This window comes from Devosia limi DSM 17137 (assembly GCF_900128975.1).
GTDB classification, from domain to species: Bacteria; Pseudomonadota; Alphaproteobacteria; order Rhizobiales; family Devosiaceae; genus Devosia; species Devosia limi.
Genome location: NZ_FQVC01000003.1, coordinates 337399 through 395069 on the forward strand (window position 1 = coordinate 337399; position 57671 = coordinate 395069).

General features: G+C 63.9%; 52 protein-coding genes (2 of these 52 only partly in view). 26 read left to right on the forward strand and 26 right to left on the reverse strand.

All coding sequences use genetic code 11. The annotated features are described in order from the left end of the window. Together rcdA and BUA69_RS07165 are read right to left on the reverse strand one after the other, a co-directional pair. On the reverse strand, window positions 1–260 hold the 5' portion of the coding sequence (rcdA, locus tag BUA69_RS07160; RefSeq protein WP_280136797.1) for a protease adaptor protein RcdA. Its footprint begins 259 nt before the window's first position; 260 of the gene's 519 nt are visible here — the first part of the coding sequence; it begins with the start codon at window positions 258–260; its stop codon lies off the left edge, out of view. Between the two features lie 316 nt (window positions 261–576). Next, window positions 577–759 carry a DUF1192 domain-containing protein gene (locus BUA69_RS07165; RefSeq protein WP_046133682.1) on the reverse strand — a complete coding sequence of 61 codons (183 nt, stop codon included), beginning with the start codon at window positions 757–759 and terminating at the stop codon, window positions 577–579. A 76-nt stretch (window positions 760–835) separates the two neighbouring features. Here BUA69_RS07165 and BUA69_RS07170 point away from each other — a divergent pair, with 76 nt between their 5' ends. The 4 genes from BUA69_RS07170 (at window position 836) to BUA69_RS07185 (ending at window position 5423) form a co-directional block, all read left to right on the forward strand. Continuing rightward, window positions 836–1849, forward strand: a complete 1014-nt coding sequence (locus BUA69_RS07170) for an NAD(P)H-quinone oxidoreductase (RefSeq protein ID WP_046133681.1) — start codon at window positions 836–838, stop codon at window positions 1847–1849. Window positions 1850–1973: 124 nt separating this feature from the next. Further along, window positions 1974–2708 carry a DUF1013 domain-containing protein gene (locus BUA69_RS07175; protein ID WP_046133680.1) on the forward strand — a complete coding sequence of 245 codons (735 nt, stop codon included), beginning with the start codon at window positions 1974–1976 and terminating at the stop codon, window positions 2706–2708. A gap of 36 nt (window positions 2709–2744) precedes the next feature. Next, on the forward strand, window positions 2745–4604 hold the full coding sequence (locus BUA69_RS07180) for a monovalent cation:proton antiporter-2 (CPA2) family protein (protein WP_046133679.1): 1860 nt from the start codon (window positions 2745–2747) through the stop codon (window positions 4602–4604). Window positions 4605–4664: 60 nt separating this feature from the next. After that, a complete protein-coding gene (locus BUA69_RS07185; RefSeq protein WP_046133678.1) occupies window positions 4665–5423 on the forward strand; it encodes a sulfite exporter TauE/SafE family protein in 759 nt (252 codons plus the stop codon). A 211-nt stretch (window positions 5424–5634) separates the two neighbouring features. On the opposite strand, the gene BUA69_RS20585 is transcribed toward BUA69_RS07185, so the two are convergent. Then, window positions 5635–5808, reverse strand: coding sequence for a YdcH family protein (locus BUA69_RS20585; RefSeq protein WP_160300085.1), 174 nt, complete (start codon window positions 5806–5808; stop codon window positions 5635–5637). Between the two features lie 153 nt (window positions 5809–5961). On the opposite strand from BUA69_RS20585, the gene BUA69_RS07195 reads away from it, so the two are divergent. The 3 genes from BUA69_RS07195 to BUA69_RS07205 all read left to right on the forward strand — a co-directional run bounded on the left by BUA69_RS07195 (window position 5962) and on the right by BUA69_RS07205 (window position 7839). Then, entirely contained in the window at window positions 5962–6177 is a 216-nt protein-coding gene (locus BUA69_RS07195; RefSeq protein WP_178371393.1) for a YdcH family protein, read from the forward strand. A gap of 75 nt (window positions 6178–6252) precedes the next feature. Further along, window positions 6253–6744, forward strand: coding sequence for a 5-(carboxyamino)imidazole ribonucleotide mutase (gene purE, locus BUA69_RS07200; RefSeq protein WP_046133677.1), 492 nt, complete (start codon window positions 6253–6255; stop codon window positions 6742–6744). Between the two features lie 3 nt (window positions 6745–6747). Beyond that, on the forward strand, window positions 6748–7839 hold the full coding sequence (locus BUA69_RS07205; protein WP_280136796.1) for a 5-(carboxyamino)imidazole ribonucleotide synthase: 1092 nt from the start codon (window positions 6748–6750) through the stop codon (window positions 7837–7839). A 90-nt stretch (window positions 7840–7929) separates the two neighbouring features. Here the strand turns inward: BUA69_RS07205 and BUA69_RS07210 are convergent, their stop codons facing one another. Continuing rightward, a complete protein-coding gene (locus BUA69_RS07210; RefSeq protein WP_046133675.1) occupies window positions 7930–8619 on the reverse strand; it encodes an alpha/beta fold hydrolase in 690 nt (229 codons plus the stop codon). 229 nt (window positions 8620–8848) lie between these two features. Between BUA69_RS07210 and rpsU the strand changes: the two genes are divergently transcribed. Next, complete coding sequence (gene rpsU / locus BUA69_RS07215; RefSeq protein WP_046133674.1) at window positions 8849–9121, forward strand: 30S ribosomal protein S21; 273 nt, start codon at window positions 8849–8851, stop codon at window positions 9119–9121. 129 nt (window positions 9122–9250) lie between these two features. On the opposite strand, the gene BUA69_RS07220 is transcribed toward rpsU, so the two are convergent. The 4 genes from BUA69_RS07220 to BUA69_RS07235 form a co-directional block, all read right to left on the reverse strand. Beyond that, window positions 9251–10480: a multidrug effflux MFS transporter gene (locus BUA69_RS07220; protein WP_046133673.1), complete on the reverse strand. Its 1230-nt coding sequence runs from the start codon at window positions 10478–10480 to the stop codon at window positions 9251–9253. A 69-nt stretch (window positions 10481–10549) separates the two neighbouring features. Next, on the reverse strand, window positions 10550–11371 hold the full coding sequence (locus BUA69_RS07225; RefSeq protein WP_143154449.1) for an alpha/beta hydrolase: 822 nt from the start codon (window positions 11369–11371) through the stop codon (window positions 10550–10552). Between the two features lie 206 nt (window positions 11372–11577). Continuing rightward, window positions 11578–12216 carry a DsbA family oxidoreductase gene (locus BUA69_RS07230; protein WP_046133672.1) on the reverse strand — a complete coding sequence of 213 codons (639 nt, stop codon included), beginning with the start codon at window positions 12214–12216 and terminating at the stop codon, window positions 11578–11580. 100 nt (window positions 12217–12316) lie between these two features. Continuing rightward, window positions 12317–12853, reverse strand: a complete 537-nt coding sequence (locus tag BUA69_RS07235) for a hypothetical protein (RefSeq protein ID WP_046133671.1) — start codon at window positions 12851–12853, stop codon at window positions 12317–12319. 144 nt (window positions 12854–12997) lie between these two features. On the opposite strand from BUA69_RS07235, the gene BUA69_RS07240 reads away from it, so the two are divergent. Both BUA69_RS07240 and BUA69_RS07245 read left to right on the forward strand, forming a co-directional pair. Then, window positions 12998–13204, forward strand: coding sequence for a SlyX family protein (locus BUA69_RS07240; RefSeq protein WP_082093679.1), 207 nt, complete (start codon window positions 12998–13000; stop codon window positions 13202–13204). A gap of 96 nt (window positions 13205–13300) precedes the next feature. Next, on the forward strand, window positions 13301–14536 hold the full coding sequence (locus BUA69_RS07245) for an MFS transporter (RefSeq protein WP_046133670.1): 1236 nt from the start codon (window positions 13301–13303) through the stop codon (window positions 14534–14536). Between the two features lie 175 nt (window positions 14537–14711). Here the strand turns inward: BUA69_RS07245 and BUA69_RS07250 are convergent, their stop codons facing one another. The 5 genes from BUA69_RS07250 to BUA69_RS07270 all read right to left on the reverse strand — a co-directional run bounded on the left by BUA69_RS07250 (window position 14712) and on the right by BUA69_RS07270 (window position 19987). Further along, entirely contained in the window at window positions 14712–16136 is a 1425-nt protein-coding gene (locus tag BUA69_RS07250) for an NAD(P)(+) transhydrogenase (Re/Si-specific) subunit beta (protein ID WP_046133842.1), read from the reverse strand. A 7-nt stretch (window positions 16137–16143) separates the two neighbouring features. Then, window positions 16144–16446 carry a proton-translocating transhydrogenase family protein gene (locus BUA69_RS07255; RefSeq protein ID WP_046133669.1) on the reverse strand — a complete coding sequence of 101 codons (303 nt, stop codon included), beginning with the start codon at window positions 16444–16446 and terminating at the stop codon, window positions 16144–16146. Continuing rightward, window positions 16446–17900, reverse strand: a complete 1455-nt coding sequence (locus tag BUA69_RS07260; protein ID WP_046133668.1) for a Re/Si-specific NAD(P)(+) transhydrogenase subunit alpha — start codon at window positions 17898–17900, stop codon at window positions 16446–16448. The genes BUA69_RS07255 and BUA69_RS07260 overlap by 1 nt, the downstream gene beginning before the upstream one ends. A 64-nt stretch (window positions 17901–17964) precedes the next feature. Beyond that, the gene (locus BUA69_RS20590; RefSeq protein ID WP_082093678.1) at window positions 17965–18129 is read right to left on the reverse strand and encodes an aa3-type cytochrome c oxidase subunit IV; all 165 of its coding nucleotides are present in this window, start codon (window positions 18127–18129) and stop codon (window positions 17965–17967) included. Between the two features lie 46 nt (window positions 18130–18175). After that, the gene (locus BUA69_RS07270; RefSeq protein WP_046133667.1) at window positions 18176–19987 is read right to left on the reverse strand and encodes a M3 family oligoendopeptidase; all 1812 of its coding nucleotides are present in this window, start codon (window positions 19985–19987) and stop codon (window positions 18176–18178) included. 1424 nt (window positions 19988–21411) lie between these two features. On the opposite strand from BUA69_RS07270, the gene BUA69_RS07275 reads away from it, so the two are divergent. Continuing rightward, complete coding sequence (locus tag BUA69_RS07275; RefSeq protein WP_046135434.1) at window positions 21412–22896, forward strand: sigma-54-dependent transcriptional regulator; 1485 nt, start codon at window positions 21412–21414, stop codon at window positions 22894–22896. A 236-nt stretch (window positions 22897–23132) separates the two neighbouring features. Here the strand turns inward: BUA69_RS07275 and phoB are convergent, their stop codons facing one another. The 6 genes from phoB to BUA69_RS07305 form a co-directional block, all read right to left on the reverse strand. Continuing rightward, the gene (gene phoB / locus BUA69_RS07280; RefSeq protein WP_046135435.1) at window positions 23133–23834 is read right to left on the reverse strand and encodes a phosphate regulon transcriptional regulator PhoB; all 702 of its coding nucleotides are present in this window, start codon (window positions 23832–23834) and stop codon (window positions 23133–23135) included. Window positions 23835–23837: 3 nt separating this feature from the next. Then, a complete protein-coding gene (phoU, locus tag BUA69_RS07285) occupies window positions 23838–24545 on the reverse strand; it encodes a phosphate signaling complex protein PhoU (protein WP_046135436.1) in 708 nt (235 codons plus the stop codon). Between the two features lie 113 nt (window positions 24546–24658). Further along, window positions 24659–25441, reverse strand: a complete 783-nt coding sequence (gene pstB / locus BUA69_RS07290) for a phosphate ABC transporter ATP-binding protein PstB (protein ID WP_244468762.1) — start codon at window positions 25439–25441, stop codon at window positions 24659–24661. 70 nt (window positions 25442–25511) lie between these two features. Further along, the gene (gene pstA / locus BUA69_RS07295; RefSeq protein WP_082093841.1) at window positions 25512–26879 is read right to left on the reverse strand and encodes a phosphate ABC transporter permease PstA; all 1368 of its coding nucleotides are present in this window, start codon (window positions 26877–26879) and stop codon (window positions 25512–25514) included. After that, window positions 26879–28258 carry a phosphate ABC transporter permease subunit PstC gene (gene pstC / locus BUA69_RS07300; RefSeq protein ID WP_046135438.1) on the reverse strand — a complete coding sequence of 460 codons (1380 nt, stop codon included), beginning with the start codon at window positions 28256–28258 and terminating at the stop codon, window positions 26879–26881. Before pstC ends, pstA begins: the two co-directional genes overlap by 1 nt. Before the next feature lie 72 nt (window positions 28259–28330). After that, the gene (locus BUA69_RS07305) at window positions 28331–29353 is read right to left on the reverse strand and encodes a PstS family phosphate ABC transporter substrate-binding protein (RefSeq protein ID WP_046135439.1); all 1023 of its coding nucleotides are present in this window, start codon (window positions 29351–29353) and stop codon (window positions 28331–28333) included. Window positions 29354–29599: 246 nt separating this feature from the next. Between BUA69_RS07305 and BUA69_RS07310 the strand changes: the two genes are divergently transcribed. Further along, a complete protein-coding gene (locus tag BUA69_RS07310) occupies window positions 29600–29998 on the forward strand; it encodes a winged helix-turn-helix domain-containing protein (RefSeq protein WP_052950573.1) in 399 nt (132 codons plus the stop codon). A gap of 13 nt (window positions 29999–30011) precedes the next feature. On the opposite strand, the gene phnE (BUA69_RS07315) is transcribed toward BUA69_RS07310, so the two are convergent. From phnE (BUA69_RS07315) to BUA69_RS07345, 7 genes are all read right to left on the reverse strand, one after another. Continuing rightward, the gene (phnE, locus tag BUA69_RS07315; RefSeq protein WP_046135440.1) at window positions 30012–31358 is read right to left on the reverse strand and encodes a phosphonate ABC transporter, permease protein PhnE; all 1347 of its coding nucleotides are present in this window, start codon (window positions 31356–31358) and stop codon (window positions 30012–30014) included. 8 nt (window positions 31359–31366) lie between these two features. Then, window positions 31367–32338 carry a phosphonate ABC transporter, permease protein PhnE gene (gene phnE / locus BUA69_RS07320; RefSeq protein WP_046135441.1) on the reverse strand — a complete coding sequence of 324 codons (972 nt, stop codon included), beginning with the start codon at window positions 32336–32338 and terminating at the stop codon, window positions 31367–31369. A gap of 137 nt (window positions 32339–32475) precedes the next feature. Then, window positions 32476–33381, reverse strand: a complete 906-nt coding sequence (gene phnD, locus BUA69_RS07325) for a phosphonate ABC transporter substrate-binding protein (protein WP_046135442.1) — start codon at window positions 33379–33381, stop codon at window positions 32476–32478. A 65-nt stretch (window positions 33382–33446) separates the two neighbouring features. Further along, window positions 33447–34265, reverse strand: coding sequence for a phosphonate ABC transporter ATP-binding protein (phnC, locus tag BUA69_RS07330; RefSeq protein WP_046135443.1), 819 nt, complete (start codon window positions 34263–34265; stop codon window positions 33447–33449). A gap of 176 nt (window positions 34266–34441) precedes the next feature. Further along, complete coding sequence (locus BUA69_RS07335; protein ID WP_046135444.1) at window positions 34442–37555, reverse strand: efflux RND transporter permease subunit; 3114 nt, start codon at window positions 37553–37555, stop codon at window positions 34442–34444. A gap of 11 nt (window positions 37556–37566) precedes the next feature. Next, on the reverse strand, window positions 37567–38727 hold the full coding sequence (locus BUA69_RS07340; RefSeq protein WP_244468760.1) for an efflux RND transporter periplasmic adaptor subunit: 1161 nt from the start codon (window positions 38725–38727) through the stop codon (window positions 37567–37569). Between the two features lie 164 nt (window positions 38728–38891). After that, window positions 38892–39821, reverse strand: a complete 930-nt coding sequence (locus tag BUA69_RS07345) for an MYG1 family protein (RefSeq protein ID WP_046135446.1) — start codon at window positions 39819–39821, stop codon at window positions 38892–38894. 229 nt (window positions 39822–40050) lie between these two features. Between BUA69_RS07345 and BUA69_RS07350 the strand changes: the two genes are divergently transcribed. The 14 genes from BUA69_RS07350 to BUA69_RS07415 form a co-directional block, all read left to right on the forward strand. After that, the gene (locus BUA69_RS07350) at window positions 40051–41265 is read left to right on the forward strand and encodes an ROK family transcriptional regulator (protein ID WP_046135447.1); all 1215 of its coding nucleotides are present in this window, start codon (window positions 40051–40053) and stop codon (window positions 41263–41265) included. Beyond that, a complete protein-coding gene (locus BUA69_RS07355; protein ID WP_046135448.1) occupies window positions 41262–42527 on the forward strand; it encodes a M20 family metallopeptidase in 1266 nt (421 codons plus the stop codon). Before BUA69_RS07350 ends, BUA69_RS07355 begins: the two co-directional genes overlap by 4 nt. Before the next feature lie 27 nt (window positions 42528–42554). Beyond that, window positions 42555–43610, forward strand: a complete 1056-nt coding sequence (locus BUA69_RS07360; protein ID WP_046135449.1) for a substrate-binding domain-containing protein — start codon at window positions 42555–42557, stop codon at window positions 43608–43610. A gap of 49 nt (window positions 43611–43659) precedes the next feature. Continuing rightward, complete coding sequence (locus BUA69_RS07365) at window positions 43660–44724, forward strand: substrate-binding domain-containing protein (protein ID WP_046135450.1); 1065 nt, start codon at window positions 43660–43662, stop codon at window positions 44722–44724. Window positions 44725–44819: 95 nt separating this feature from the next. Continuing rightward, entirely contained in the window at window positions 44820–45812 is a 993-nt protein-coding gene (locus tag BUA69_RS07370; protein WP_046135451.1) for an ABC transporter permease, read from the forward strand. An 11-nt stretch (window positions 45813–45823) separates the two neighbouring features. Next, complete coding sequence (locus tag BUA69_RS07375) at window positions 45824–47023, forward strand: alanine racemase (protein ID WP_046135452.1); 1200 nt, start codon at window positions 45824–45826, stop codon at window positions 47021–47023. 9 nt (window positions 47024–47032) lie between these two features. Next, entirely contained in the window at window positions 47033–47785 is a 753-nt protein-coding gene (locus BUA69_RS07380; protein ID WP_046135453.1) for an ATP-binding cassette domain-containing protein, read from the forward strand. Between the two features lie 219 nt (window positions 47786–48004). Then, a complete protein-coding gene (locus tag BUA69_RS07385) occupies window positions 48005–49639 on the forward strand; it encodes a L,D-transpeptidase family protein (RefSeq protein ID WP_052950574.1) in 1635 nt (544 codons plus the stop codon). 554 nt (window positions 49640–50193) lie between these two features. Further along, window positions 50194–51891, forward strand: a complete 1698-nt coding sequence (gene mepK, locus BUA69_RS07390; RefSeq protein WP_244468761.1) for a peptidoglycan L,D-endopeptidase MepK — start codon at window positions 50194–50196, stop codon at window positions 51889–51891. A 187-nt stretch (window positions 51892–52078) separates the two neighbouring features. After that, window positions 52079–54007 (forward strand): 1-deoxy-D-xylulose-5-phosphate synthase, encoded by a 1929-nt coding sequence (gene dxs / locus BUA69_RS07395; protein ID WP_046135454.1) that lies wholly within the window; start codon window positions 52079–52081, stop codon window positions 54005–54007. A gap of 104 nt (window positions 54008–54111) precedes the next feature. Next, the gene (locus BUA69_RS07400) at window positions 54112–55167 is read left to right on the forward strand and encodes an HD domain-containing phosphohydrolase (RefSeq protein ID WP_046135455.1); all 1056 of its coding nucleotides are present in this window, start codon (window positions 54112–54114) and stop codon (window positions 55165–55167) included. 588 nt (window positions 55168–55755) lie between these two features. Beyond that, window positions 55756–56094: an STAS domain-containing protein gene (locus BUA69_RS07405; protein WP_046135456.1), complete on the forward strand. Its 339-nt coding sequence runs from the start codon at window positions 55756–55758 to the stop codon at window positions 56092–56094. After that, window positions 56091–56459 (forward strand): response regulator, encoded by a 369-nt coding sequence (locus tag BUA69_RS07410; protein ID WP_046135457.1) that lies wholly within the window; start codon window positions 56091–56093, stop codon window positions 56457–56459. Before BUA69_RS07405 ends, BUA69_RS07410 begins: the two co-directional genes overlap by 4 nt. Continuing rightward, window positions 56456–57671, forward strand: partial view of a chemotaxis protein CheA gene (locus BUA69_RS07415; protein WP_046135458.1) — the 5' portion only. The gene runs 800 nt beyond the window's last position; only the first 1216 of its 2016 coding nucleotides appear in the window; its start codon is at window positions 56456–56458; its stop codon lies beyond the right edge, outside the window. The genes BUA69_RS07410 and BUA69_RS07415 overlap by 4 nt, the downstream gene beginning before the upstream one ends.

The following is a 57671-nucleotide window of genomic DNA, read 5'->3' on the forward strand; positions in this document are numbered from 1 at the left end:
CCCTCATTGACCGCCCGCTGCAGCAGGAGCCAGGAGGCCAGTTGCATCAGCCGCGTCGTCAGGCGCATGGATTCGGTGGCGTAGAGAAACGAGGCCTCGCGCGGCAGCAGGCGGCTATCGGCGCGCCCGTCGCCATCGAGATAGGATGCGACCTCTTCGATCAGCGTCATGCCTTCGCGGTAGAGCATGTCGAAACCGCCCGATGCCACGATCCGCGGCCCGATCGAAATCGCCTGCCCTGTTTCACCGGTTTCGGCCACGACGCCTCCAATTATCTTGCACGTGTCAGTCTAGGCGCGTTCGTCCCGCGCGTCACCCATGGCCCGATAACAACCTGAAAACATCTTTAAGATCAGCCATCTAGGGCGCAAGTTGCCATTCCTGAAGACAAAAAAAGAGCCGTATAAACGGCTCTCGAAGTTAACAGGGAGGCGTCAAACAGAGGGAGAAACCACTCTGCAAAATCCAGAAAACTCTGAATAACCAGACCTTACCGCCCAAACCCTAATTGCATATTAACAGGAGGCACTTTCTTAACCCTGCCGAAGCTTTGCGCGCCGGCGTGTCTTTCCTGCCTCAGATTTTGAACAGCGCATCGGCCACGTTGCGGGTCTGCTTGCGCGCCTCGATCGCGCTGCGCAGCCGGACGATTTCCCGCTCCAGCATGGCAATCCGCTCTTCCAGTTCCTCGACCGACATCGCATCGAGCATCATGCCGACTTCATGGCCCTTGGGCTTGCCGATCTCGTCGTCGTCCATTGCAGCCTCCTTGCTCAGTCCAATAGTCTAGCGCGCGACCCTTGCAGAGCAAAGTCGCTTGCGCCAGCATGGTTGCATGAACATCCCCCTGCACATGACCGCCGTCGCCATTACTACCCCCGGTGGCCCCGAATCCCTGGAACCCCGGACCGAACTGGTGCCGGACTGGGGTCCGGGCGACGTGCTGATCCGCGTGGCCGCAGCCGGCGTCAATGGACCCGATCTGGCACAACGCCGCGGCCATTATGCGCCCCCGCCCGGCGCCTCGCCTCTCCCCGGCCTGGAAGTCTCGGGCGAGATCGTCGCCCTGGGCGATGCCACCACCGGCCTGGCCATTGGCGATCAGGTCATGGCGCTGACCAATGGCGGCGGCTATGCCGAATACGTTGCCGTGCCCTTTGGCCAGGTACTGCCCATTCCTGCCGGCTGGACCCTGCCCGAAGCCGCCGCCCTGCCCGAAACCTGGTTCACGGTCACGCAAACCCTCGTCATGCGCGCCGGGCTGGAACGCGGCATGACCGTCCTCGTGCATGGCGCATCCGGCGGCATAGGTGGCGCCGCCATCCAGATATCAACCATTCTGGGCGCCAGCGCCATCGGCGTCGTCTCCAACGCCACCAAGGCCCATTACGCCACGCGCCTGGGCGCCATCGCCACCATCGAGCGCACCAGCCAGGATATTCTGGCCACCGTCCTGGCGCTGACCGATGGTCGCGGCGTCGATCGCGTCCTCGATATCATCGGCGGGACCATGACCGAGACCAACATCAAGGCCTCGGCCATTGGCGGTCACATCGTCCAGGTCTCGACCCTGGAAGGCCCCAGCGCCAATGTCTCGCTGCGCATGATGATGGCCAGGCAATTGACCCTCTCCGGATCGACCCTGCGTCCCCAGACACCAGCCACCAAGGCGGCCATTGCCACCCGCATCCGCACCGATCTCATGCCGGCCCTCGCCGACGCGAACTTCGTCCGCCCCGGCACCACCCTCTTCCCCCTCGCCGATGCCGCCGCGGCCCATCGGGCCATGGAAACGCGCAGCCATACCGGCAAGATCGTGCTGGTCACCCCGTTCGGTGCCGCACGTTAGCGTTACAAATCCATTGCGGTTTGACCATCAAACCCATATATTGGGGGCTGTTCCCCCTCAGCATGAAGCAAAGAGGCGGAGCGGTCCGGAGGAAAACCGGCCGCGCCTGCAGGAGAGATTTACCATGACCCAGCCCCTGTTGATGCCCAAGGCGACCGCTGTTTGGCTCGTCGACAACACTGCGCTGTCATTCGAGCAGATCGCCGCCTTCTGCACGCTTCACCCGCTTGAAGTTCAGGGCATTGCCGATGGCGACGTCGCTGGCGGCATCATGGGTGTGAACCCCATCCAGAACGGCCAGCTCACCCGCGAGGAGATCGAGAAGGCCGAAGCCGATCCCAATTATCGCCTCAAGCTCTCCGACCCCAAGGTTCGCGTTGCTGCCGCCAAGCGCAAGGGCCCGCGCTATACCCCGATTTCGCGCCGCAACGAGCGCCCCAATGCCATCAAGTGGCTGGTGCGCAATCATCCAGAGCTCAAGGACGCCCAGATCATGCGTCTGGTCGGCACCACCAAATCGACCATCGATTCGGTCCGCGAAAGCACCCACTGGAACGCCGCCAACCTGACCGCCATGGACCCGGTGACGCTGGGCCTGTGCAGCCAGATCGATCTCGACCTTGAGGTCAAGCGCGCTTCCAAGGGCTCCGTTGGCCCGGACGAGGCCGAAGAAGGCACGACCCTGATGACCGCCGAAGAAGCCATGGCCCGCGCCGGTGGCCGGGCGCATGCCGATGCGGACGTGGCCGATTTCGGCGACGATTCCCATGGTCACCACCGCCCCGAACAGCCTGACGAGTTCGACGCCGACTCGGTGTTCGCCAAGCTGAAGTCGATCAAGAGCGACACCGACAACTAAGCGGCCACCAACCAGACACGGCCAGTAGGGGAAGAATTGGAAGACAACCTCCTGCTGGCCATTTTCGTACTTCTTGCCGCCAGCATTGCGCTGGTCCCGCTGTTCAAGGCTGCGGGCCTGGGCACCGTCCTTGGCTATCTCGCCGCAGGCGTTCTGATCGGGCCCTATGGCCTGCGCCTGGTGTCCGACACCGAAGTCATCCGCCACGTCTCCGAATTCGGCATCGTCATGATGCTGTTTCTCATCGGGCTGGATCTGCAACCCTCCGAAATCTGGCGCATGCGCCACAAGGTGCTGGGCCTGGGCGTCACCCAGGTGGTGGTCACCACTGCCCTGATCGCGGCGGTGCTGCACTTCACCGGCCTGTCCTGGAACAATGCCATCATTATCGGCATGGCCCTCGCCATGTCCTCGACGGCCATTGCCATGCAGGTGATCGAGCAGCGCAACATTACCCGCACCGATACCGGCCGCGCCGGCCTTGCCATCCTGCTGGTGCAGGATGTGGCGGTCATTCCCATCCTCGCCGCCATCCCGATTCTGGCCACCATCGGCTCCTCGGCCCGGCTCGACGCCGAGTTGAGCCAGGCCGTTTCGGCGCTGGACAATCCCACCGATTGGCTGACGCCACTGATCGTGCTCGGCGTCTTCGCTGGCGCGCTGGCCGGCGGTCGCTATCTGGTTCGCCCGCTGCTCGACTATGTCGCCCGCACCGGCCTGCGCGAGGCCTTCACCGCCGTTGGTCTTGCCATCGTCGTCGGTGCGGCACTCCTGACCCAGTTCATCGGCCTTTCCCCGGCCCTTGGCGCCTTTATCGGCGGCGTCCTGCTCGCCGATAGCGAGTACCGCCACGAGCTGCACAGCAATCTCGAGCCGTTCAAGGGCCTGCTGCTCGGGCTGTTCTTCATCTCCGTTGGCATGTCGATTGCCTTTTCGGTGCTGTTCTCGCAACCAGCCGAGCTGCTGGCGCTGGTTATTGGCCTGGTTACCCTCAAGATCATCGTCCTGATGGCGCTCAGCGCGTTTTTCCGCATGCACCTGGCCGACCGCCTGTTGCTGGCGATCCTGCTGAGTCAGGCCGGCGAGTTCGCTTTCGTGGTGCTGCAATTTGCCCGCTCCGCCGGGGCGCTGCAGGGCCCCGAATTCGACGTGCTGAGCGTCGGCGTTGCCCTCTCCATGGCCACGACACCCCTGCTGATCTTCGCATTCGACAAGCTGGTGGCGCCGCGCCTCGATGCCCGGCGCCAGCCGGCGCCCTCCGAACCCATCCATACCCGCCAGAAGATCGTCGTTCTCGGCTATGGCCGCTTCGGCCAGATCATCACCCGTATGCTGCGCGCCCAGGGTTTCCAGATGACCCTGATCGACGACGACCCCGCCCAGATCGATCTGGTGCGACGCTTCGGGGTCAAGGTCTATTACGGCGATGGCTCCCGCATCGAGATGCTGCATGCCGCGGGGATCGCCCAGGCCCAGCTGGTGGTGATCGCCGTGGGCGGCAGCGAACGCATCCTGACCATTGCCCGCCACCTGCGCCGCCATTTCCCCCACGTCGCCATTGCCGCGCGCGCCGTTGACCGCGGCCATGCCCATGAACTGATGGCCTTGGGCGTCGATACTTTCGAGCGCGAGACCTTCCTCTCGGCCATCCGCCTCGGCACCAAGGCGCTGACCAAGCTGGGCTATGACGAAGAGCATGCCATCGCCCTCGGCAAGGCGTTCGAGGCCCATGACAATCAGCTGCTGCACGAGTCCTTCGCCGTCCGCGGCGACGAAGACGCCTATGTCGGGATGGTGCGCCAGTCCATGGCCCTGCTCGATGAAGCCATGACCTCCGACATCGAGACCCCGCCCCACCTGCCGGTTGACAAGCCGCCCGCGCCGCGCTCGGATTGACCCTATTGCCACCGGCCCTGCGCCGGCCCGCCTGCCCCTGTCATTCGGACTCTCAGCCTTATGTTTGATCCCTATTTTGTCACGGTCGCCGTGATCGCGGTGCTGATCGTCGGCCTGTCCAAGGCTGGCCTTCTGGGCAGTCTGGGCGTCGTCGGCGTACCGCTGCTGGCTTTGGTCATGCCGGCCCGCGACGCCGCCGGCATGATGCTGCCCGTGCTGCTCGCCATGGATGCCTTTGCCGTCTACGCCTATCGCAAGGAGGTCAGCTGGGACATTCTGCGGATCATGCTGCCCGGAGCGGCCATCGGCACGCTGATCGGCTGGGCGCTCTGGGCCTTTGTATCCGATGCCATGGTGCTGCTCTTCGTCGGCATCATCACCCTGCTTTTCGTGCTCGATGCCATCCTGCCGCTGCGCAAGCGCCTTGAAGGCCTGCCGCCCTCAAGGCCCTGGGGCCGGTTCTGGGGCGCCTTTGCCGGCTTCACCAGCTTTGTCAGCCATACCGGTGGCCCACCCTTCCAGATCTACGTGCTGCCCCAGCGTTTACCCCCCGCGCTCTATGCCGGTACCGCGGCCTTCTTCTTTGCCATCGTCAACACCGCCAAGCTGATCCCCTATTTCTTCCTCGGCCAGCTCTCGGCCCACAATCTGGCATTGTCGGCCGCGCTGGTTCCGGTCGGCATTGGCGGGGTCCTGCTCGGCATCTTCCTGGTCCGCCGTATCTCCGCCAAATATTTCTACCGCATCGCCTATTGGCTGGTGTTCTTCCTCGCCCTCAAACTCATCTGGGACGGCGCCCGCGGCGTCTTTGGCCTCTAGCCCACGAGCCCCCTCGCCCCCCACGGAACGTCATCCCGGCGAAAGCCGGGATCCAGTTTTCTGCCTTCACCCCGTGTCCGACCGCCACCGCAGCCTCAGCACCCGCCTTTCTCACCCCGGCAGGCGCATCGCGTCCCCACCGGCAATAAAAAAGGCCCCGGCAAATGCCGTGGCCTCTTCCCTTTCCGGGAAATTCTTGCCGCTTTTCTTGTTACGCCGAAGCGCCGCCATATCGAACGAGTTCGTCCTTGATTTCGAGCTTTTTGCGCTTGAGCGCGCTCACCGTAAGGTCGTCGTATCGGGTGCTTTGCAGCGCGGACTGGATTTGACGATCCAATTCCTGATGGCGCCGTTCAAGCGCCGCGATGTGGCCTTCAGTCGTCATGACAACTCCTTTAACCTTCGTGGACAGGAGCATCGTCACAAATATTTCATGCGTTGTCGACACTGTTGCACGCTGTCGTGAAAATCTGGTGCAAATGGCCCGGTGATCGGCTAACCAAGTGTGACGATCTGGCTTGGCGGGACACCTGAACGCATGCTGCCGTTGACCAAAGAACAAGAAGCTGGCCTGGGTCTGGAACTGGCAACAAAACGCCAGGAACACGCCGATCTCGACGCCGCAATCCACACGCTGACCAGCTCCCGGGTGGCCGACCAGATGCTCATCCAGCGGCTCAAGAAGCGCAAGCTCACGCTCAAGGACCGCATCGTCCAGCTCGAGACGATTCTGATCCCCGACATCATCGCCTGAGCCTTTCGCCGGCTTGAGTTGTGGCGACAATTGGGCTAATTGCGCGCTTTGCGGAGAGACGAGGGAATCGCCGCCATGCTCAAGCCAGTCGTCGCCATTGTCATGGGTAGCCAGTCGGACTGGCCCACCATGCGCCTCGCCGCCGAGACGCTCGAAACGCTCGAAATCGAGTATGAAGCGCGGATTGTCTCCGCCCATCGCACCCCCGAGCGCATGGTGGACTTTGCCACCAATGCCCGAGCCGAGGGCTTTCAGATCATCATTGCCGGGGCTGGCGGTGCCGCCCACCTGCCAGGCATGATCGCCGCCATGACCCCGCTGCCGGTCTTTGGCGTGCCGGTCCGGTCCAAGGCGCTCAGCGGCCAGGATAGCCTGCTCTCCATCGTGCAGATGCCCGGCGGCATTCCTGTCGGCACCCTGGCCATTGGCGAGCCCGGCGCCATCAATGCCGCCCTGCTCGCCGCCGCCGTGCTGGCGCTCAACGACGATGACCTGGCCGATCGGCTCGATGCCTATCGCGCCCAGCAGACCGCCTCCGTCCCCATGTTCCCGACCGATACCGAGTAGCGCGTGCCCCACGATATTTCTCCGCTGCCTCCGGGCACCATGATCGGCATTCTGGGCGGCGGTCAGCTTGGCCGCATGCTGGCGCTTGCTGCTGCCAGGCTTGGCATGCGCAGCCACATCTATTGCCCCGATCCCGACAGCCCCGCCTTCGAGGTCACCCCGCACAAGACCGTCGCCGCCTATGACGACGAGGCAGCGCTCGCCGCCTTTGCCGATGCTGTCGATGTCATCACCTATGAGTTCGAGAACGTCCCGGCCGCCACCGCCGAGTTTCTCGCCGCCCGCAAGCCGCTGCGCCCCGGCGCCAATGCCCTGGCCATCTCGCAGGACCGGCTGGCCGAGAAGGCCTTCCTCGCCGCCAAGAACATTCCCGTCGCGCCCTATCGGGCCGTAACCTCGACAGCCGAGCTCGACACCGCCATTGCCGAGCTCGGCCTGCCTGCCGTGCTCAAGACCACCCGCCTTGGCTATGACGGCAAGGGCCAGCGCATCATCCGCCAGCCCGATGAAGCCGCTGCCGCCTTTGACGCGCTCAGCCCCAAGCCGCTGGTGCTCGAAGCCTTCGTGCCCTTCGACAAGGAAATCTCCGTCGTCGTCGCCCGCAATGTCGCCGGCGAAGTCCGCGCCTTCGATCCCGCCGAAAATGTTCACCGCCACCACATCCTGTTCACCTCGACCGTGCCGGGCGATATCCCGCCGGGCATTGCCAAGCATGCCGCCATGCTGGCCAAGGTCATTGTCGTGGCGCTCGACTATGTCGGGGTTCTGGGTGTCGAGTTCTTCGTGGTGCCCGGCACCGAACGGCCGAGCCTGCTGGTCAACGAAATCGCGCCCCGCGTGCACAATTCCGGCCACTGGACCGAGGCCGTCTGCCTCACCGATCAGTTCGAGCAGCATATCCGGGCCGTCCTCGGCTGGCCGCTGGGCGACACCACCCGCATGGCCGACGTGGTCATGGAAAATCTCATCGGCGATGAGGTCCTCTCCATCCCCGCTGCCCTGACCGGCGCCACCCAGCCCCACCTCTACGGCAAATCCGAAGCCCGCCCCGGCCGCAAGATGGCCCACATCAACCGCATCACCGCCAAGACTTAGACGGCAACGCTCACCAGCGCCGCCGCCCTATCGCCCCCTCCCCCTTGAGGGGAGGGCCGGGGTGGGGGTGCTGCGGTTGGTATCCAAGCCCTAGCCCCGCTCCATCCAACTCCGCAGCGCCGCCGCCACCGCTGCCGGCGCCTCCATCGTCGACATATGCCCGCTCCCGGCAAACGTCACCATGTCCGCCCCGCTGATTCCCTCCGCCAGCTCCGCCGCCACCTCCGGCGGTGTCAGCGTATCGAGTTCGCCCACCCCCACCAGTGTCGGCACGGCGATGGCACCCAGCGTCGGCCGCGAGTCGATACGTCCCATGATTGCCGTCTGCTGGCGCACATAGGCAAATTCCCCGACCCGCTTGGACATGGCCTGCACCTCCTCGCCCAGTGGCTTGAGATGGTCCGGCGCCAGCAGCCCCGGCAGCATATTGCGCGCCACGTGGAGAAATCCGCCCTGCTCCGCCGCAGCGATTCCCGCCCGCCGCTTGTCCTTGCGCGCCGCGTCGTCGGGCCGCGCACTGGTATCGAGCAGCGCCAGATGACTGACCCGCTCCGGTGCCTGCCGCATGATTTCAAGCGCCACATAGCCCCCCATCGACAGCCCGGCGAGGCAGAATCGCTCCGGCGCTGCGCTCAGCACCCGGCTGGCCATGGCCGCAATCGAAGAATCGGCGGTCAGGTCGGCGATCATCGGCCGCGATTCCAGCGCCAGCAGATCGACAACGTCGCGCCAGAGCCGCCCATCGCAGATCAGTCCCGGCAACAGCACCAATTCGCTCATCGCTTGCACACTCCCGGCTGACCTGACTATGCAAGTCTCGTCAGCCACGCTGGCCAGGGCAAGCCCTGTGGGCACGATTCACGTTTTTATGGCCTCACAGTGGACAAGCCAGAATAGCTGGGCTATAGAGCGGCCCACGGTGACTGGCACAGCTGGTCGGCGCAGGGCTTACTTGGCTCGGCGCTATCATCCAAACACATTGTCCAAGCTTCGAAAGGGCGGTTGACCTTTGCAAGTAGTCGTTCGCGATAATAACGTTGATCAGGCGCTGCGCGCGCTCAAGAAGAAGCTGCAGCGCGAAGGCGTCTTCCGCGAGATGAAGCTGCGCAACTATTATGAAAAGCCCTCTGAAAAGAAGGCTCGTCAGAAGGCTGAGGCTGTGCGCCGCGCCCGCAAGCTGGCCCGCAAGCGCGCCCAGCGCGAAGGCGGCATGCCCGCTCCGTCGGCGGCAGCACGTCCCGGTCAGGCCGGCCGTCCCGCAGCGCCAACGCCGCGCACCTAAGCGGCGGCCTGGGTCCTGCCCAGGCTCTGGCTTAGAATTGAGAATTTGCCAATGCCGCCCTTCGGGGCGGCATTTGCCGTTTGTGCAGGCAAAGGCGACACCTGCCGGCGCCGGTCACCGGCAGCGCGGTCAGGTCTCGGGCGCCACCGGTTCCTGCGGCCGTGCGGTGATGCGGCGCAGCAGTGCCACCGCAATTGCCAGCCCCGCCATGATCGGCATCAGCGTTACCAGGGCACTGCGGGCGTCCGGGAAGGCCAGTCCCGTCAGCAATGAGCCGATGAAGCCGCCGCCCACCTGGAACACGCCAGTGAGCGCCCCAGCGGCCCCGGCGATGCTGCCAAACCCGGCCATGGCCGCCGCCGTCGTGCTCGGCCCGATAAAGGCCAGCGCCAGCATCCACAGCGCCACCGGCAGCATCACTGCCAGCACCGCATCGGGATAGAGCCGCAGCCCCACAGCAAAGCCGATCCCCGCCAGCGCCAGCAGCACCAGCCCCACCCGCACCATGCCAATGCCCGACAGCCGCCCCGCCATATAGCCCGCCACCACATTGCCGGCGATGAAGGCCGCGGTCTGGATCAGCATCACCATGGCAAACTGAAACGTCGTCAGCCCGATATCGCCGATCAGGATAAATGGCAGCAGCGCCGCAAAGCCGTAGAATCCGCCAAACGACAGCGCCAGCACCAGCGCCGGCACCATGAACTGGCTCGAGCGCAGCAGCCGTCCATAATTGACCAGCACGCTGATCGGCCGGAACGGCACCCGCGCCGCCTCTGGGTGCGTCTCGTGCGCCCCCGCCACAATCATCACGATGATCCCGGCCCCAAACGTCGCCATCACCAGGAACAGCAGATGCCAGCTGCCAAACACCAGCAGCACGCTGCCCAGGGTCGGTGCGATAGCCGGCACCACCGTCAGAATCAGATTGATCAGCGTCAGGATGCGGATCGACTCGCTGCCCACGAACTGGTCGCGCACCATGGCCCGCGACAAGGCCACCCCGACCGAAACCCCGACACCCTGCAGGATACGCCCCGCCAGCAGCCAGCCAATGCTCGGCCCCAGCGCCGCCACCAGGCTCCCCAGCACATAGATGGCAAAGAACCAGATAGCGATCTTCTTGCGCCCATAGCTGTCCGACAGCGGCCCGCACAGCAACTGCGACAGCGCGAAAGCACCGAAATACACCGACAGCGACAGCTTCCCCATCGATTCGGTGGTGGCCAGATCGGCAACGATGGTGGGCAGCGCCGGCGCATAAAGCGAGATCGACAGCGGTCCCACCGCCACCATCAGCCCACCAATAATCGCTGTCCGGCGGGCGGACATGGCGGTCGTCATCGCAGCTGTAGTCATCGAAAAATTCCAGCAGGTTTGGACAGGCCCGGTCCTCCGCCGGCCTGACCCTGAATGAAAGAGCGCCGCCTAGCGCCCGGCGGCCACTTCGGCCCGCTCGAAGAACGGCTCGGCATGGCTCCAGATGCCGCGATCCCACAGATCGCCGTGATCGGCCCCCGGCTCGATCCACAGCTCGTCCTTGTTCGGCACCAGCTCATAAAGCCGCTGCCCATTGCTGACGCCAACCACGGTGTCGCCCGTGCCATGCGCGATCAACACCGGCTCCGTCACATTGAGGATCCAGTCCTTGACCGGGAACTTGTCCTGCATGACCAGCTCGACCGGCAGATAGGGATAGCGCTCGGCTGCCACGGTCGAGGCCGACAGGAATGGCGTTTCCAGTAGCAGGGCATCGGCGTCTCGCTCGCTGGCCACATAGGTCGATGGGCCCGAGCCGAGCGAGCGCCCCCAGATCACGATCGGATAGCCCTGCTCTTCTGCCCAGTCGAACGCCGCCAGCGCATCCTGCAGGATATTGGCCTGGCTGATCTCGCCCGGCGACATCGGAAAGCCGCGATAATCGAAGGCCAGGAACCCGTAGCCATCCGCCGTCCACTGCGCAAAGCGCTCATGCTCGGCCGAAAAGCTCCCCGAATTGCCCTTGTAATAGAGGATCAGCGGCTTGCCCTCGGCCGGCGGCGCGAACCAGCCATGCACTTCGCTGTTGCCCACCGGGATCGTCACCTCCTGCGCCCCGGTCACCGCCGTGCTGGCCAGCGCAGTAATCTCACCGGCCGGCTCATACTGCATCTGCCGCTGGAAATAGAACATGTAGCCAACCACCACCGCATAGCCGAGCACGATGAGCGACAGCAGAAAGTAGCCAATGCGCAGGGTGTTTTTCTTCACGTCCGAGCCACCAATGTTCAAAACAATGGCGCCAGCCTACACGCCCCCGCCCTGCGCCGGAAGCGGTGCCAGCGCGCCCCCAGCGCCTGCGCGCCATGCCGCCGAAACCGCCCGCCCACCGCCGTCATCCCGGCGAAAACCGGGATCCAGTTTCCTTCCTGCGCAAAAACCAACCCCGGCTCTCGCCGGGGTCCACAGTCCAAGTCTCACATCTCGTCGATGGTCTGCGCCAGCGCCCGCGTAAACACCTCGGCCGGCTGGGCGCCCGACAGCGCATATTTCTCGCCGAACACGAAGAACGGCACCCCGGTAATCCCCTGCTGGCTGGCCTGCGTCGCCAGCTCCTGGGTGATCGCCAGCTCGTTTTCGTCATTCATCGCATCGAGCGCATCGCCACGGTCAAAGCCGAACTCCACCGCGATATCGGCCAGCACATTGTCGTCATTGATCTGGCGATGCTCGAGGAAATAGGCGGCGGCAATCGCATTGGCCAGCTCATGCTGGATGCCCAGCGGCTTGGCCAGCCTTGTGATCGTATGCACCTTGGCGGTCGGGAACATGCGTGGCTGCTGCGACAGATCGAGCTCAATGCCGGCCTTCTTCGCCTCCCCCTCGACCCGGGCCCACATTTCCTGGGGATCGCGTCCATATTTTTCGCGCAGCATATCGGCAACCACAACGCCTTCGGGCGGCGTATTGGCGTCGAGATAAAACGGATGGTTCTCCACCACGACCTCGACATCATCGGGCAATTCGGCGATCGCCTGGTCCAGCCGCGCCGAACCCACCAGGCACCACGGGCAGACGACATCGGTGAACACGTCGATCTTGAGAGTCTTGGTCATGCGGCAATCCTTTCTGGGCCATTTTGGCTGAATTGCCCATCACATGGCGCGGAAAGGCCCGCGCCGCAAGAACGCACGTCGAGGTAACTGGGGTGCAATCTTAGCTGCGAATGCTGTTGGTCAGACCGAACGGCGGCGACCAGCCACCCGCCGCCGCGCCGAAACCCACCACCGCACCGGCACCGGCCCAGAGCAGTCCCGGCAGCAGCAGCGCCGCCGCCAGCTTGGAGACCATGGCCGCCCGTGCCGCCGCTGCCACGCCGATCAGCATCACCATCATGGTGATCATGCTGCCCACCAGCGCATCGGCGCCGGCGCTCATCCACGGTGCCACGATCGCGGCCGCCATCAATGCAATGATCCAGCGCCCGGCGGCCTGCCCATTGGCGCCCCGCTGCACCACCTGCCATCGCGCCACACCCCAGAGCGGCAGGAACACCAGCGGCGCAATCGCAATCCAGGCCATGGCCGGCGCCGGGGCGCGCAGGCCCATCATCTCGGCGCCCGCATTCACCGCCACCAGTCCAGCCAATGGCAGCACAGCGCTGAGCATTACCCCGCCAGCGCCGGCGCGATCCGGATCCAGCATGGCGATGGGAGAGAAATGGACGGCTTCGGCGGTGTGAGCATGGGCCATTTTGCGCGGCTCCGCTGGTGGGTCTTGCCAGATCAATGCCGCCGCACCATCCCCGGTTCCCTCACGCCCGCGTGCGCCGCGTGCAAGCATTGGAGCCCAAGCCCAAAAAGGTGTAGGCAGAACCAACACCACAGGATCGCTCCGATGACCGAACTCGCCGCCCGCATTGATGCGCTGGAAATCCGCATTGCCCACCAGGACCAGACCATTGACGAGCTGAACCTGACCATCACCGAGCAATGGCGCATCATCGATCTTTTGACCCGCAAGCTCGATACGCTCGAAGAGCAGGTCCGCTCCGGCTCCCAGATCGCCGATCCCAGCACCGAAGCTCCGCCACCGCATTACTGACGCCGCCCCAGCCGCAAAATAAATTGCGCTGCCATGTCGATCTTCATGCCCGCCAACCGTCTAGTGTGCAGACATAGGGCTTGGAGGAGCAGCGCCGTGGAACATCGATATGGTTGGGTGATTGTCGCGGCAGGCGCGTTGATCACCTGCGTAGCGGCGGGGGCAATGTTCGCGCTGCCGGTTTACCTGCAGCCCATGGCCGACGATACCGGCTGGAGCCGGGCCGGCATTTCCCTGGCCATGACCATCGGCTTTCTCGTCATGGGTGTCGCCGGCTTTGTCTGGGGCACCATTACCGACCGCATCGGCGCCCGCCCGGTCGTGCTGGTCGCCTCGTTCATGCTCGTTGCTGGCCTGTTGATCGCCAGCCGCGCCCCCAATCTGCTGGTGTTCCAGATCGCCTTTGGCGGGCTGTGCGGTGCCTCGGTCGGGGCCTTCTTCGCGCCGATCATGGCCACCACCATCGGCTGGTTCGACAGGCATCGCGGCCTCGCCGTCTCGCTGGTTTCCATTGGCGGCGGCGTCGCCCCCATGGTCGTCACCCCCTTGGCCAGCGTTCTCATCACCAGCTATGGCTGGCGCAGCGCCATGCTGATCACCGCCATCGGCGCATTGGTCATCCTCGTCCCCACCGCGCTGCTGATCCGCCGCGCCCCCGCCGCGCTCGAAAGCGTGCCGGAAGCGGCCATGCTGGCCGCCACTGCGGACGGCACCACGACCACCCAGCGCTCCGATATTTCGGCTGCTTTGCGCACCCCGCAATTCATCATTCTCGCGGCGACATTCTTCCTGTGCTGCGCCGCCCATTCCGGGCCGATCTTCCACACCGTCAGCTATGCCATGCTCTGTGGTGCCTCGGCGCTGGCTGCCGCCAGCATCTATAGTGTCGAGGGCGTCGCCGGCCTCTTCGGTCGCCTGCTGTTCGGCGTCGCGGCCGACCGGCTCGGCGTCAAGCGCGTCATCATTGCCGGCCTCGTGCTGCAGGCGGCCGGCATCTACGCCTATATCTATGTGACCAGGCTCACCGATTTCTACATGCTGGCCGCCGTGCTGGGCATGGCCTATGGCGGGGTGATGCCGCTCTATGCGGTGCTGGCCCGCGAATATTTCCCCGCCCATGTCATGGGCACGGTGCTGGGCGCCATCACCATGACCTCCAGCATCGGCATGGCCTTCGGGCCCATTGGCGGCGGCTGGATTTTCGATACTTTCGGCGACTACCACTGGCTCTACGTGGCCTCGGCCGCCATCGGCCTGGCCGCTGCCGCCATCGCGCTGGGCTTCCCCCGCCCCGCGCGCCCCGCCGAAACCACCCAACTCGCCCCCGCTTGAAAAACAAAAAAGGCCCGCCAAAAGCGGGCCTTCTTAACTTGCCGGGCTCGATGCCGAAACGGATTATGGGGAGTCAGCCAGGGCTGGTGTTCGAGAACCGGAGCGGAGCGTACTAAAGTACGTGAGCACCGGAAGCGCAGAACACCGGCTCTGGATGGCCGCCAGAATTCGTTTCCTAGTGGCCCAGGGCTTTGACGATTTCCTCGGTCATCTTCTTGGCATCGCCGAACAGCATCATGGTGTTGTCGCGGTAGAACAGCTCGTTCTGCACGCCGGCATAACCAGCGGCCATGCCGCGCTTGATGAACAGCACGGTGCCGGCATCCTCGACGTTCAGCACGGGCATGCCGTAGATCGGCGAGGTCTTGTCGGTCTTGGCCGAGGGGTTGGTCACGTCATTGGCGCCGATAACGAAGGCCACGTCGGACTGGGCGAACTCGGAATTGATGTCTTCCAGCTCGAACACTTCGTCATAGGGCACATTGGCTTCCGCCAGCAGCACGTTCATGTGCCCGGGCATGCGGCCCGCCACCGGATGGATGGCGTATTTGACGGTGACGCCTTCCTGCTTGAGCAGGTCGGCCATTTCCCGCAGCGCGTGCTGCGCCTGGGCCACGGCCATGCCGTAACCCGGCACGATGATGACCTTGCCGGCATTCTTCATCAGGAAGGCGGCGTCTTCTGCCGCGCCCTGCTTGACCGGACGTTCGTCCTCGCCCGCCGCTGCAGCGGTGCCGCTATCGCCACCGAAGCCACCCAGGATCACCGAGATGAAGCTGCGGTTCATCGCCTTGCACATGATGTAGGAGAGGATCGCACCCGACGAACCCACCAGCGCACCGGTGATGATCAGCGCGGTATTGCCCAGCGTGAAGCCGATGCCGGCCGCCGCCCAACCCGAATAGGAATTGAGCATCGAGACCACGACGGGCATGTCGGCGCCGCCGATCGGGATGATCATCAGGCCGCCCAGCACCAGGGCCAGGATGGTGATCAGCCAGAAGTAGAGCGGATCGCCGGTGGCGGTCAGCGCCCAGACGAGCCCGATCAGCGCCACGCCGATGATGATATGGATCGCATGGCGCGCCGGCAGGATGATCGGCTTGCCGCTCATATTGCCGTTGAGCTTGGCGAAAGCGATGACCGAGCCGGTAAAGGTGAACGCGCCGATGGCCACGCCCAGGCTCATTTCGATCAGCGCCTGCATGTGGATGGGGCCGACATGGCCGGTCGCCGGATCGACATGGGCGATGTTGAACGCCGCCGGTGCATAAAGCGCTGCTGCCGCCACGAACACCGCGGCGAGGCCGACCAGCGAGTGGAACGCCGCCACCAGCTGGGGCATGTCGGTCATCTTGACGGTGCGGGCCATATAGGCGCCGATGCCGCCGCCAATGCCCAGCCCGCCGATGATCAGCAGCCAGCTCAGCCAATCGGACGGCGCGGCCACGGCCAGCGTCGTGACGATGGCGATGCCCATGCCGATCATGCCGAACAGGTTACCCTGCCGCGCCGAGCGCGGATTGGACAGGCCACGCAGGGCCAGGATGAACAGCGCGCCCGAAACCAGGTACAGCAGGGCCGCGATATTTGCCGAAATCATTGGCTCAACCCTTCTTCTTGTACATGGCCAGCATGCGCTGGGTGACGAGGAACCCGCCAAAGATATTTACGCTGGCAAATACCAGGGCGATGAAGCCGAAGGCCTTGGAAATCCAGTTGCCATCGGCCGCCAGGTGCACGCCGACTGCGAGCAGCGCGCCGACCACGATCACCGAGGAGATCGCATTGGTCACGCTCATCAGCGGGGTATGCAGCGCCGGGGTGACGCTCCACACCACGAAATAGCCCACAAAGATCGCCAGCACGAAAATGGCGAGCTGGAAGAAGAAGGGATCAATGGTGTCCATCACTTTGTGTCCTTGGCTGGGGCTGCTGGCGGCTTGGCTGCCGGCTTTTTGGCCGCTGGTTTCTTTGCCGGTGCAGCCTTGGCCGGTGCTGCCTTGACCGCTGCAGCCTTGGCCGCAGCAGGAGCGGCGGCATCAGGAGCAGCAGCGGGTGCCGCCTTCTTCACTGCAGTCTTTTTGGGCGCAGCCGCCTTTGGTTCGGCAGCCTTGGCAGCAACCGGAGCCTCAGCCGCCGCAGCAGCGGACGCCGCCGGCTTCGCCGCTGCCTTCTTGGCAGGCGCCGCCTTGGCGGCCTTGGGGGCCGGCTTTTCCGCAGCCGGAGCCGCCGCCGTCACAAAGCTCGGATGCACCACCGCGCCATCGCGTGTCAGCACCGTCGCCTTGACCAGCTCGTCATCCCAATTGACCGCCAGCGCCTTGGCCTTGGCATCGATCAGCGTGGTGAGGAAAGCCAGCAGGTTCCGCGCATAGAGCTGGCTGGCCGTGGTCGGAATGCGACCCTGCACATTGGTATAGCCGATGATCTTGACGCCGTTATGCTCGACGATCTTGCCGGGCACGGTCAGCTCGACATTGCCGCCGCGTTCGGCAGCGAGATCGACGATGATCGAGCCGGGTGCCATCGATTCCACCATCGCCTTGGTGATCAGCCGCGGCGCCGGACGCCCCGGGATCAGCGCGGTGGTGATGACGATGTCCTGCTTGGCGATATGGCTGGCCGTCAGCTCGGCCTGCTTGGCCTGGTATTCGGCCGACATCTGCTTGGCATAGCCGCCGGCGGTTTCGGCCTGCTTGAATTCTTCGTCCTCGACGGCAATGAACTTGCCCCCCAGCGACTCCACCTGCTCCTTGGCGGCCGGACGCACGTCGGTGGCCGAAACCACCGCGCCCAGGCGCTTGGCCGTGGCGATCGCCTGCAGGCCCGCAACACCGGCGCCCATCACGAAGGCCTTGGCCGGACGCACCGTACCTGCAGCAGTCATCATCATCGGCATGGCGCGGTCGAATTCCGCAGCCGCGTCGATCACGGCCTGGTAGCCGGCCAGGTTCGCCTGGCTGGAGAGGATATCCATCACCTGCGCGCGGGTAATGCGCGGCATGAATTCCATAGACACTGCGGTCACGCCGGCCTTGGCCAGCGCCGCGATATCCTTGTCATTGCCATAGGGGTCGAGCGCGCCGATCAGCAGCGCGCCCTTGGCGACGCCCGCCAGGCTTGCGGCGCTGGGGCGACGGACGGTGAGCACCACTTCGGCGCCCTTGAGCGCCGCTTCGGCCGTGGCCGCAATGGCGGCACCGGCGGCCTTGTAGTCTTCGTCGCGGATGCGCGAGCCGTCGCCGGCGCCTTTTTCCACGCTCACATCGGCACCGAGCGCGATCAGCTTGCCGACGGTTTCAGGTGTCGCCGCGACACGGTTTTCACCGTCGAAGCGCTCGCGCACGATTGCGATTTTCATGAAAGTCTCCTGCCCGCCTGCCCGACGGGCAGGCTTGATGGGGATGCCTGCGAACCGTTCCTGATCAGTGAATGATCAGGAAGTAGAGAATGACCATCGACGCAGCCACAATGATAGTTGTCCACTTACTGATGGTGATGAAACCATTATAGGTGGCTTCGTGCTCGGCGTAGTCCATTGCGGATTCAACCTGGAGCGGCGGATGGGGTTCAGCGGTCTTCTTGGCCATTTCGTCCTCAAAAATACAGTCGTCGATAAGTCTAATAGCCCAAAGGCTAATTCGGGCTCGTGGCTTCAAGCTCGTCGATCAGCCCTTCGATCATCGATAGGCCGAGCGACCAGAACTGGGGATCCCTGGCATCCAGCCCGAACGGCGCCAGCAGTTCGGAATGATGCTTGCTGCCCCCAGCCTTGAGCAGTTCGAAATACCGCTCGGCAAAGCCCTCATTGGCTTTCTCATACTGCGCGTAGAGTGAGTTCACAAGACAATCGCCGAACGCATAGGCATAGACGTAGAACGGCGAGTGGATGAAGTGCGGGACATAGGTCCAGAAGATATCGTAGCCCTCGTTGAGCTCGATCCCCTCGCCCAGTGATTCTGCCTGCACTTCCAGCCAGATGGCGTTGATTTCCTCGGTCCGCAATTCGCCCTGCCGCCGCGCCGTATGCACCTTGCGCTCGAAACTATAGAACGCAATCTGCCGCACCACTGTATTGAGCATGTCCTCGACCTTGCTCGACAGCAGGGCAAAGCGCTGCTTGGGATCGGTGGTCTGGTCCAGCAGCGAGCGGAAAGTCAGCATTTCCCCGAAAACCGAGGCCGTTTCGGCCAGGGTCAGTGGCGTATTGGCCAGCAGCGGTCCCTGGGCGGCGGCCAGCCGCTGGTGCACGCCATGCCCCAATTCATGGGCCAGCGTCATCACGTCGCGGGCCCGGCCCAGATAGTTCAGCATCAGATAGGGATGCGCGCTCGGCACGGTCGGATGCGCAAAGGCGCCCGAGAGCTTGCCCTCCGAAACCGGCGCATCGATCCAGCCGCTATCGAAGAACGGTGCCGCCACTTCCGCCAGCTTGGGCGAGAATTTGCCATAGGCTTCCATCACCGTCGCCTTGGCGGTTTCCCAGTCGAACAGCCGCTCGTCGCTGGTCGGCAACGGCGCATTGCGGTCCCAGGCATTGAGCTTGTCCTTGCCGAACCACTTGGCCTTCATCTTGTAATAACGATGGCTGAGCCGCGGATAGGCTTCCTGCACGGCGCTCTGCAGCGCATCGACGACTTCGCGCTCCACCGAATTGGCCAGGTGGCGGCTATCGGCAATATCCTTGTAGCCGCGCCAGCGGTCCGAGATTTCCTTGTCCTTGGCCAGCACATTGGTGATGTGGGTGAACAGCCGCCCATTCTCCCGAAGCGTCTTGGCCAGCGCCTTGTAGGCACTTTCGCGCTTCTTCTCGTCGCGCTCGCTGAGCAGGTGCAGCGTCGCCTCGAGATTGAGCACGTCCCCATCCACGTCGAAGCGCAGGCTCGCCATGGTCTCGTCGAACAGCCGGTTCCAGGCCGAATAGGCGGTCACCGACTTGTCGTGGAACAGCTCCTCCACCCGGTCTTCGAGCTGATAGGGCTTGGCCTTGCGCAACTCGTCGAACCATGGCCGGTAGCGCGCCAGCTCGGCATCGCCCGCCAGCGCCGCTTCGAGCACATCGTCCTCGATGCGGTTGAGCTCGAGATCGAAGAACAGCACCCGCGTCGACAGCGTCGTCAGGGCCTCATTGATATCGCCCATGAACTTGGCCCGGTCGGGATCGGTGGTGTTCTGCGCATATTGCAGGAACGAGAAGGAGCCGATCTTGCCGGTCAGGTCGCCCAGCGCTTCGGTGCGCCTGATCGCCTCGATCAGCTTGCCCGCCTTGGTCAGCTCGGCCAGCTTGCCCTTGTAGTCGGCCTCGAACGCCGCCGCATCCGCCCGCGCCTTGTCCAGATCCGCCTTGAGTTCGGGGCTGTCCTTGCCGGGATAAAGATCGCTCAGGTCCCACACCGGCAAGGCGCCAAACTGGTTGTGCCCTTTATGGCTCGTGGCGTGATCGGTCATTATCGTCTCCCGGCTGGTCCAATTGCGCGCGGACCTTAGCCAGCCCGGGCTACCCTGTGAAGAGCCTTCGCCCCTCCATCACTGCCGTCATCCCGGCGAAAGCCGGGATCCAGTTTCCTTTGCCACATCCCAAACTGGACCCCGGCCTTCGCCGGGGTGACGCGGTGTGAGTGGATGCGCCGCCCCCTCAGTCATCGTCCCCTCCCCCTCCAGGGGGAGGGTTAGGGTGGGGGTGGGGGTGGGCGTGCTGCGGTTGTCGCGCGGCCCGAGCGTGTGGAGCGCGCAGACCCCCACCCTTGATCCCTCCCCTCAAGGGGGAGGGAGACGACTGCAAATTCGTCACCAATCCGTCGACCGGCCTCTCCCCCGTTGTGAAGGTGGGGTCACCAAACCAGGCCCTCAACGCCCTCATCCCGGCGAAAACCGGGATCCGGTTTCATTCCGCATCCCCAAACTGGACCCCGGCTTTCGCCGGGGTGACGCGGTGTATGTGGATGCGCCGGTCTCCCCCAAAACCGCCCCCTCAGTCTGCGTCCCCTCCCCCTTGAGGGGAGGGATCAAGGGTGGGGGTGCTGCGGTTGTCGCGAGGCGGGAGCGTGCGGGGCGCGCAGAACCCCCACCCTTGATCCCTCCCCTCAAGGGGGAGGGAGACGACTGCAAATTCGTCACCAATCCGTCGACCGGCCTCTCCCCACCAAACCAGGCCCTCAACGCCCTCATCCCGGCGAAAACCGGGATCCGGTTTCCTTATACGCATCCCCAAACTGGACCCCGGCTTTCGCCGGGGTGACGCCGAGTATGTTGCGGCGTCATCGCCAACCCCAACACCGCCCCCGCAGTCTGCGTCCCCTCCCCCTTGAGGGGAGGGCCAGGGTGGGGGTGCTGCGGTTGTCGCGAGGCGGGAGCGTGCGGGGTGTGCCTCCACAAACACCAACATCCCCCACAAAACTTATCCCCGCCCCCTCCCACCTCCCGCATACTCACCCCATTCCCGCACTTCTACTGCGCGGTCGCGACGAACGGTCGGTGCGGGGAATGCCGGTGGGGGTGGGGTCGCCCGCTCCCGGTGGGCGACACCGTCAGTATCGGCTGAAAAACTGCCGCCCCTGGTTCGGTCCCACAAAAAATACCGGCGCGATGGCGAGACCCTGGTTTCATTCCATTGCGACTACCGCATCGAGACCATGGTCTCGCCATCCCCGCAGCAAGCGGGACGGAGTGCCCCGCACTTCCCACTGAAGCGCTGTGCGCTTCGGCTGAAGTGCCCAGCACGCAGAAACCGCGTCAGGCGGCGTTTCCGCACGTCCCGGCCAATCTGCCGCCAATCCGACGCCGCATGATTAATCCCCCCTTAAGCCTGCACGCGCATCATCCTCCCAAAACGGCACAGTCCGATTCGTGCCGGCCAGGAAGACCGAGGTTCCATGACGCGTGTTCTGATAGTCGATGACGATCCGGTGCAGTTGCGCCTGACCGCCGAGATTGCCAACCGGGCTGGGTTCAAGCCGCTGACCGCCACCGGCGGCGAGCAGGCGCTCACCATCCTGCGCGATGATCGCAATATCGGCGCCATGATCCTCGACCTGGTCATGCCCGATCTCGACGGCATGGGCGTCATGGAAGTGATGGCCCGCGAGGGGCTCACCACGCCGGTCATCATCCAGACCGCCACTGCCTCGCTGGAGACCGTCGTCTCCGCCATGCGTCAGGGCGCGGCCGACTATTTCGTCAAGCCCGTTTCCCCCGAGCGCCTGGTGATTTCGCTGCGCAATGCCATGAAGCTCGATGCGCTCGAAGCCGTGGTCCGGGCCGAACGCGCCCGCCGCACCGGCACCTTCACCGCCGCCGACATGATCGCCAAGGCGCCGGCCATGGCCCGCGTCATCACCCTGTGCGCCAAGGCCGCCAAGAGCCCGATCCCGGTGCTGGTGGAAGGGGAAACCGGCGTCGGCAAGGAGCTGATCGCCCGGATCATCCAGGGCACCGGCGACCGCGCCGGCAAGCCGTTCATCACCGTCAATTGCGGCGCCATCCCGCCCAATCTGGTCGAGTCGGTGCTGTTCGGCCACAAGAAGGGGGCCTTTACCGGCGCCATTGCCGATCAGGCCGGCAAGTTTGCCGAAGCCCATAACGGCACCCTGTTCCTCGACGAAGTCGGCGAACTGCCGCTCGAAACCCAGGTCAAGCTGCTGCGCGCGCTGCAGGAAGGCGAGATCGAGCCGGTTGGTGCCAGCCGCCCCGAACGCGTCAATGTCCGCGTCATCTCGGCCACCAATCGGCGCCTGTTGAACCTGGCCAAATCCGGCGAGTTCCGCGAGGACCTCTATTACCGGCTCAATGTCTTTCCCATCTATGTACCGCCGCTGCGCGAGCGCGCCGAGGACATTCCCGCCCTGGTCAATCACTTCATTGCCCGCTTTGCCGCCGAAGCCCGCAAGCGCATTCTGGGCATTGCCCCGCCGGCGCTCGACCTGCTGGTCGACTATGCCTGGCCCGGCAATATCCGCCAGCTCGAGAACGCCGTCTATCGTGCCATCGTCCTGTGCGACGGGGCTTATCTGGAACCCGTGGACTTCCCCCAGATCGTCGCCCAGACCAATGGCCGCGACAGCGCCGTTTCCGCCATTGCCGCCAGCCCTGCCCCCAAGGTGCCGGTCCATATCGATGACGTTCCGGCCCGCGAACGGATGCTGCCCGATCCAATGCCGCGCAGCGACCGCTTCCTCGACGCATCCGGCGAAATCGCTGCCCTGGCCGAAATCGAGCGCGCCGCCATCGTCTTCGCCATCGCCCATTATGGCGGCCGCATGTCCCGCGTCGCCCGCGCCCTCAAGATCGGCCGCTCGACGCTCTACCGCAAACTGCACGAATACGGCCTCGCCGAGGACCTGATCAGCGACGCCGCCTAGGGGCGTCTTTGGACTGTGCGGAGGCCCCCACCGTCATCACCCGGCTTGTCCGGGTGATCCACCTTCCTCCGGGAACCTGGATTGCCCGGACAAGCCGGGCAATGACGACGAACCAAGAGCGCCACCCAACTTATCCCCGCCGCTGCGGGCCAGGGCATACTCCACCCATTTCACCGGGCAGCAAAAAGCCCGGAATTCCTCTCGAAACTCCGGGCTTATCTGTCTGGGACGTACCGTCACGCCGGCTGCGAGAACCGCTCGTCAAAAGCGTAGCCGGCGCCGCGAACGGTGCGGATCGGATCGGCGTCGCGCCCCCGGTTGATCGAGCGGCGCAGCCTGCCGATATGCACATCCACGGTGCGCTCGTCCACATAGACGTCATTGCCCCAAACGCCATCGAGCAGCTGCTCGCGCGAATAGACCCGGCCGGGATGGCGCATCAGATATTCCAGCAGGCGGTATTCGGTTGGCCCGAGATGGATATCACGGACGCCCCGGCGAACCCGGTGGGTGGTGCGATCGAGTTCGAGATCGCCGACCTTGAGGGCGGCGGTGACAAGATTGGGGTTTGAGCGGCGCAGCAATGCCTGGATGCGGGCGATCAGTTCGGGCACCGAAAATGGCTTGACGACATAATCGTCCGCGCCGGTGGCCAGGCCGCGCACCCGCTCCTCTTCCTCACCGCGCGCGGTGAGCATGATGATTGGAATACGGGCCGTCTCCTCCTTGGCCCGCCAGCGCCGGCACAGCTCGATCCCCGAGATTTCCGGCAGCATCCAGTCCAGCAGGATCAGGTCGGGCAGCTTTTCCTGGATGGCGGTTTGCGCTTCATCGCCCGTTTCCGCCGTAAGCACCCGGTAGCCCTCGGCCTCCAGATTGTAGCGCAGCAGGATGGCGATATCGCCTTCGTCTTCGACGACAAGAATGGTAGCAGGCATGGGTCAGGCCTTGATCTGGGTCCGGTGCAGTTCCTGCACGTCTGAAGTCAGCTGCTTGCCGGTCTGCAGGTAATAGGCGCGCTCGGCGATATTGGTGGCGTGGTCGCCGATGCGCTCCAGGTTCTTGGCGCAGAACAGCAGATGCGTGCAGGGGGTGATGTTGCGCGGGTCTTCCATCATGTAGGTCAGCAGTTCGCGGAACAGCGAGGTATGCATGGCATCGACCTCGTCATCGCGATTGCACACCTCGATCGAGGCTGCAGCATCGCGGCTGGCATAGGCATCCAGCGCATCCTTGATCTGGCGCAGCACCAGGCCGGTCATGTTCTTGACGCCATTGTAGAAGGTGGGCTGCAGGCTGAGGCCTTCCAGCTTGAGCGAGCGGCGGGCCAGCTGCTTGGCCATGTCGCCAACCCGTTCCAGGTCTGCAGCCACATGGATCGAGGTGATGATGGCGCGCAGGTCGCTGGCCATGGGCTGGCGGCGGGCGATCATCGACACCGCCATGTCATCGATCCGGCGCTGCATGTCGTCGATGCGCTGGTCGGCGATGATCGTCAGGTCGGCCAGTTCGCGGTCAAGCTTGAGCAGGCTCTTGGTGCCATTCTCGATGGCGACCTCGACCTGGCCACCCATTTCCGCAATCAGCTGCGCCAGGGTTGCCAACTCGTCGCTATAGGACGAAACGATATGATCTTGATTGGTGGGCATCGCGAAATCCTTAAATGTCGACGGCGGGCGCTCTAGGCTGGTCGGGTGTTGAGTCAGGCCTCAGCGAAAAAGCTGTTCTTCGAGAACCCCGCATGGCGCAACAATCGGCCGTCCTAGCCGATGCGGCCCATGATGTAGTCCTGGGTCTGCTTGTTCACCGGGTTGGTGAAGATGTCTTCGGTGACACCTTCCTCGATCAGCTTGCCCAGGTGGAAGAACGCGGTCTTCTGGCTGACGCGGGCGGCCTGCTGCATCGAGTGGGTCACGATGACGATGGTGAAATTCTCGCGCAATTCGTCGATCAGCTCCTCGATGATCGCGGTGGCGATCGGATCGAGGGCCGAACAGGGCTCGTCCATCAGGATCACTTCGGGGCCGACGGCGATGGCGCGGGCAATGCACAGGCGCTGCTGCTGACCGCCCGACAGGCCGGTGCCGGGCTCATTGAGCCGGTCCTTGACCTCTTCGAACAGGCCCGCCTTGCGCAGCGACGACACCACGATTTCGTCGAGGTCCGACTTGGAGCGTGCCAACCCATGAATCTTGGGGCCATAGGCCACGTTCTCATAGATCGACTTGGGGAATGGATTGGGCTTCTGGAACACCATGCCGATGCGGGCGCGCAATTCCACCACGTCCAGTGCAGGATCGTAGATGTCTTCGCCATCCAGCTCGATCAGCCCGCGGACCTTGGCCCCCTCGATAGTATCGTTCATGCGATTGATGCAGCGCAGGAATGTCGACTTGCCACAGCCCGACGGTCCGATGAACGAGGTTACGGCGCGGTCGGGAATGTCGATCGAAATGCCAAACAGGGCCTGCTTGGCTCCATAGTGCACGGTCACATCCTTGGCGTGCAGCCGGATCGGGCGTTCAAGCATATCGGTCGGATTCATGCCGTTGTTCACTGATTGTTGGGTCATCTTAACCTTGCCGGCCAGCATGTCCATTTGGTGTCTCCGTTACCTAGGCGCGCCGCTCGAGGCGCGTGCGCAGCAGGATGGCGATTGCATTGAGAAGGATCATGAAGCCCAGCAGGACCAGGATAGCGGCCGAGGTGCGCGCTTCAAAGAAGTTCCGGTTTTCATTGGCCTGCCACAGATAGATCTGCACCGGCAGCGCCGTTGCCTGGTCCAGCGGCGTCGCCGGAATGGAGGCGACGAAGGCATTCATGCCGATCAGCAGCAGCGGCGCGGTTTCGCCCAGGGCCTGCGCCACCCCGATGATCGTCGCTGTCAGGATCGAGGGGAAGGTCACCGGCAGCACATGGTGGAACACCATCTGCGTCTTGGAGGCGCCCATGCCCAGCGCCGCCTGGCGCAATGCCGGCGAGACGCCCTGCAATGCGCCACGGGTGGCAATGATGATGGTCGGCAGTGTCATCAGCGTGAGCACCAGACCACCCGCCAGCGGCGCCGATAGCGGCAGCTTGAAGTAGTTGATGAACACAGCGGCGCCGAGCAGGCCGAAGACGATCGAGGGCACGGCCGCGAGATTGTTGATATTGACCTCGATCAGGTCGGTCAGCCGCGACTTGGGCGCAAACTCTTCCAGATAGATGGCCGATGCCACCCCGATCGGCACCGCCAGCAGGATGACGATCACCATCATGAACAGCGACCCCATGAACGCGCCGGCCAGACCCGCCGAGGCCGGAGCCGCCCGACTGTCGACATTGGTGAAGATCGACCAGGCAAAGCCCATCGAGATGGTGCCGTTTTCCTCGAAGATATCGATCAGCGCCCGTGCCGGTGCCGACAGCTGCTGCTGCGCATCGCCGAGTTCGCGATCGATATTGCCCTTGACCCAATTGTCGGCATTGGCGGAGGCCAGCAGATCGACCTTGATGGTCTGCCCCAGCAGCGACGGATCGTTGACGAACATTTCGCGCAACACATGGCGCGCATTGGTTTCGGCCACGGTCAGGATCTGGCGGCTGTCGATCTCGAACCCGGCCGGCGCTGCTGCCCGCAGGGAAGCCTCCACAACCTTGTTCCAGTTCAGCAGCGCCACATCGCGCTGCCAGCCCAGCGATGCGGCCCGGAAATCGGCATCCGACTGCCCGGCAGTCCGCACCGGGGCAGGCCCCACATCAATGATCGCGGGATCGAACGTCGCTTCCAGATGGAGATTGGCCTGCGTGAACGCAGGAATGCCCTTGATCAGGACGTCGGTGAACAGGATCGCCACAAAGCCAAGGGCTGCGATGATCGCCGCCAGGCCAAAACCCTTGAACAGGGCCTCATGGAGGTGACGGCGGCGCAGGCCGTCACGTACCCGCCTGGTGCGCTCGATCGATGCCTGCCGGCCGGTCGGTGTACTGATATTGGTCATTATTCGTACTGCTCCCGGAAGCGGCGGACGATGTAGAGCGCAACGATATTGAGCAACAGGGTCATCACGAACAGCGTGAGCCCCAGCGCGAAGCCAACCAGCGATTGCGGTCCGGCAAAGTCGGTATCGCCGGTCAGCTGGTTGACGATGGAAACAGTGATGGTCGAAACCGGCTCGAACGGGCTGCCGCGCAGGACCGGACTATTGCCAGCTGCCAGCACCACGATCATGGTCTCGCCGATGGCGCGGCTGACGGCCAGCAGGAACGCCCCGACAATGCCCGGCAGCGCCGCGGGGAGCAGCACGTTGCGGATAGTCTCGGACTGGGTAGCCCCCAGCCCATAGGCCCCATCGCGCAGCGCCAGCGGCACCTGGTTGAGAATGTCATCGCTCAGCGAGGAGATGAACGGGATGATCATGATGCCCATCACGACACCCGCCGTCAGCGCCGAGGTGGCACTGATATCGAGCCCGATCATCGCCCCGGCCTTGTTGAGAAACGGGCCAACCGTCACCAGTGCGAAAAAGCCATAAACAATGGTTGGAATACCGGCCAGGATTTCGATGATCGGCTTGACCACCGCCCGCACCGAACGCGGCGCATATTGCGACAGGTAGATTGCGGTCATCAGCCCAACGGGCACGGCGACGGCCATGGCAATCGCGGCCACCATCAGCGTACCGCTGAGCAGCGGCAGGATGCCGTACTGGCCGGCATCCCCGGTTCCGGTCGAGGAAAATTTCGGCGCCCAGACGGTGCCGAAGAAGAAGTCCAGCGGATTGATAAAGGTAAAGAAGCGCAACGCTTCGGTCAGCAGCGAGGCGACAATCCCGACTGTGGTCAGGATGGCGACGCCCGAACAGGCCAGCAGAGCGAGATTCATTACCCGTTCGACCGCGTTGCGGGCCCGCAGGCGCGCCGTGATCCGGCTGCGGGCATAGAGCAGCGCCAGGATGCCGGTGCCGGCTGCGGCGGCGACCACGAGCAGGAAACTGAGGAACTGGAACTGGCGCAGGGCGGCGCCCGCGGCCTGTTCGAATGGCTGGACTTCGCCCACCACGCCATAGCCTGATGCCAGCGCGCCAATACGCTGGATCGTGGCATTGAGCGCGATCTCGTCGAGCCCCATGATAACGTCAGGTGGGATTTGCGAGACGGTAAACGCGCGAGTGGCGCTGTCGCCGAAATTGGCCCACAGGCCAACGATCAGCAGCGCCGGAACCAGCGTCCAGATCGCGACCAGCGCCCCATGATATTGCGGACGCGAATGCACCTTGATGCCATCGGGCGTCACGAGAGATCGGCTCTTGGACCAACCGGTCTGATAGGCAAGGCCCAGCAGCAACACGAGCAGGCCGGCAATTATCAAGGAGTTCACTGTGTCACGCTTTCCCGTTGGCAGGGCCGAGGCGGAAAGGCCGCGCCCGAAGGCGCGGCCCGATAGAACAGTTTACTGGGCGCCGGCTTCGAAGGCGGCGAGGACCTCGGCGGTCTTTTCGGACGGCTGCGGGATCAGGCCAGCTGCTTCAAGCGTGCCGCCATTGCCCGAGATCGAGTCGGACAGGAAGAACTGAACATATTCTTCGAGGCCAGGAATGGTGCCGATGTGCTGGCCCTTGACGTAGAAGAACAGCGGGCGCGACACCGGATATTCGCCGGCAGCAACGGTCTCGAGGCTCGGAACCACACCGTCGACGGTGGCAACCTTGAGGGTGTCCTTGTTCTGGTCGTAGAACGACAGGCCGAACACGCCAACGGTGTTGGGGTTCGAGGTCAGACGCGCCAGGGTCTCGGTGTAGTCGCCAGCGATCTCGACCACGACGTCCTGACGGAAGGTGGTTTCGACGGCGAGCTTGTCTTCATCCGACAGGCCTTCAGGAAGACCAGCTTCCTCGGCGCCGGCGGTGACGACCTTTTCCTGGAACACTTCACGGGTGCCGTGGTTGGAGCCGGGGATCGCGAGCTGGATCGGCTGGGCCGGCAGGCTGGCGTCGATATCGGACCAGTTCACATAGGGATTATCGACCAGTTCGCCATCGACCGGCACCTTGGCGGCGATCGCCTTGAACACCTGAACCGGGGTCAGGGCGAAGTCCGGGCCAGTGGCGGCCGAGGCAAACACGATGCCGTCGAAGCCGAACTGGATTTCACGGATATCGGTGACGCCAGCAGCGACACAAGCTTCGCGCTCACCGGCCTTCATCGCCCGCGATGCATTGGCGATGTCGATGGTGGATTCGCCGACGCCCGAGCAGAACTGCTTCAGCCCGCCGCCCGTGCCACCCGAACCGACGACCGGGGTCTTGAACTCGGGGAACGTGGCGCCGAACTCTTCGGCGACGATCGAGGCGAATGGCAGGACGGTCGAGGAGCCCGCGATCTGAATGGTGTCACGCGACTGGGCGAAAGCAGCAGTGGTGCCGAATGCGGCAAGCGCGATCACGGCAGCGCTGGCAAAGAGTGCAGTTTTCATTGGGTTTCCCTTTCGGAATGCATTTCAGGTCGGTCAGCCAATCCGGCTTCTCCGGGCCGCCTGTACGTGGGGGACCATATTGCCGCTCGATGACGGTTTTAATGCACTTCGGTGACAGCGATGCGACAAGGCAACTTGCTGAAATAACGCGCGTTTTCCAGAAACAACTCATGTTATGCAACCGTCATGGTTTTGTGTGACGGTACGCGTTCGGGGGGCGTTGCGGCATTTCACCTGAGACAAACCATGAAGACTGCGATCCTGTTAGAGGCCGATGAGGCACTGCGCACGCAATTGTGCCGGGCGCTCGGCGTCACCGGCCTGATCCGCCGGCTCCATCCCCCCGCTCATGCAATCGTCTCGGTCGTGGGCGACATTGAGCTCGATCGCGACGCTCGCAGGGTTACTCGCCGCGGTCGCAGATTGCACCTGACGCCGGGCGAGTTTCGGCTGTTGGAAACACTGGCGCGCAAGCCCGGCGAGGTCTTCTCCAGGGAGGAACTCCTCGATGCGGTTTCCAGGCAGAACACGTCAAGCCTTCGTGCTGTTGACGTTCAGGTGGCGCGGCTGAAACTCGCCCTCACCGTTGGAGGGCGTGCCCCGGCGATCCGCACCGTTCGGGGGCGCGGATACATGATCACATGAACCGACTGGATCGCTAGTGTGACTTGCCGATGAGCCTGGACCGCAGGGCACTTGATATAGTGTCGAACACGAAGACGACGCACAGGATAAGCAGAACCATGTAGGCGACGTTCTCCCAGTCCTGATTGGTCCGCATCGCTTCCAGCAGTTTCAGCCCGATGCCACCGGCGCCGACAGCGCCGATGATCGTGGCGCCGCGGATATTGGCCTCCCAGAAATACAGCGTCTGGGAAATGACCACCGGCGCGATCTGCGGCACGATACCGAACCGATTGACCTCCACAGTGCTGGCGCCCACCGAGCGGATACCTTCGCGCTGCTTGTCATCGATGTTCTCGATAGCCTCCGAATACAGCTTCCCGAACGTCCCGGTGTCGGTAACAAAAATCGCCGCGATGCCGGCCAGTGGGCCGGGGCCGAAGCCCCGCGTGAACACCAGGGCCCAGATCAGCATGTCGACCGAGCGCGTGAAGTCGAACAAGCGCTTGGTCATCCAGTTGGCGGGCTTGGAATTCGTCACGTTCCGCGCCGCAATGAAGGCCAGGGGGAAAGCCAGCAAGGCCGCAAAGAGCGTTCCGACGAACGCCATGACGATCGTCTGCGCCAGCTTGTTGAAAACATCCCCATGCTGCCATTCCGAATTGGTCAGGAATTCATTCCAGGCCAATGACAGATTGGACTGGGCTGGGTCGATCCGCTCGCTTGAGGTCACGCTCGACCACACAGCCGGCAGGCCCATCCCCCAGAAGGGCGACGTCGTGTCGAACCAGAAATTCTCCCAGCCAAGGAAGCGCCGACGCACCAGCACCTGCGTCGACCTGATCTCGGCGCTGCCGGCAAAGCCGAAACTCACCGTGACGCGCCCGTTCTTCTCGGTCATCGTGGCAGGGGCATCCTCCGGCAACACCGCTGCGTCGCCGTCAAAGACGATGTCGTAGGCGACCCCATCGAGCACCGCGACGACGTCGGTCGTGGCAATTTCGATGCGATCGTCTGCTGATCCGAAGGTGACCTGCTTGCGCCCGTCCGGCAATACGGTCATCCAATCAGGATCAGGATTCTCGCCCAGAGGCGAAAAGCGCTGATGTTCGATCGCAATCGATCCGTCGGGCTGGAAGCGGAAGCGCGGCTGCGCCTCCCAGCTCACCCAATCGGCCATATAGATGCCGGCACGCTCCCATTTGCCCTGCCCAAGCTTGGTCCCGATATCGAAAAAGCTCCAGCAGTAGATCAGGTAGCCAAGCGCTCCGGCGACCAGCAACAGCCCGCCCCAGCGCTGCCACGGGCGGCGGTGGAAAACCTCGGGGTGAGCGCGGCGCAGACGGTGGCGTTCCTGCTCGGACAGCGTGATCGCGGACATGGCGGCTCCTAGGCTCCGAACTGAAAGGCGGCGTTGCCGACCAGGCGGCGGCGCAACCAGCCCGAGAGCTGGTCGATCGCCACGATGGTCAGGAACAGGAGGATAACGATGGCGTAGGTCTTGGCGGCGTGGTCGCGACCGATGGATTGGCGGAACACTTCCCCGATACCGCCGCCGCCGACGGCCCCGATAATGGTGGAGGCGCGCACATTGATCTCGGTGCGCAACAGGAAGTAGGAGACGAAGTTTGGCATGACCTGCGGCACAATGGCGAAACGCACGCGCTCGAACCAGTTGGCGCCCACGGCCCGCAACCCGTCATCGGGCTTCATGTCCGCGTTCTCCACCACCTCGAAGAACATCTTGCCCAGAGCGCCAACCGTATGCACGGATACGGCAAAGATGGCCGCGATCGGCCCCAGCGACAGCACCGCCGCCATCATGCCGGCCAGCACGATTTCGGGGAAAGCGCGCATCAGCTCGAGCAGGCGGCGGATGCCCCAGCGCAGCGGCCTGGCCACACCCAGATTGGAAGCCGCCAGAAAACAGAACAGAAAGGCAAAGAGCCCACCGATCAGCGTCGAGGCGAAGGCAATATTGAGCGTCACCAGCATTTCGTAGAAATATTCAGGCGCGTAAAGGCCGGTGCCGAACAGGTAATGGCGGCCGACCTCGTAGTCATATTTGAACGAGCCATCGGCATAGGGCGAAGGCAGGTCGAACATGGCGCGAACGATTTCGAACGGATCGTCGGGGACGAAATTCTTGATGAAGTCGAAAAGATAGGGCAGCCGCTCGATGAACTTGCCCGAGCTGGCATCATTGGCAAAGAGCAGCGCGAACACCAGCACCACCAGGACGCCAGCCAAGGCCAGCAGCGAATATAGCCGCCGCGTGGCCAGCAGTCGCTGGTAGTGGCGGTGGATGGTCTGGGTCGCCGCGGTCATGGCTTGGGTCTGGCTGATGTCGGCCATGCGCATCCTCGTGCAAAATTCGCGGTGTCGTTCCGGGGCCGGCCGGCGTCCATTCAAAGACTGCCGGCCCGCAGATGGCAGAAGGAACCTCGGGTTGCCCCCCGGCTTGCGCCGGGGCGACACCGCGTCTGGGTTGGTCGTGCTTAGCCGCCGATAGTCGCCTTGCGGGCGTCGATCACGGGCTGGTAGAAGCTCGGATCGACCTCGACATAGCCGTTGTAATCACCGGCCTGGGCGGCGCGGAAGCAGTCGTAATTGGTTTCCGGCAAGGCCTTGAGGAATGCTTCGATCTTGTCCTTTGTGCCCTGGTCCAGGCTCGAGCGCAGCACGATGGGACCGTTCGGGATCAGCGGCGACTTCCACACTTCCACCACGTCCTCCATGTCGAGCATGCCCTTGTCGACCATCGAGCGGATATTGCCCGAAGTGTAGCCCTCCATGAACTCGCCCACACCCGACCCCCAGGTCACGCCGGCGTCGAACTGGCCGTCCAGCACGGCGAGAACGTTGTTCTCGTGGCCGCCGCCAAAACCGGTTTCGGAAAAGTATTCCGCAACGGGCATGCCGATATCGTTGGGCAGGGCCACGACCGGGATCAGATAGCCCGAAGTGGAGTCCGGATCGGCGAAGCCGAGCTTCTTGCCCTTCATGTCTTCCAGGGTCGTGATGCCGCTGTCCTTGCGGGCCAGCATCACCGAATAATAACCGGTGGCGCCGTCAGTCTGTTCGGTGGTCAGGATCGGCTCGACCGCATTCGGGTCCTGCAGATAGATCGCGGCATAGGCAGAGGCGCCCAGCTCGGCATAGTCGAGCGTGCCGCCCAAAAGACCCTGAATCACGCCATTATAGTCGGCGGCCGGGAACAGCTGCACATCCGAAAAGCCGAGTTCGGCCTTCATCAGGTCGACCAGGCACTGGTTATCACGCAGGCGGTCGGCCTCGTTCTCGCCGCCGAGAAGGCCAATACGCAGGACATTGTCCTGCGCGAAGACGGCAGTAGTCATGGTCAAGGCCACGGAGGCCAGCAGGATCGTGCGGATCGCGGTCATGAATATCTTCCTTTGGTGACGCGGGTTGGTCGGCAGACCCGACAGATGCGGGCCGCGGAACGTCGTTACGGTGCCGTGCTGGCAACCGGGGATTTGATTGAGAGGGGCGATATCGACGTCGAAGTCAGCGCTTCCGAAAAAGCTTCCTTCAAACCATCGGCGCCATAGATGGTGCGCGCCACGTCGGTGGTCAGTTCGTCCGGCGTGCCGTCGAACACCACCTTGCCTGCCGCCATGCCGACGATGCGCTCGCAATAGGCGCGCGCGGTGTCCAGGGTATGCAGGTTGGTAATCACGGTAATGCCGTCGGCATTGATGTCGCGCAGGCTGTCCATCACGATCTGCGCATTACGCGGATCGAGGCTGGCGATGGGCTCGTCGGCCAGGATCATTTTGGGATTTTGCATAAGCGCGCGCGCAATCGCGACACGCTGCTGCTGGCCGCCCGACAGGGTCTGCGCCCACTGCATCGCCGTCGGCGCGATGTCGAGCCGCTCCAACGCCTTGAGGGCGGCGAGCTGCTCGTCCCCACTAAACAGGCCCAGCAGATTGAGCAGCGGGTTGCGCCCGTTGAGCCGGCCGAGCATCACATTGGTGATCACATCGAGGCGCGGCACCAGGTTGAATTGCTGGAAGATCATGGCGCAGTCCCGCTGCCAGCTTCGCAGCGCCTGACCGCGCAGCTCGGAGGTGCGAACGCCATCGCACTCCATATGGCCCGAGGAAACATCGGCAAGGCGGTTGATCATGCGCAACAGGGTTGATTTGCCGGCGCCTGAGCGCCCGATGATCCCAACCATCTGCCCCTGTGGGATGTCCAGGCTTACGCCGTTCACGGCGAGCTTGTCGCCGAAACGCCTCGACACATTCATGATACGCAGCATGGATTGCTCCCAGGCCCAGACTAATGGGAGCGATGCCTATGGTGCCGGGGTGAAGCTATGATGTCGTCGCCATGACAGATTGATGAAGGCGCCGCGCCGGCGGCGGCACCGCGACCTCGGCCAGATCCGCCCATACCGGCTGCGGCTGCCTATCGCCCAGGAGTGAGCGTACTCGCCTATTCGGCTGGCTCTGGCGCCGCGTTTGCCGCGTCCAGTTCCCGCTCCAACCGGGCCTCTTCCGCGGCCTTTGGCTTGGAGAACCGGGCCAGCAGCAGATAGGCCACCGGGGTCAGATACAGCGTTGAGATCGCAGCAAAGCTCAGCCCCCCAACCATGACCCAGCCGAGCGCCGACCGCGCCTCGGCGCCGGCGCCGCTGGCCAGCACGAGCGGCAATCCCCCCAGGATTGTGGCGATCATCGTCATCATCACCGGCCGCAACCGGATGTTGGACGCCTGCTCGATCGCCTCAGGCACCGATAATCCCTTGTCGCGCAGCTGATTGGCAAACTCGACGATCAGGATGCCGTTCTTGGCCATGATCCCCACCACCAGCACCAGCCCAATCTGGCTGAAAATGTTGAGACTGCCCCCTGTTGCCAGCAATGCGTAGAGCGCTGCCGCCACCCCAAAAGGCACGGTGGTCATCACAATGACAGCGCTCCACACGCTTTCGAACTGCGCCGCCAACACCAGCAGGATGATCACGAGTGCGAAACCGAAAGTGATGAATAGCCCATTGCTGGCTTCGCCCAGGGTCTTGGCTTCGGCCAGCGGAACGATCGACGTGCCTTCGGGCAGGATCGGCCGGGCCAGCTCCAGCATCTGGTAATAGGCATCCCCCAGGGCCAGCCCATCATCCAGGCTGGCCGTCACCGGCACCGCGCGTCGCTGTTGCTCCCGGCGCAACGAGGGCGGCACCGCAGCTTCAACGATAGTGGCAATGGTCGACATCGGCACATAACGGCCGTCGCCGGTCTTGACGAACAGACTCTCGAGATCGCGCGGATCATTGACCGGATTGCTGGTCGAGATCATCCGCACCGTATAGCTGGAATCATTGATGAACACGGTGCCGATATCGCTGCCGTCGATCATCGCCTGCATGGTGGTGGCGAGGCCATTGATATCGATTCCAAGCGCGTCGGCCTTGGTCCGGTCGACCGTCAGGGTAAGCTGAGGCTGGGTGGTGTCGAAATTGACCGTCACCCGCCCGAACCGTCCATCGTCCTGCAGCAGTTCTGAAATCTGGTTGGCGGTATCAGCCAGCACCGTATAGTCCGAACCGACCACCGCGAATTGCAGGCCGGAACCGCCGCCGCGAATGCCCAGACTATTGCCTTGCCCGACCGATGCGCGCACGCCGGGCACCTGCGCCATCAGCACATTGATATCATTGGCGATCTGCTGCTGGCTGCGCTCCCGCTCGCCCCAGGGTGCCAGTGTCAGGGTCAACCAACCTCCACTGCCCCAGCCCGACAGGACGAAGATCGAGCGCACCTCACCACTGTCGACAAATGGCTGCAGCATGGCTTCGACCCGGGTCAATTGGGTGCGGATATAGTCGAGGCTCACCGTATTGGGCGCCTGGATACGCAACTGTATCTGCGAGCGATCCTCGGGGGGGGTGATTTCCTGGCGCAGCTGGCCATAGACGAAATAGGACGACCCGGCGAACAACAGCGCGACCAGCACCACGACAAAAGGATTGGCCAGCGCCAGCTTCAGCGTCACCCTGTAGGCCGTCGCAAACTTGCTCCCGACGGCACGGAATACGCCCCGGTGCTGCGAGCGATTGCTCGTCTTGAGCAGGCGCGAGGCCAACATTGGCCCCATCGATAAGGCCACCACGGAGCTCAGCAACACGGCGATGGCCAGGGTAAAGCCGAACTCGCGGAACAGCCGCCCGGTTTGACCGCTGAGGAACGACAGTGGAATGAACACCGCGGCCAGGGTCAGCGTAGTTGCGACCACCGCAAAGAACACTTCCTGCGTGCCCAACACCGCCGCAGCGCGTGGCCCGGCGCCCATATTTTTGCGGCGCACGATATTTTCCAGCACCACGATGGCATCGTCCACCACCAGCCCGGTCGCCAGAACCAGCGCCAGCAGCGTGATGATGTTGAGCGAGAACCCTGCCAGATAGATGCCGGCTACGGCCCCGAGCAGCGCAATCGGCATGGCCAGCGCTGGCACAATTGTGGCGCGCCAATCGAGCAGGAATAAAAAGATGATCCCCACCACCACGACCAGCGACACGATCAGTGCAATCTGGACCTCATGCAGGGCACCGTCGATGAATACGGCATCATCGCTCGACACCTTGATCGTGACCCCTTCGGGCAACGTTTCGTTCAGCGTCTCGACAGCGGCGTGAATCCCTTTCGATATCTCGATCGTATTGGACTGCGCCTGCCGCACGATGCCCAGCCCGATGCCCGGCTTGCCATCGGAGCGCAGCGACGACGTGCTGGCCGCTGCATCGAACACCACCGTCGCCACATCGCCCAAAAGCGTGCGGTCCTTGATGATAATCGCCTCGAAATCGGCGGGAGTCGTCACCTCCGAAATCGCCCGCACAGTAATGTTCTGGTTCGGCCCGTTGATCGAGCCAGCCGGCGTATCGAAGGCGATGGTGGACAGCGCGGTGCGCACATCGGCCACGGTCAGCCCAAGGCTGGCCAGCTTGAGCGGATCGACATCCACCTCGAACGCCGTGTTGCGGGTGCCATAGACCTGAACTTCCGCTACCCCATCCACCGCACCGAGCCGTTCCGAGATCACATCATCGACCAGCGCGCTGAGTTCGGCCACCGACATGGTATCGGAAGTCACGGCCAGCTGGATCACCGCCTGCGCGTCGCTATCGGCTTTGAAGATGGTTGGCGTTTCAACGCCATCCGGCAAACTGCGCGTGGTGCGGCTCAGCGCATCGCGCACGTCCGAGGTGGCGACATCGAGGTTGACGCCGTCGGAGAACTCCAGCGTTACCCGGCTCTGTCCATTGAACGAGCTGGACGAAATCCCGGTGACGCCCTGCACCCGCGCCACCGCCCCTTCGACCACCGCGGTGACTTCGCGATCGATGGTTTCCGCCGCCGCCCCCGGGAAACTGGTCGATATCGAAATTACCGGCCGCTCGACGCTGGGCAGTTCACGTACTTCCACGCCCAGCAAGGCAGCCAGTCCGGCGACCACGATCATCGCATTGATCACCACCGCCAGCACCGGCCGACGCACGAACAGCGCCGCCAGGCTGCCACCGCGTTCGTTCTTTTGGGCAATCGACATGGAATTGTCCTTTAGTTTGCGGCGGTGGGTTCGGCTTGATCCGGGTTGCCATCCGGCCCATCGAGCAGGGCAACGTCGGCGCCTTCGCTGAGCTGCAGGATACCTTCGGTAATGATTGCATCACCCGGCCGCAGATCCCCCCGCACCAGCACGCCATCGCTATTGCGCTGCACGATTTCTGCCATCACGCGCGTGGCTTTTCCGGCATCATATTTCCAGACATACGAGCCCGCCGCCGACCACAGGATGGCCAGCGGGTTGACCGTGGGATACTGCTCGCCGGGAAAATTGAGTGCCACCGAAAACGACATGCCGGCGCGCAGGGCGCGGTCGGCATTGGGAATTTCCGCCTGCACCTGCAGCGTTCTGCTGGCCGGCTCGATCCGGTTATCGATGGCGCTGACCTCACCGGCAAAGCTGCGGCCAGGCAGTGCAACCGCCGTTACCGTGACCGGAGCTCCAGGGGCAATGGTTGCCGCGTAGCGTTCGGGCACCCAGAAGTCGACGAGGATCGAGGACGTATCGTCGATGGTGGTGACTGTGGTCTGCGCCGTCACATAATTGCCGGGCGTCACCCGGATCAGGCCGACCGTCCCGGCAATGGGGCTGGTCATGGTGCGGCGTGCCAGCGCCACCTGGGCATTGCGCAGTTCCAGATCGGCATTGGCAGCCGCCAATTGGGCTGCCGTCAACGCAGTTGTGGCCACCAGGCTTGAGCTGGCCAGACCTTCCGTCCGGGCCAATGTGGCGCTCGCATCATCGGCTGCCAGCTTGGCACGATCATAGGCAATCTGCTCGGCATCGGAATCCAGCCGCGCAATGATATCGCCAACAGCGACCACCTGGCCGGGGCGCACCAGCACCTCCGCCAGATTACCCCCGACCGGCGACGACACCGTCACCGACCGCGATGCAGTGCCTTCGCCGATCGCGTTGAGGGTGGCATTGATGGTGGCAAGCGTCACCGGGGTGGTCACGACGTTGGTCTGCCGCCCTGCCCCGCCCGGGCGGGCACCCACGCCACCAGCCGGCCGCCCAGCGGGTCGCGCCTTCTCTGGCGCGGGAGCGCCGAAAGGCAGCGCGATCCCGTAATTGGCCAGTGTGGCGGTCGAACCGGGGACAAAGAAGATCCAGGCGGCAGCTGCCGCAGCCAGAACAACAAGGGACGCCACGAACTGCCGTATCAAGCGCGGAACCTCAGATTAGCAATGCAAAAGGGCCGGCGAACCGACGAACACCGACAAATCCTAACAGCGCCGAACCTCGCCGCACATTACAATACGGTAAGGTCACGCAGCTGTGGGCTCACAAGGCGGCCGCAGCAGCCGCCAGCGCGTTAGCTGCCGGCGGCCTCGGCCTCCACGACCGCCAACCCTGCCATTGCCAGCGCAGCTTCGCGAGTTTTGGCGGCGGCAATGAAGCGGCCATTGTGACAGAAGCTGGCCCCAACAACGCCACTTGCCAGCTCGAGATCACCATTGGTCAGGCCGGCCCAGGCCGCTGGCAGATCGGCACGAACCTCAAACCCCTCATCGGCGCTGCGGATTGTCGCCAGGCACCAATCCTTGTCGCGCGGGTGCACTACGAACAGCAGGTGATCGGCACCCGCCTTAATGATGGCGGGACGGAATGGCATGCCCATGGGCAGCTCCAGAACGCGCGCCGGCCCGGCATCGATAATGGCCTGCTCCACCAAGCTCTCCGCCCGGAGCTTTGCTGCGCTCCGGGCGACCCGCGCCTCGACAAAGCTGCGGGCAATCGTCAGCGCCATCTGGAACGCCTCGTCTTCTGCGGCCGGATCGGTCTCGTCAAACACCGGTTTGAGCGTTTCCAGCAAGGCTGGCAATGTCAGCCCTGCCAGAGGTCCGGCAATCGATGGGCTGAGCGCCCCATTGTCCACCAGATCGATCGGCAGCACGAAGCCCGCATCGAACGAAGTATGGACCAGTTCGATGTGGGCCCCCGGCAGCCCCGAGGCGACAAGGTAAGCCCGGCCGTAGTGCTTCCAGATCAAGCCGAACGAGGAATAGGGCTGCCCGTCATCGCGCAGGGGCGCGCCGCGCTGGTGGTGGTCAAAGATCTGCGCCGCCGCGTCATAGGCGCCACCCACATCATAAATGATCCGGTCCGTCCCGGCTGTAATCCACTCCGGCGCCCGGCTGCGGACAATCCGCGCCTGTGGAAATAACCGGGTCAGGATGACGCTGGACAGCAATTCATCGGCATGGAAGCCACCGGAATGGGTGACGAGGAAATCTGGATTCATGCCCTAATACGCCCTGTTGCTCGCGGATGCTCCGCTTGGTGTCGCCCCCCAGATACCCATTGCTGCCCGTCGCCTCAACCCGCAATTTCCAAGCCAGACCTGCCCGGACTTGCCAATGAGCTGCAGGCCAGGCCCCGGGCACTGAGTTATCGGAAATGACCCCGGCTTGACATTCATCGTGTTGCATTCAATAGTTCGGTCAGTCACCGAACTAATTAGGACAGACCGTGTGAGCCAGGCCATTCGAATCTCGCGTCAGTTTTCACTGCGCTCTGTCATGGAAGCCATCGTGCAGGGCGGTCCGGTTTCGCGCGCCTCGATTGCCAAGCAGACCGGGCTCTCCAAACAGACTATTTCCGAGATCGTTCGCCAACTCGAGGATGAGGGCTGGGTTCGCGAGACCGGCCGCACCAGCGGACATGTCGGGCGGACGGCCGTGACCTATGAGCTGATCCCATCGGCAGCCTATATCGTCGCTGTCGATCTGGGGGGAACCAAGGTACGGGTCGCTGTATGCGACCTGTCGAGCCATGTCTTTGCCGAGGACAGTGAGCCCACCCATCCCGGCGGCGGACAGGCCATTGTCGAGCAGATCGCATCGCTGTGCTGGCGAGTAGCGGAAAAAGGCGGCGTGCCACGCGAGAAGCTGCGCATCGCCGTCGTGGGGGCGCCCGGTGCGCCCCAGGCAGATACGGGCCGCGTGCTCCTGGCGCCCAACATTGCCGGATTCGATCAGATGGACGTCGCCGGGTCCCTGGAAACCGCTCTTGGCTTCGACGTCATGCTGGAAAACGACGTCAATCTGGCCGTGCTCGGAGAAAGCTGGCTCGGCGCCGGCCAGGGCATCGACAATCTGGCCTTCATCGCCCTGGGCACCGGCGTCGGCAGCGGGCTCATGCTCAATGGCCAACTGGTTCGCGGCGCCAGCAATGCGGCGGGCGAGCTGGGCTTCCTCCCGTTTGGCGCTGATCCGTTTGAACCGGAATCGCTGCGCGCTGGCGCCTATGAGCGCAAGGTCGCCTCCCTCGGCATTGTCGCGCGTTATCGCGAGCTGGCCGGGCACGACGCCACCGTCCCTGCCATTTTCGAACGTGCCAATACCGGCGATTCCAATGCCGCCACGGTACTGGATGAGACGGCGCGCTATCTCGCCCGTGGCATTGGCGCAATTGCGGCCATAGCCAACCCGGAAAAGGTCATCCTGGGCGGCTCGATTGGCGCCCGGCCAGAGCTGGTCGAGCGCGTTCGCCAGGTGCTGCCGCTGTGCTTCCCCTACACAGTACAGGTCGAGGCCAGCGTCCTTGGCAATCACGCAGCGCTGGTTGGCGCCGCCGCCATCGGTCTCAGCCACCTGCACAATGCACTATTTGGCGCCGATTCCCCGGAATCGCGGATTTCTCTGCCCCCTGCCAACGCCGTCTCGATGCGTGAGGTGTTGCTGTGAGTCCCCTGCCCGCACTCCAGGCGCGTCTGCAGGCCGCCCTTGATCGGGACGATGCCATCGCCTTGCTACGGGGCGCCATTGGCAAGAACAGCATCACCGGCAACGAAGCCAATATGGTTGGCTATCTGCAGGACGAAATGCAGCAGCGCGGCCTTACTGCCGTCGAGACCGCCGAATTCGCGCCCGGCCGCCCCAATGTCTGGGGTCACCGGGCCGGCGGCGGCGGCGGCCCGCGCCTGCAATTCATCGGCCATACCGATACCGTCCATGTCGACGGCTGGCATGAGCACTGGGCCGGAGACCCCCGCCAAGATCCGTTCGCTGCCCCGATCATCGACGGTCACATCTGGGGGCGCGGTGCCGGAGACCTCAAGGCCGGCATCTGCACCAGCCTCGCCGCCCTGTCGTTGCTGGACCGCGCCGGGATTCGCCTCAAAGGGGACGTGGCCCTGGCCTTTGTCGGTGACGAAGAAAGCGGACAGCCCGGGAGCGGCATCTCGGCCGGCATCAAGGATTATGTCGGCCGCATCGAGGCCGGCACTATCGCGCGGCCCGATTTCTGCGTCTATGTCGAACCCACCCGCCTGGCGGTCTATCCCGCCCAGATTGGCTTCCTGATCGCCGACATCGCGGTCACGGGAAAATCCGCCTATTTCGGCGTCCCCGAACTCGGTCACGACGCGCTCAAGGCCAGCCACGCCATCATGACGGCGCTGTGGGCACATTCGGATGATGTTTCGGCCCGCGCCGAGCATGATCTGGTCGGCCGCGGCTTCCTGCTGATCACGACTCTGCAGGGCGGTGGCTTTATCGCCGTGCCGGAGGCCTGCACGCTCTCGCTGATCCGCAAGCTGCTGCCCGGAGAATCACTGGATGCTGCCGCAGCCGAGCTTGAAGCCGTGATTCGCGGCGCCATCGCTGACCCCGCCATTACCGTTTCGATCACCTACCCGGCCGGCCGCGACCATCCGCTTGGTGGCACCGCTGCCGAAGTCGACATGACCCATCCGGCGGTGACCCAGCTCAGCCAGGCCGTTGCCGCCGCCATGCCGGGACGCGGAGCGCTCGAGGGGGCGCCGTTCTGGTCGGAAAGCCCGTTCCTGGTCAATCGCCTGGGCATCCCGGCGGTTTATTGCGCGCCGGGCGACATCCGCAACTGCCACACGTTTGAGGAACGCGTCAGCGTCGAGGAATACCTCGCTGGCATCGTGGCCTTCGCCTGCTTCATCGCCCTCTATTGCGGCGTCGAAGACGAGATCTAGGGAACTGCACTTCAAGGGAGAACGAGAATGAAAACGACAACTGCACTGGCGACGGCCCTCCTGGCCGCCACTCTTTTGAGCCCCATTGCGGCCCAGGCCCAGACCGTGGGGCCCAATGGCGAAACCGCCACCCCGTCTGCGCAGGTCGCCTTGAGCGATGCCGATATCGCCGAACTGACCGGTAAGGGCTACAAGGCGGCGCTGCTTTGGCACACGTCGTCGGACTTCATCAATGCCGTGTCGAGCGGCGCGCAGGATGAGTTCGCCCGCGCAGGCGTCGAGGTGGTCGTCACCACCGATGCCGGTTTCGATGCCGCCAAGCAGCGGTCCGACATCGAGACCGCCCTGACGGCTTCGCCGAACGTGATCCTGTCGCTGCCGCTGGATCCGGTTACCTCCGCCGAGGCATTCCGCGAAGCTGCCGGCACTGGTGTCGAGCTGGTCTTCCTGTCCAATCTCCCTGCCGGCTACGTCCACGGCACCGATTATGCGGCCATCGTCACCGATGACCTGTTCCAGATGGGCAAGCAGGCCGCCGATACCCTTGCCGCCGCCATCGGCGGTGAAGGAGAAGTCGGCTACATTTTCCACGATGCCGCCTACTACGTCACCAACCAGCGCGACCAGGCCTTCAAGGCCACCATCGAAAACGACCATCCCGGCATCAAGATCGTCGCCGAACAGGGCATTTCCGATCCCGCCCGTGCCGAGGAACTGGCCAGCGCCATGCTGCTGCAGAACCCTGACCTCGACGGCATCTATGTGACCTGGGCCGAGCCCGCCGAGGGCGTCCTGGCTGCCCTGCGCAGTGTCGGCAATAGCGATACCAAGATCGTCACCCTCGATCTCTCCGAACCGGTGGCGCTTGACATGGTCAAAGGCGGCAATGTCGTCGGCCTCGTCGCCGACGAAGCCTATGAACTGGGCCGCGCCATGGCAGCTGTCGGGCTCAAGGGGCTGCTCGGGGAAGAAACGCCAGCCTTTGTTGTCGCTCCGGCCCTGACCGTCACCGCCGACAATGTAGCCGAAGGCTGGCAGCAGTCTCTGCACCGCGATGCGCCGGCTTCGGTGCTTGGCAAATAAGCATCAGCCAATCGTCAATAATTGGCGACCACCCTCAGGAGGATAAACCATGCGTAAACACTTGATCGCCGCATTAGGGCTGGCAACGGCCCTGACGCCGGCCAGCGCAATGGCGCAAGCCCCCGTCACCGTGGGCCCCAATGGCGAACCCGCGACCCCGGTGGCTGCGCTCCAGCTCACCGATGCCGAAATCAACCAGCTCAAGCAAGGCGGCTTCACTGCCGCCTTCGCCTGGCACGAGCTTTACGATTGGTCCGGGGCCGTTGCCCAGGGTGCCAAGGATGAGTTCGCGCGGCTGGGGATCGAGGTGGTGGCGGAAACCGACGCGGGCTTCGACGCCGCCCGCCAGCAGGCCGATGTCGAAACCGTCATGAGCCGTAGCCCTTCCATCCTCGTTTCTCTGCCGGTCGATCCGGCGGCGGGTGCCAGCACCTATGCCGCCGCGCTCCAGGGCGGCGCCAAGATTGTCTTCGTCGACAATGCGGCGGCCGGTTTCGTCCATGGCCAGGACTATGTCACCACAGTCTCGGCTGACCTCGTCGGCATTGGCGAAAAGACGGCCGAAGCGATGAACCAGGCCCTCGCAGGGGCTGGCAAGGTGGGCTACATCTTCCACGATGCCGACTTCCATGTGACCAATCTGCGCGACGCCGCGTTCAAATGGCACATCGAGAACACCTATGACGGTCTCGACATTGTCGCCGAAGCCGGCATGGCCGACCCCGCCAGGATCGAAGACATTGCCAACGCCATGCTGCTGCAGAACCCCGATATCAATGGCCTCTATGTGCCATGGGCCGAACCGGCAACCGGTGTGCTCTCGGTGTTGCGTCAGCTCGGCCGTGACGATGTCAGGATCGTGACCATCGATCTGAACGAGCCTGCTGGTCTCGACATGGTCTCGGGCGGCAGCATTGCCGCTTTGATTGCCGATGAGGCCTACAATATCGGCGTCTATGCGGCCCGTGCCGGCGCGGCTTCCCTGTTGGGTCGCGATGTCGATCCATTCCTGGTCGTTGATGCGCTCATCGTCGGTCCGGCCAATGTTGCCGAAGGCTGGCAGCAATCGCTGGGCCATGCCGCGCCGCCATCCGTGCTCGCCGCCGGCAACTGACCAGGCCAGTTTCGGGTGGGGCCACGGCCCCGCCCGAGCCTCATTCACGTCCGCGCTGGCAACAGCGTCAGTCAACGCCAAGACAGAGGATCACTATGTCCCCGCCATCCACCACACACCCGGCCGAGAGCTCGCCTCTGGCACGCCTGTCCCGGATTAATCTGCAGCAATATGTGGTCTATGTCGGCTTTGTCGCCATCTTCGTCTTCTTCGCCATCGTTTTGCGCGACAGTGGCTTTCTGACCTCGCGCAACCTGGTCAATATCGCGCTGCAGACCGCGCCCGCCACCATTATGGCCATCGGCCTGGTCTTCGCACTGTCTGCCGGCGACATCGACCTGTCCATCGGCTCCACTGTAGCGGTCTCTGCCCTCTGCGCGGCCATGGCCATGGCAGCCATGCCCGAGGCGGGCCTGCTGCTTGGTGTCGCCGCCGGCATTGGTGCCGGTCTTGCCATTGGCCTCGTCAATGGGCTGCTGGTCGCCTATCTGCGCCTGCCGTCCTTTCTGGTGACCCTTGCAACCATGGGCCTGTTCGCCGGTGTCGCCCGTTCGCTGACCCAGTTGCGCTCGATCCCGGTCACCGATTCCATGTTCACCGGCCTGTTCGGTTCGGGTTCGCTGTTCGGCATTCCTTCGCTGGTCATCTGGACCGTCGTGGCCGTCGGTATCGGCCACTTCGTCTTCCGTCAGACCAGGTTTGGCGCTCATGTACTGGCCACCGGTGACAATCCCCGCGCTGCCATGGTCACCGGCATCAAGGTCCCCCGCATCCGCCTGACCGTGTTCCTGATCAGCGGCGCCATGGCGGGCCTTGCCGGCCTGCTCTACTCGGGGCGGCTGCAGGCGGCCAAATATACGCTGGGCGAAACCGACCTGATGACCGTTATCGCAGCGGTGATTGTCGGCGGAACGCTGCTCAATGGCGGCAAGGGCTCGATCATTGGCGCCCTGGTGGGATCGCTGATGATGGGCCTGCTCAACAATGGCCTCATCCTGATGGGCCTCTCCGTTTCCGACCAGATGATCGTGCGTGGCCTCATCATTCTGGCCGCCGTTGCCGTGTCGCTGCGCGAAACCACGCGCTGAAGGGAGCCACCATGTTTCTCGACGTTCTCCGCCGCCGCAATCCCGGCTTTATCCAGGCAGCCATGGCCCTGCATCAGGAGGGGCGCATCCCGGCCAATGCCTATGTGCTCGATCTGGATGCCGTCACCGCCAATGCGCGCGTACTCAAGGCCGAGGCCGATCGGCTCGGGCTGGACATCTTTGCCATGACCAAGCAGGTCGGCCGCTCGTCGAGCTTCTGCAAGGCCGTCATGGCCGGGGGCATTGCCCGGTCGGTTGCCGTCGACATGGCCTGTGCCCGCGCCACCCACAATGCCGGCATGGGCATCGGTCATCTCGGCCACCTGTCCCAGATCGCCCGGTTCGAGGCCGATGCCGCAGCAGCCACGCTGCGTCCCGACAACTGGACCGTGTTCAACGCCACCAAGGCAGCTGAAGCCGCCGCCGGCGCGGCCAAGGCCGGGCGCGTTCAAAACCTGCTGGCCCGGATCAAGGCCGAAGGCGACACCTTCTATCGGGGCCATGAAGGCGGCTTCGATGCCGACGACATCATTGCGGTCGCCGACGCCCTCGATGCCCTGGCCGGCGGCAAGTTCGCCGGGATCACCACCTTCCCGGCCCTGCTGTTCGATCACGCCAGCCGCACGGTCAAGCCGACGCCCAATCTGACGACCCTCACCCGCACCGCCGAGGCGCTGCGCCGCGCCGGTCGTAGCGATATCGCCATCAACGCCCCGGGCACCACCTCCTCGGTGCTGCTGGCTGCGCTGGCCGCCGCCGGCGCCACCCAGTGCGAGCCGGGCAATGGCCTGCATGGCACGACCGCCCTGCACGCCGTTGAGGACCTGCCCGAACTGCCCGCCGTGCTGTACCTGAGCGAAGTCTCCCACCTGTCGGGCGGCAAGGCCTATTGCCTGGGCGGCGGCTTCTATATCGATCCCATCTTCCCCGACTATCCGGTCAAGGCGCTGGTTTCGCCTGAGCCGACCGTTGACGCGTCGGCCCTGCTGGAAGTCGAAATACCGCCCCCCAGCGCCATCGACTATTACGCCATGATCGACGCGACCGGCAGCCGCGCGCCGCAGCCAGGCGACAGCGCCGTATTCGGCTTCCGCGGACAGGCCTTTGTCACCCGCGCCTATGTGGTGGGCGTCTCCGGAATCGCGACCGGCAATCCCCAGATCGAGACAATTGAAAACAGCTTCGGGCATCCCGAAGCCTGGCCGCTCTAGGAGTTCGAGATGAACCAGTCCCCAACGGCCCCCGTGCTGGCGCTCGGCAATATCCGCAAGAGTTTCGGCGGCGTCGTCGCCATCGAGGATTTCAGCCTCACCATCGCGCCGGGCGAAATCGTCGCTTTGGTCGGCGATAACGGCGCCGGCAAGTCGACCCTGATCAAGATCATTTCGGGGGTCTATGTTCCCACCTCGGGCTCGATCCTGATCGATGGCGAACCTGTCGCCATGTCCAGCGCCACCAAGGCACGCGAGAACGGCATCGAGGTTGTTTATCAGGACCTCGCCCTGGCCGAGCAGCAATCGGTCTATATGAACCTGTTCCTGGGCCGCGAAATGACCAAGGGGCCCCTTGGCCAGCTGGATCGCAAGTCCATGATCGCCGAGACCCAGCGCCTGGTCGACGAACTCGATGTCCGCATCCCCTCGCCCCATGCCACCATTCGCGATCTGTCGGGCGGCCAGCGCCAGGGGGTCGCCATCGCCCGCGCCACCCACTGGGCCAAGAAGCTGATCCTCCTCGATGAGCCGACCGCCGCGCTCGGCGTCGCCGAGACCGCCAAGGTCGAGGCTATTATCGCCGCCCTCAAGGCCCGCAATATTGGCGTCCTCATCATCAGCCACAGCCTCGACCAGGTCTTCCGCCTGTCCGATCGCATCTGCGTGCTCCGTCGCGGCAAGCAGATCGGCATCCGCACCACCGCGGCGACCGACAAGAACGAGATCGTCTCCATGATCACCGGCCTCAACGCCAGCTGAGGTCAATGGCGACGACAACACCCGCCAGAGCATGCGATCACCCGCTGGAGGCCGGCAGCAAGCGTTGCCGGCCCGCCACAGATTGCGGTCACGATAATGAGAGCGATTGTTCCTGTTAAGGTTTGCAGAGTATTGATTTTGCCGTGCGAGGCTCCCGAATCTGCGTTCAGGCTGGGCCTTTAGCAATCCCAATACTGCGTCGCCGTGCATGGAGTCCGCATGAACAAGTTCCTGATCTGCCTCTTCGCAGCGCTGGCCGGCACCGCCGTCGCCATGCCGGCGAATGCTCAGGATGTCGCGACGGCAGCCGTCACCCGCGTCACCATTGCCCCACCGCAAACCCCGCTGGCTGCCAATATCAAGGCCGCGCTCTCTGCCGCCTATTATGGCGCCCCCAAAGGCAGCGCCACCTATGAAGCCGGCCAGAAGCTGTATTTCTTCTATGGCGAGCGCCATTTCGAGCCGATCTGGCTGGACCAGGCCGCCGATGGCGGCGTGACGTTTTCCGCCCCGGCCCGCAAGATCCTCAAACTGTTCGAGGACGCGGCCCGCGAGGGACTGCGCCCGAGCGACTACCTGACACCGGCGCTCGACGTCGCCACGGCCCAGTCCGACCCAGCCGGGATGGCGGCGCTGGAGACGGCATTTTCCAAGGCCACAATGGCCTATGCCACCCATATCCATACCGGCCGCATCAAGCCGCAATCGGTGGACTCGCAGCTCGATATCCAGCCCAAGCATCTCGATGAAGCAGCGCTGCTGGTTGAACTGGCCAGGAGCGCTGACCCGGTTGCGGTGCTGGCCAAGCTCGAGCCGACCCATCCAGAATTTCTGGCGCTTAAAGCTGCCCTGGCCAAGTTCGAGGACGGCACCGTCGATCGCCCCGCCGCCATTGCCGATGGCCCGCTGCTCAAGCCCGGCGTCAGCGATGCGCGCATGCCGCTGATCCGCGAACGCCTGGGCCTGCCGGCCGATGCCTCGCTGATCTATGACGATGCGGTTGTTGCCGGGATCAAGGCCTTCCAGGAAAGCCTGGGCCTGTCGCCCGATGGCGTTACCGGGCCGGCGACCATTGCCGCGCTCAATGGCGGCGCGGCCGTCAGCCGCGACGACATCCTGGCCAATATGGAACGCTGGCGCTGGATGCCCACCGATCTCGGCAAGTTCAACGTCTTCGTCAACATTCCCGAATTCCGTCTTGCCATCAGCCGCGACGGGGTCGAGCAATACACCACCCGCGTCGTGGTCGGCACCACCAAGAACCAGACCCCGGTGTTCTCGGACAATATCCGCCACATCGTGGTGAACCCCTACTGGAACGTGCCCTCCTCGATCGTGAAGGGCGAAATCGCCCCCAAGACCCTGGCCAATCCGGGCTATATCGACAGCCAGAACATGGACCTGCTGTATAATGGCAGCGCCGTCAGCCCCTGGGCCGTCAACTGGGCCGAAGTCAGCCCCGCCAATTTCCCCTTCCGCGTGCGCCAGCGCCCCGGTCCGGGCAATGCCCTGGGCCAGATCAAGTTCCTGTTCCCCAACAAGCACGACGTCTATCTGCACGACACCCCGTCCAAGGGCCTGTTCGGTCGCGACTACCGCGCGCTCAGCCATGGCTGCGTGCGCGTGCAGAACCCGATGGAATTCGCCGATGCGCTGCTGGCCAACGAGACGAGCATGAGCCGGGCGTCGCTCGAGGCCATGTTCGGCCCCTCCGAGCGGTGGGTGAACCCGCAGTCCTCGATCCCCGTGCACCTGGCCTATTTCACGCTGCGCGTCGACGACAATGGCACCATCCGCTCGTTTGGCGATCTCTATGGCCACAACGCCAAACTGATCGAAGCCATGGCGAAGTAAGCATGCCACGCCGCCGCCCGGGCCACGGCCCGGCGGGTATCTCACAGGCGATGCATGCGGCGAGACCTGCCTCATGATGAATATATAAGCGAGGCACGCCTCGCCGCCTGCGATGGGATTTCCGGAACCCGCTGGCGGCCCGCCTCTTGAGCTTAGGCAGACACAACCCGCTTGGACCCAAGGCAGGGCGAACACCCACCTCGCCCATCTGCTCCGTTACGGACCGGTTCGCGCGACCCCGCCTGACGTAACGATAGTGCCGCCATCTTAGCGCCAATCCGGGGAGCGGGGATAAGCGGGATAGATCGTCCCGCCGCGACTGGACAGGGCCGGACCCCGCGCCCGGTTGACGGCGCGGCGCTCTCCACCTTAACCTCCGCTTTACATTTTCGCCTTGGTTCAGCCCGGATTTCAGCCTAAAAATTTCGACGAGGGGCCCATAGCGAGCATTTGACAGCCAGTTAGCGTTAATAGGTTCTATTGGTTTTTACGCTAACGTCCGACTTCAAATCGCAGGCAACCGGGCAGAGTATCGCGTGACGGGGACATCCTATTTGAAACGGCACCATATCGTGCGGCTGGCAATGGCTGCCCTTATGAGCATCACCGTGCTTTTGCCGCAGGCCGTCGTGCCGGCGAGCGCCGCTTCCGAGCGAAGCCTCTATCTCTATTATACCCACACCAAGGAAACCGCCCGCATCGTCTTCAAGCGCAACGGGCAATATGTGCAGTCGGGCCTCAATGAGCTGAACCGTTTCCTGCGCGACTGGCGCCGGAACGAGCCAGCCAAGATGGACCCGCGCCTGTTCGACCTGGTCTGGGAGGTCTATCAGGAAGTGGGCGCCAGCAAGCCGGTGACGGTGGTTTCGGCCTACCGCTCTCCCGCCACCAATGAAATGCTGCGCGCCTCGTCCTCGGGCGTTGCCGAAAACTCCCAGCACACCCGTGGCAATGCCATGGATTTCTACATTCCGGGCGTTTCGCTCACCAAGCTGCGCGCCGCCGCGATGCGCAAGCAGGTCGGCGGCGTCGGCTATTACCCCACTTCGGGCAGCCCCTTCGTTCACCTTGATACTGGCAATGTGCGCGCCTGGCCGCGCATGACCCGTGCCCAGCTCAAGCAAATCTTCCCCGACGGCAAGACCTTGCACGTTCCCAATGACGGCAAGCCGCTGTCGCAGGAAGGCTATCGCCTGGCCCAGGCCGAATGGCAGCGATGCCATTCCGTGCCCTGCAATGGCGGCAGCTCGGGCACCCGCGTCGCCAGCAATAGTGGCGGCTCCGGCAAGACCCTGTTCGGCATGCTGTTCGGCGGCGACGAAAACGAAGTCGAAGATGTCGGCACGCGTGCCCCCGCCCCGTCGGCCCGGGTCCAGGTTGCGGCGGCGGCCCCTGCCCAGATCGTTCCCCCGGCCAATGCCATTGCCAATGCAGCCGCGCCCATGCCGATGCTGCGCCCTGCCGCGCTCGGCGCGCCCGCCGCCATGGCGGCCATCGATCAGCCCCCGGTGATTCCGTTCTCCACCACCGGCAGCGCACCGCTGCAGGAGAACGAATTGCGCACGGCCATGGTGCCGCCGGTTCCGCTGATGAAGTCGCAGACCCTGCTGGTAGCAACTGCTGCCGCACTGCCTGCCGGCAGCCCCGAAACCGCCGTTGTGGCCCTGGCCGCGATGAGCCAGCCCTATCCGCAACCGCGCCTGCACATGTCGGCCCGCGAGCCGGAGCCGGTGATGACGGCCTATGCCCCGGTGCAGGCTGCGCTGGAAACCATCATCGAGAACGACACCATCACCACCGCTTCCGTCGCGCCGATACCGCGCCCCGCCTTTGCCATGCCGAAACTGGCTGGCGTAACGGGCCTGCGCACCGCCTCTCTGGGTGGTGGCGAACCGGCCGTAGGCGTCATGACCAACCTGTTTGACAGCACCTTTGGCGCACTCGAGCAGCACAAGAGCGAGTCAATGGCGACGGCTCTGGCCGAAATGGTCGCGCGCCGTCCCAATCCCGCCGATCCGCGCCAGGTCGAGCTGATTGCCCCCGATCTCGAACATATTGCGGAAGTCTTCGTGGCCCCGGCGGCCCTGTCCTCGTCCCACTTTGCAGTGATCTTCGAGCACGACGAGGCCGACTTCGATCCCAGCACCGAGATGGGACGCTATGTCACCGTCATGGGCGTTGGCGACGAGCCGGCCGAGCTCAGCCACACCCGGTTTGTCGCGGCCAAGCCGCTGGTGGTTGCGCTCAACTGATCTCGCTTTCCTCCCGGTCCGCCCCTGTGGACCGGGACGCCAAGGCGCTGCTTGCCCCAATTCCAGCATGATCGCCCACTAGCCATGGCGCGCGCGATGGACGCAGCCGCGAGCCTGCGGTTGCAAAGCCGGGCCCCTGCGCCTAAAGAATTCTGATTGTACCAGTCCTCGGCAAAGGATCGCCAGCTTGGCCGACAAGCCGCTCACCCCCCTGCTCGACACAGTTGCTGCGCCCGCTGACCTGCGCGCGCTGCCCCGCGAACACCTGCGCCAGCTGGCCGATGAATTGCGCGCCGAGGTGATCGACGCCGTCTCGGTAACCGGCGGCCATCTGGGCGCCGGCCTCGGGGTGGTCGAGTTGACCGTGGCGCTGCATGCCGTGTTCGATACCCCCCATGATCGCATCATCTGGGACGTCGGCCACCAGGCCTATCCGCACAAGATCCTGACCGGCCGCCGCGACCGCATCCGCACGCTGCGCCAGAAGGATGGCCTCTCGGGCTTTACCCAGCGCGCCGAAAGCGAATACGACCCGTTTGGCGCCGGCCATTCCTCGACCTCGATTTCGGCGGGCCTCGGCATGGCCGTCGCCAGCGAATTGCAGGGCACGCCGCGCAATGTCGTGGCTGTCATCGGCGATGGCGCCATGTCGGCCGGCATGGCCTATGAAGCGATGAACAATGCCGGCGCCATGGATGCGCGGCTGATCGTCATCCTCAATGACAATGACATGTCGATTGCCCCGCCGACCGGCGCGCTCTCGACCTATCTGGCACGGCTGGTGTCCAGCCCGGCCTATCGCGGCATGCGTGAAACCGCCAAGACCGTGACCAAGAAGCTGCCGCAGATTTTCTACGAGCCGGCGCGCCGCACCGAGGAATTCGCCCGCTCCTTCTTCACCGGCGGCACGCTGTTCGAAGAGCTGGGCTTTTACTATGTCGGCCCCATCGATGGCCACGACCTCGATAGCCTGCTGCCGATACTGGACAATGTGCGCGACGCCAAGGAAGGCCCGATCCTGGTCCATGTGGTGACCAAGAAGGGCAAGGGCTATGGCCCGGCCGAGGACTCCGCCGACAAGTATCATGGCGTCTCCAAGTTCAACGTCATCACCGGCGCCCAGGCCAAGGCCGTGTCCAACGCGCCCTCCTATACCGCCGTGTTTGCCGAAAGCCTGATCCAGGAAGCCGCAGAAGATCCGCGCGTCGTCGCTGTAACTGCCGCCATGCCTTCGGGCACCGGGCTCGACAAGTTCGCCGAGATCTATCCCGACCGCATCTTTGACGTCGGCATTGCCGAGCAGCATGCCGTCACTTTCGCCGCCGGCCTCGCCAGCGAGGGCATGCGCCCGTTCTGCGCCATCTATTCGACCTTCCTGCAGCGCGCCTATGACCAGGTGGTGCACGACGTCGCCATCCAGCATCTGCCCGTGCGCTTCGCCATCGACCGGGCCGGTTATGTCGGCGCCGATGGCCCAACCCATGCCGGCAATTATGACGCCGCCTATCTCGGCGCCATTCCCGGCATCGTCCAGATGGCCGCGGCCGACGAGGCCGAGCTCAAGCATATGGTGGCGACCGCCACCGCCTATGACAATGGCCCCATCGCCTTCCGCTATCCGCGCGGCGACGGGCTGGGCGTCGACATGCCCAAGCGCGGCGAAATCCTGCCCATCGGCAAGGGCCGCATCGTGCGCCAGGGCGCCACTATCGCCATACTCTCCTATGGCACGCGGCTGGGCGAAGTCCTCGCTGCCGCCGAAAAACTGGCCGCACTGGGGCTCAACCCCACCATCGCCGATGCGCGCTTCATGAAGCCGCTGGACGAAGAGCTGATCGCCAGGCTGGCCACCAGCCACGACGTGTTGCTGACTGCCGAAGAGGGCTCGATTGGCGGCTTTGGCAGCCATGTCGCGACCTTCCTGGCGTCCAATGGACTGCTCGACGGCAAGCTGCGGTTCCGCCCGCTGATGATCCCGGATCGCTTTGTCGAGCACTCGACTCAGGCCGACATGTATGCCGATGCCGGGCTCGACCGCGCCGGCATCGTCGCGACGGCCCTGGCCACTTTGGGCTATGACGAAGCCGCCATGGTCGCCGCGCTCGCCCAGGTCTGAACGCCGCCTTACCGATTGGCTGGCAAAGCCAGCCATCGCGCATGGATGGCTTTAACGTTTCGCCTCCTATAGTGCGCCCAAACCGCCTTGTAAGAGGAAGCGCCGTGCATATTCTGATTGTCGACGACAGTCGCTCAAGCCTGGCTTTTCTTGCCCAGAAGATCGCCGAAATGGGCGATCACGCCATTGAAACCTGTCTCGACCCGGCATTGGCTCTGGCGCGCAGTGCCGAGCATCAGTTCGATCTGGTCATTCTCGACAATATCATGCCCGGCATGAACGGGGTCGAACTGACCGGCCACCTGCGCAACAGCCCCGATTACCGGCTGGTGCCGATCATCATGGTCACCTCCGATATCGACAAGGCCATGCGGATCGAGGCGATTGCCGCCGGCGCCAATGATTTCCTGCCCAAGCCTTTCGATACCGTCGAATTGCAGGCCCGCGTCCGCAACCTGCTCGCCCTGCGCCAGGCCCAGATCGATCTGGCCGACCGCGCCGACTGGCTGGCCCGCGAAGTCGAAATCGCCACCCGTCATGTGGTCGAGCGCGAGGAGGAGCTGATCTGGCGGCTGGCCCGCGCCATCGAGTTCCGTGATGGCGATACCGGCGGCCATGTCTCGCGCGTGGCTGTGGTGTCGCGCATGATCGCCGAGGGCGTCGGCCTCAGCCCCGAGCGCTGCCGCATGGTCTATCTGGCTGCGCCCCTGCATGACGTGGGCAAGATCGGCATTGCCGACGCCATCCTCAGCAAGCCCGGCAAGCTGACACCGGACGAACTGGCGATCATGCGCCGCCATGTCGATATCGGTGCCCGCATTCTCGAGCGCGGCTCGTCCGAGCTCATCCGCACGGCCGAACTGATCGCCCAGAGCCATCACGAGCGCTGGGATGGCAATGGCTATCCCGATCGCCTGTCCGGCAGCAATATTCCCATCGAGGCGCGCATCGTCGCCATTGCCGATGTTTTCGATGCGCTCTGCTCGGAGCGTCCCTACAAGGCGGCCTGGCCGGCGGAAGATGCCTATCGCGAGATTGTGCGCTGCAGTGCCACCCAGTTCGATCCCGCTTGCGTCGCCGCCTTTGAAGCCCGCTGGGCCGATATCGTCGCCCTTATCGAAGATCGCGCCCAGCCCGAACCGCTGGCTGCCGCCAGCTAGCCTACCCGCTTCCACAGCGCCATCGCGTGACACCGGCCCGGCATCGTCCTGGCCGGTTTTTTGTTCGAGACACTGACGATTAGGCCGCCGACCCGGCAAAATCTGCCCAATACAGAATAGTTCTGCACAAGGCGCGACGCCCATATTTCTGCCGCATTTTGGCAAGGTTGCGCCACCGAGATTCTGCCGCCGCCCGCCCCGGCAGTCACCAGCAGGGCAAAATCAAGTATTCGCCGCCCGATTGCCCGCATTGGATTCAACCCCGACGAATCGAAGATTCACCGCGCCAATTGGCACCCGCCGAATCCGCCAGCAACGGGCTCAATTCTTAATACAAATACATCGCCATAAATGATATGTATTGACTATTCTCAATAAAGTATTGGTGAGCTCACGGTAATGAGAGCTTAAGGATTTTGGGCTACCCATTTCACAGCGCCAAAAGATTATGGGTATTAAGTTCAAGAGCGCACACGATAAAATCGTGTCACATCGCGAAATCCTAAATCTTCGGACCTGAGAACTTTGTTTTGACTTTGTCGAGACAGAGAACGGCACAACCTTGCCCAAGGAATACTGGTCGACGACATGGAACATTCCCAATCGCACCTCTTCGAACTGCGGGGGAAACTCGGATTGCGCGACGCCACTGAGGTCGCCTCCGCCCTTTCTCTCGCTCTTGAGACCCACCCCGCCGTCACCGTCGCGGTTGCTGCGGATGCCGATCTCGACATCACGATTCTCCAGGTCCTGGTCGCCGCCCACAAGACCGCAGCCCGTGCCGGCAAGGGCCTGACCCTGACGGCGTCGGCCGACAGCCTGCTGCGGCAAACCCTGGTGAAGGCTGGATTTGTCAGTCCGGCGGGTGCTGCCCAGACGGCAGAAGGCCAGTTCTGGACCCATACATCGAAAGGCTATGCAGCATGAGCAAGTTGATATTGACCGTCGATGACTCGGCATCGATCCGCCAGATGGTGGCGCTGACGCTGAGCGCGGTGGGCCATCAGGTGGTGGAAGCCGGCAACGGCGCCGAGGGCTACGACAAGGCAATCGCCCAGCCGTTCAATGCCATCATTACCGATCTCAACATGCCGGTGATGAATGGCATCGAGTTCATCCGCAAGTATCGCCAGCACCCGGCAAGCAAAGGCGTGCCGATCATCTTGCTGACCACTGAATCGGACGAGGAGCTCAAGCGCCAGGCCAAGGAAGCCGGCGCCACGGGCTGGATCGTCAAGCCGTTCAAACAGGACCAGCTGATTGCTGTCATCAAGAAGGTGACTGGGGCATGAGCCTTCCCGACCCCACCGAGACCTTCCGCCAGGAGGCGCGCGAGCTGCTCGAACAGCTCGAAAGCGGCCTGCTCGATCTCGGCCAGAACCCCGCCGATACCGACCTGATCAATTCCACCTTCCGGGCGCTGCACACCATCAAAGGGTCGGGCGCCATGTTCGGCTTCACCCAGGTGGCCGCGTTCGTGCACGAATTCGAAACCGCCTTCGACCGGGTGCGCAAGGGCCTGAGCCCCGCCACCCACGAACTGGTCGCCGTGGCGCTCGATGCCAAGGACCACATCCACAAGTTGCTCCAGCATCCCGATGATGCGGTGCCCGGTGGCGATGCCATCCTCGATGCCCTGCGCATCATCGTCTCCGCAGAACCCGCAGCCGCTCTGCCCGCCCCCCTGGTTGCCGCCGAACCGGCGGCGACCATCAGCAAGCGCTGGCGCATCGTCTTCAAGCTGCCCGCCGACTCGCTGGTATACGGCACCAACCCGATCCTGCTGCTCGAGGAGATCGCCGCTCTCGGCCCCTGCACCGTCAAGGCGTTGACCGACGCGGTGCCCCCCCTGGCCGACCTCGATCCCGAAGTGCCCACGATCGGCTGGCAGGTCGATCTGACCCATGACGATCCCCATGCCGGGATCGAGGATGTGTTCCTGTTCTTGCGCGACGGCATGGAATTGTCGGTCACGCCGCTGGAGGATGAAGCCAGCCTGCCCGAGCCCGCTCCGGCCCCGCTTGCGGCACCGCTCCCCTTGCCGGAGACGCCCGCAGCGGTCCCCGCGCTGATCGAGCCGAGCGAGCCCCCCCGCGACACCAGGCGCGCCACCAATACCACGACGGAAAAGACCGGCTCATCGCTCCGCGTTGCCGCCGAACGGCTCGATGAACTGATGGATCGCGTGGGCGAGCTGGTCATTGCCCAGGCCCGCCTGACCCAGATCGCCAATTCCAGCAGCGATGCCAATCTCAAGACCATTGCCGAAGAGCTGGAGCGCCTGTCTTCGGGCCTGCGCGACACCACGATGGGCATCCGCATGGTCCCCATCGGCACCCTGTTCAGCCGTTTCCGACGCCTGATCCACGACCTCAGCCGCGATCTCGACAAGGACATCGAGTTCATCACCTCCGGCGAGGACACCGAACTCGACAAGACCATGATCGAGCGACTGGCCGACCCGCTGGTCCACCTGATCCGCAACTCCGTCGACCATGGCCTGG

Excerpts from the sequence above, each read along its gene's own strand:
- BUA69_RS07230 (WP_046133672.1), bottom strand. The coding sequence starts at position 12,216 with ATGACCAAGACTCTCAAGATCGACGTGTTCACCGATGTCGTCTGCCCG.
- BUA69_RS20590 (WP_082093678.1), bottom strand. The coding sequence starts at position 18,129 with ATGGCCAAGAAGACCGCTGAACCCCATCCGCCGCTCCAGGTTGAATCC.
- BUA69_RS07270 (WP_046133667.1), bottom strand. The coding sequence starts at position 19,987 with ATGACCGATCACGCCACGAGCCATAAAGGGCACAACCAGTTTGGCGCC.
- BUA69_RS07305 (WP_046135439.1), bottom strand. The coding sequence starts at position 29,353 with ATGAAAACTGCACTCTTTGCCAGCGCTGCCGTGATCGCGCTTGCCGCA.
- BUA69_RS07210 (WP_046133675.1), bottom strand. The coding sequence starts at position 8,619 with ATGAGCGAATTGGTGCTGTTGCCGGGACTGATCTGCGATGGGCGGCTC.
- BUA69_RS07405 (WP_046135456.1), top strand. The coding sequence starts at position 55,756 with ATGGAACATTCCCAATCGCACCTCTTCGAACTGCGGGGGAAACTCGGA.
- BUA69_RS20585 (WP_160300085.1), bottom strand. The coding sequence starts at position 5,808 with ATGACGACTGAAGGCCACATCGCGGCGCTTGAACGGCGCCATCAGGAA.
- BUA69_RS07260 (WP_046133668.1), bottom strand. The coding sequence starts at position 17,900 with ATGAAAATCGCAATCGTGCGCGAGCGCTTCGACGGTGAAAACCGTGTC.
- phoB (WP_046135435.1), bottom strand. The coding sequence starts at position 23,834 with ATGCCTGCTACCATTCTTGTCGTCGAAGACGAAGGCGATATCGCCATC.
- BUA69_RS07255 (WP_046133669.1), bottom strand. The coding sequence starts at position 16,446 with ATGGACACCATTGATCCCTTCTTCTTCCAGCTCGCCATTTTCGTGCTG.
- BUA69_RS07185 (WP_046133678.1), top strand. The coding sequence starts at position 4,665 with ATGTTTGATCCCTATTTTGTCACGGTCGCCGTGATCGCGGTGCTGATC.
- BUA69_RS07275 (WP_046135434.1), top strand. The coding sequence starts at position 21,412 with ATGACGCGTGTTCTGATAGTCGATGACGATCCGGTGCAGTTGCGCCTG.
- BUA69_RS07240 (WP_082093679.1), top strand. The coding sequence starts at position 12,998 with ATGACCGAACTCGCCGCCCGCATTGATGCGCTGGAAATCCGCATTGCC.
- BUA69_RS07220 (WP_046133673.1), bottom strand. The coding sequence starts at position 10,480 with ATGACTACAGCTGCGATGACGACCGCCATGTCCGCCCGCCGGACAGCG.
- phnC (WP_046135443.1), bottom strand. The coding sequence starts at position 34,265 with ATGCTGCGTATCATGAATGTGTCGAGGCGTTTCGGCGACAAGCTCGCC.
- BUA69_RS07335 (WP_046135444.1), bottom strand. The coding sequence starts at position 37,555 with ATGTCGATTGCCCAAAAGAACGAACGCGGTGGCAGCCTGGCGGCGCTG.
- BUA69_RS07365 (WP_046135450.1), top strand. The coding sequence starts at position 43,660 with ATGCGTAAACACTTGATCGCCGCATTAGGGCTGGCAACGGCCCTGACG.
- pstB (WP_244468762.1), bottom strand. The coding sequence starts at position 25,441 with ATGAATCCGACCGATATGCTTGAACGCCCGATCCGGCTGCACGCCAAG.
- BUA69_RS07380 (WP_046135453.1), top strand. The coding sequence starts at position 47,033 with ATGAACCAGTCCCCAACGGCCCCCGTGCTGGCGCTCGGCAATATCCGC.
- purE (WP_046133677.1), top strand. The coding sequence starts at position 6,253 with ATGCTCAAGCCAGTCGTCGCCATTGTCATGGGTAGCCAGTCGGACTGG.
- phoU (WP_046135436.1), bottom strand. The coding sequence starts at position 24,545 with ATGCCCACCAATCAAGATCATATCGTTTCGTCCTATAGCGACGAGTTG.
- BUA69_RS07235 (WP_046133671.1), bottom strand. The coding sequence starts at position 12,853 with ATGGCCCATGCTCACACCGCCGAAGCCGTCCATTTCTCTCCCATCGCC.
- BUA69_RS07360 (WP_046135449.1), top strand. The coding sequence starts at position 42,555 with ATGAAAACGACAACTGCACTGGCGACGGCCCTCCTGGCCGCCACTCTT.
- phnE (WP_046135441.1), bottom strand. The coding sequence starts at position 32,338 with ATGCGCATGGCCGACATCAGCCAGACCCAAGCCATGACCGCGGCGACC.
- BUA69_RS07310 (WP_052950573.1), top strand. The coding sequence starts at position 29,600 with ATGAAGACTGCGATCCTGTTAGAGGCCGATGAGGCACTGCGCACGCAA.
- BUA69_RS07195 (WP_178371393.1), top strand. The coding sequence starts at position 5,962 with ATGCTGCCGTTGACCAAAGAACAAGAAGCTGGCCTGGGTCTGGAACTG.
- BUA69_RS07385 (WP_052950574.1), top strand. The coding sequence starts at position 48,005 with ATGAACAAGTTCCTGATCTGCCTCTTCGCAGCGCTGGCCGGCACCGCC.
- BUA69_RS07170 (WP_046133681.1), top strand. The coding sequence starts at position 836 with ATGAACATCCCCCTGCACATGACCGCCGTCGCCATTACTACCCCCGGT.
- BUA69_RS07345 (WP_046135446.1), bottom strand. The coding sequence starts at position 39,821 with ATGAATCCAGATTTCCTCGTCACCCATTCCGGTGGCTTCCATGCCGAT.
- pstA (WP_082093841.1), bottom strand. The coding sequence starts at position 26,879 with ATGACCAATATCAGTACACCGACCGGCCGGCAGGCATCGATCGAGCGC.
- phnD (WP_046135442.1), bottom strand. The coding sequence starts at position 33,381 with ATGACCGCGATCCGCACGATCCTGCTGGCCTCCGTGGCCTTGACCATG.
- BUA69_RS07375 (WP_046135452.1), top strand. The coding sequence starts at position 45,824 with ATGTTTCTCGACGTTCTCCGCCGCCGCAATCCCGGCTTTATCCAGGCA.
- BUA69_RS07175 (WP_046133680.1), top strand. The coding sequence starts at position 1,974 with ATGACCCAGCCCCTGTTGATGCCCAAGGCGACCGCTGTTTGGCTCGTC.
- BUA69_RS07410 (WP_046135457.1), top strand. The coding sequence starts at position 56,091 with ATGAGCAAGTTGATATTGACCGTCGATGACTCGGCATCGATCCGCCAG.
- BUA69_RS07165 (WP_046133682.1), bottom strand. The coding sequence starts at position 759 with ATGGACGACGACGAGATCGGCAAGCCCAAGGGCCATGAAGTCGGCATG.
- phnE (WP_046135440.1), bottom strand. The coding sequence starts at position 31,358 with ATGTCCGCGATCACGCTGTCCGAGCAGGAACGCCACCGTCTGCGCCGC.
- BUA69_RS07370 (WP_046135451.1), top strand. The coding sequence starts at position 44,820 with ATGTCCCCGCCATCCACCACACACCCGGCCGAGAGCTCGCCTCTGGCA.